Below are 56,526 nucleotides of genomic sequence, written 5' to 3' on the forward strand. Positions count from 1 at the left end.
GAGACCTCGGGCGTCTGCCACTTCGCGTACGACGACGAGGAGACCTGCATCGCGGAGGTGCGCTACCTCCTGTCGATGCTGCCCCAGAACAACCGTGAGAACCCGCCGCGCGTGGAGTCCACGGACGCCGCGGACCGCCGTGGCGACGTACTGCTCGACCTGGTCCCCGCGGACGGCAACCGGCCGTACGACATGGCCAAGGTCATCGAGGAGATCGTCGACGACGGCGACTACCTCGAGGTCCACGAGCGCTGGGCGCGGAACATCATCTGCGCTCTGGCCCGCCTCGACGGCCAGGTCGTCGGCATCGTGGCGAACCAGCCGCAGTCCCTCGCGGGCGTCCTGGACATCGAGGCGAGTGAAAAAGCTGCGCGTTTCGTCCAGATGTGTGACGCTTTTAACATCCCGATCGTCACTTTCCTGGACGTCCCCGGGTTCCTCCCGGGCGTCGACCAGGAGCACGGCGGAATCATCCGCCACGGCGCGAAGCTCCTCTACGCCTACTGCAACGCGACCGTGCCGCGGATTTCGCTGATCCTGCGCAAGGCATACGGAGGCGCCTACATCGTCATGGACAGCCAGTCCATCGGTGCGGACCTCACCTACGCGTGGCCGACGAACGAGATCGCCGTGATGGGCGCCGAAGGTGCCGCCAACGTCATCTTCCGCCGGCAGATCGCGGACGCCGAGGACCCCGAGGTCATGCGGGCCCGCATGGTCAAGGAGTACAAGTCCGAGCTCATGCACCCGTACTACGCGGCCGAGCGCGGCCTGGTGGACGACGTGATCGACCCGGCGGAGACCCGCGAGGTCCTCATCAAGTCCCTGGCGATGCTCCAGTCCAAGCACGCCGACCTGCCGTCCCGCAAGCACGGCAACCCCCCGCAGTAACCCAGCGGACCCTCCGCGACACCCCTGCGGAAACCTCTCTCACGGAGACTGACACCCATGAACACTCCCGACATCCGCGTCGAGAAGGGCCACGCCGAGCCCGAGGAAGTCGCCGCGATCACCGCGATCCTCCTGGCCCGCGCCGCCGCCCAGCCCGCTTCCCCGGACCAGCACCACACCCACCCCAAGGCCGGCTGGCGCCGCCTGGAACGCGAGGGCGGCTTCCGCGCCCCGCACAGCTGGCACTGAGCCATACGCTGACTACGTTGAAGGGCCCCTCTCTAGAGAGGGGCCCTTCAACGTACCTAAGGGGCGCGGGGAACTGCGCGACAAGCCAAAGGACTGCCGCAGACGGCGTACAACCGTCCGAGGCAGCCCAGTAGCCGCAGGAACTTCCTACCGCAGCCTTGCCATGAGGGCGTGCTCCACCAGCGTGATCAGAGCCGACTTCGCATCCGCCCGGTGCCGCGCGTCCGTCGTGATGATCGGGGTGTCCGGGCCGATCTGCAGCGCCTCCCGGACCTCGTCCGGGTTGTACGGCTGGTTCCCGTCGAACCCGTTCAGGGCGATCACAAAAGGAAGCCCCGAGTTCTCGAAGTAGTCGACAGCCGGGAAGCAGTCGGCAAGGCGCCTCGTGTCCACGAGGACGATCGCGCCGATGGCGCCGCGCACCAGGTCGTCCCACATGAACCAGAAGCGGTCCTGACCGGGCGTACCGAAGAGGTACAGGATCAGATCCTGGTCCAGGGTGATACGGCCGAAGTCCATGGCCACCGTGGTGGTGGTCTTGTCACCGGTGTGGGTGAGGTCGTCGATGCCCGCGGAAGCGGACGTCATGACGGCCTCGGTGCGCAGCGGGTTGATCTCCGAAACGGCCCCGACGAACGTGGTCTTGCCCACGCCGAAGCCACCCGCCACCACGATCTTCGCCGAGGTGGTGGAGCGGGAAGGACCGCCGCTAGAGCTTGCGAAGTCCACTGAGCACCCTTTCGAGCAGTGTCACGTCTGGCTGGCCGCCGGCGTTCTCGTCGCCGCCGGGCTGATGAATGGCGACCAGGCCCGCCTCCGCCAAGTCGGCGACGAGGATCCTGGCCACGCCGAGAGGGATCGTGAGCAGAGCCGAGACTTCGGCTACCGACTTGATCTCTCGGCAGAGGTTGCAGATCCGCTGATGCTCGGGCAACTGGCCCTGCATCTGGTGCGGCTGCGCGGTGGTGTGCACCAGTGCCTCGATGGCGAGCTGGTAGCGCGGGCGCGTCCGGCCGCCGGTCATGGCGTACGGGCGCACCAAGGGGTTGTTCGACGCCCCTGCGGGCGCCGGCTCAGGGGCGCGTCGCTGCGGCTGCACAGGCTGGATACGCGGTGCCGACGGCTGGTCGTACGGCGAGGGCCCGGGGCCCTGGGGCGCGTACGGCTGCCGATGGCTCGGTGCGGAGGGGAAGTTGTAACGGTTCGGGTTCTGGGAACCGTCGTTCTGACCCTGGCCAGGGCCGTACGACCAATTACCGGACGATGAACCGCCTGGGGGTGTTGCCACTTTCTCTCCTCCTCCGACTGTGCCCGGGCACCGCATCACTGTGGAGCCGCGTCCCGAAACCTTATGGCCTCGGGACGCCAAAACGCACCGTCTGTCTGTTAGTTGAGAAGGCTCCCTTGGAGCTCGGCCCGAAGATCGGGCGTCAGGACCGTACCTGCACGGTCCACCAGGAGCGCCATCTCGTACCCGATGAGACCGATGTCGGCCTCGGGATGTGCGAGAACTGCGAGCGAGGATCCGTCGGAGACGGACATGATGAAGAGGAATCCCCGCTCCATCTCCACAACCGTCTGGTTCACGCTGCCGCCCTCGAAGATGCGCGAGGCACCGGCGGTCAGTGAGGTCAGACCGGAGGCGACGGCCGCAAGCTGGTCGGCGCGGTCACGCGGAAAACCCTCGGACATCGCCAGAAGGAGTCCGTCGGCGGAGACCACCACCGTGTGGGACACCCCGGGGGTGTTGTCCACGAAGTTGGTGATCAACCAGTTCAGGTTCTGTGCCGCCTGGCTCATCGGGCTCACACTAACGCTCCTGGTTGTAGGTGCTGTCAGGACCGAAGCCCTGACCGTTCGTTTCACTGCTTGCGCTGCGACCCCGCTCGACACCGCGGCGCAGGTTGCTCAACCTGCCCCGGACGTCCTCGGGAGCGCGGGAGACCTGTGGGCCGCCCTGGGGGGTGGTCTCGGCGGCTCCCTCGACCAGGTTGGCCTTGGGCACCCGCCTCGGCAGACCGGAGGAGGTGACCCCGCCCGCCTTGGGCTTCTTGAGCGCCGAAGCCTGCTGCCAGCGCTCGTCGTTGGCCGAGCGCCAGTCACCGTTGCCGTTGCCGTTGCTCTCCGGTGCGGAGGCCGGCGGCTCCTGGGCCACGTGCCGCGAGCCGAACATGTCGGTCGTGGTGCCCGTGCCGTTCGTTCCGTTCGCACGGGCCGTGCCGTTCGCTCCGCCCCCGCCGGATCCGCGGCGGGGGAGCCCCGCCTCGGTCAGGTCGTGAGCGGCCGACGGGGCCGGACCCGGACGGTCGAAGCCTACGTGGTCGCGCTCACCGACGTCAGTGGCCTGCGCGGATTCCGCTTCGGGAGCGTACTGGCCCTGGTACCCGTTCTGGTACCCGTCCTGCTGCGGCCAGTCGTCCTGGTAGCGGCGCTCCTCGAAGGCCGGGATGGACTCCGGTACGGACGTGTGGTCCGCCTGAGCGGGCTCCGCATACGTGGGCTCGGGGTAGCCGCCGTTCGACGAGAAGGCGTCGTTCTGCGGCACACCGCCGTTCGGCGCGTAGTACTGCTCGTCGTACGACGGCTGCTGCGGCTCCTCGTACGCGGCGCGCTGCGGCTCGGCGTAGGGCGACTGCTGCTGCTCCTCGTAGCCGGAGGGCTGCTGGAAGCCGCCGTGGCCGTTGTCGTAGGCGGCCTGCTGCGCGTCGAACTCGTCGGCGTACGACGGGTTCGCGGGGCCCTCCAGGGACGGCTGGCCGTGCTGGGCCTCCAGGGCCGCGCGGCGCTCCTCACGCATGAGGGAGCGGCCTACGGGGTCCAGCTCGCGTATGTCGTCCGGGACCTCGGTGTAGCGGCTGTCGTCGAAGCCGAGCTCGGCGGCCGTGCGCATCGGCAGGCCGTTGTTGAAGTTCTCGCCGCCGAAGCTCTGCTCCGGGATGATCTGCGAGACCGTGAACTCGTCCTGGGACGGCTGCTGCTGCTCGCCACCACCACCGTGGGTGATCGCGTCCGGCAGCATGACCAGCGAGGTCGTGCCGGCCTGCTCGCCCGAGGGGCGCAGCTGGACGCGGATGCCGTGCCGGTCGGACAGCCGGCCGACCACGAACAGACCCATGCGCTGCGAGATCGCGGCGTCCACGGTCGGCGGGTTGGCCAGCTTGTGGTTGATGTCCGCGAAGTCCTCGGCGGTGAGGCCGATGCCCTTGTCGTGGATCTCGATCATCACGCGGCCGTCGGGGAGACGGGTCGCGGTCACACGGACCTTGGTCTGCGGGGAGGAGAACGTGGTGGCGTTCTCCAGGAGCTCGGCGAGCAGGTGCACGAGGTCGGTCACGGCACGGCCGTGGATCTCGGCCTCCGGGACGCCCGAGAGCTCGATGCGCTCGTACTGCTCCACCTCGGAGGAGGCGGCACGGAGCACGTCGACCAGCGGGACCGGCTGGTCCCAGCGGCGGCCGGGCTCCTCGCCGGCGAGGACCAGGAGGTTCTCGCCGTTGCGGCGCATACGGGTCGCGAGGTGGTCCAGGCGGAAGAGGTTCTCCAGCTGGTCCGGGTCGGCCTCGTTGTTCTCCAGTTCGGTGATGAGGGTCAGCTGGCCCTCGATCAGGGACTGGTTGCGGCGCGACAGGTTGGTGAAGATCGCGTTGATGTTGCCCCGCAGGAGAGCCTGCTCGGCGGCGAGCCGGACGGCCTCGCGGTGGACCTGGTCGAAGGCGCGGGCGACTTCGCCGATCTCGTCGGTCGAGGTGATCGGGATCGGCGTGACCCGGGTGTCGACCCGGCCGGGGTCGGTGCGGGAGAGCTGGTCGACCAGCATCGGCAGGCGCTGCTCGGCGATACCGAAGGCGGCGTTGCGCAGCTGGCGCATCGAGCGGGACATCTGGCGGGCCACCATGCCGGCCAGGATGAACGCGGCGAGCAGGGCGACCACGACGGCGGCACCGGTGATGAAGGCGTCGCGCTGGGCGTCGTCGGCGATGCTGGCGGCCTCGTCCACGGCCTTGTCGGCCATGTCGGACTCGATCGTCCGGTAGACGTTGTACTTGAGGGTGTTGACCGCCCACCAGTTCTCGGCGGTGATGCCCTTCGTGGCGAGCACGTCACGCTCGGACTTGTCCGTGGAGGTCAGACCGCCGATGGCCCTGACCATGTCGACCGGGTCGGCGGGCGGCGCCACATAGGCGGAGTTCTTCTGCTCGGCTTCCTTGGCCATCGTCGCGCCGTCGGCCGTCGCCTGCTTCTGCAGGGTGTCCAGCTTCTGGGCGTCGGCCTCGGTGCCACCACCGATGTACTCCTCGATGGCGATGCCCTCGAGGTAGGCGTACGAGGTGAGCGCGGTGCGCTGGGCGGCGAAGCTCTTGACGTCGGGGCCCGGCTTGATCAGCAGGTGCATGCCGATGGAGCGCTCGAGCGACAGCGAGGCCTTGGTCAGCGCGATCGCGTAGACGGTACGGCCGTAGCTGGTGATGTTTCCGGTGCCGAGACCGAGCTCGTTGGAGAACTCCATCAAGGGGTGCGCGACCTCGACGTAGCCCTCTTCGGTCTTCACGCCGTCGAGCTTGTCGGTGTACGCGGCCGTGCGCAGCTTCTGGAGGTTCGGCTCCACCTTGCGGAAGATCTGGAGGCGGCGCTGGAGGCCCGCCGTCTGCGGCATGTTCTGCGCGGCCTCGTCGAAGGCGTCGGCGGCGGTGTCCGTGGCCTTGCGGGCGGCGACGACCGTCTTGTCGTCCTCGCCCAGGTCCTGAAGCAGCGGGGCGGCGGTGGAGTCGCGCTCGGTGTAGAGGGCGTCGCCGTAGGTCAGGGCGGCCCGGACCAGACGTGCGGTCTTCTCCGCGTCCTCGGCCTGCTGCCAGGTGTCGATCGAGCTCTTCACCTGGAAGCCGCCCATGACGAGGCCGACCAGCACGGGTATGAGCAGGATCGCGTTCAGCCGCGTCGGCACGCGCCAGTTGCGCGGGGAGAGACGGCTGCCGCTCGGAGCCGGCGCTGCCGTCGGTTCCGAACCGGGCACAGGGGCGGGCGCCGCTCCGCGCGGCGGCGGGGTGAAGTTGCCCCGGGCCGACGGCTCGGGACCGTTCTTGCTTCGCCTCACTCGACCAACAACCTTCCGGCGGGGTCGGCACCAACGTTGTGCCGCAGTCTCTCAGAGCCCAGTGCGCCATCGACTAGTGAGTACGTCTTTGACTATTGGGCAGTTCAGGCATTCCAGCATGGCGGCCTACGGTCCTCCAAACATGGGAGGGCGGGGATTCGGAGTGATGTAAGCCCTAGATAAAACGGTCATAAAGAGCGAGCCCCGTCAAATGACGGGGCTTTTGTGAGCGCAGTGAGACCGGTTGACAACGACGCGTGGCCGTACCACCCGATTCCTCTGCCGAAACGTTATGAACACCAGGGCCGACCGTGTCAAAGGACACAGCCGGCTCCGGGGCGTCTACGACAACTTCCGTACGACACGGACGATTTGAGTGCTACCGCAGCCGTGCCATCAAAGCGTGCTCGACCAGCGTGATCAGGGCACTCTTCGCATCCGAGCGGTGGCGGGCGTCCGTCGTGATGATCGGGGTGTCCGGACCGATCTGCAGCGCCTCGCGCACCTCCTCGGGTGCGTAGGGCTGGTGCCCCTCGAAGCCGTTGAGCGCGACGACGAAGGGGAGACCCGAGTTCTCGAAGTAGTCGACCGCGGGGAAGCAGTCGGCGAGACGGCGGGTGTCCACGAGGACGATCGCGCCGATGGCGCCGCGCACCAGGTCGTCCCACATGAACCAGAAGCGGTCCTGGCCCGGCGTACCGAAGAGGTACAGGATCAGGTCCTGGTCCAGGGTGATACGGCCGAAGTCCATGGCGACCGTGGTGGTCGTCTTGCCCCCGGTGTGCGTGAGGTCGTCGATCCCCGCGCTCGCCGAGGTCATGACGGCCTCGGTGCGCAGCGGGTTGATCTCGGAGACGGCGCCCACGAAAGTGGTCTTGCCGACGCCGAAGCCGCCGGCCACCACGATCTTCGCGGAGGTGGTCGCCCGGCCTCCGTCAGAGCTTGCGAAGTCCACTGAGCACCCTTTCGAGCAGTGTCACGTCCGGAGCGCCGGTGCTCTCGTCGCCGCCCGGCTGGTGGATGGCGACGAGACCCGCCTCGGCGAGGTCCGCGACGAGGATGCGGGCCACACCGAGCGGCATGGCCAGGAGCGCCGACACCTCGGCGACCGACTTCACCTCACGGCACAGGTGGCAGATGCGCTGGTGCTCGGGGAGCAGGCCCATCAGTGCCGCCGGGTCGGCCGTGGTGCTGATCAGGGCCTCTATGGCGAGCTGGTAGCGCGGCCGGGTCCGGCCGCCGGTCATCGCGTACGGACGTACCAGCGGCTGGTCGCCCTCATCCTCGTACGGCTCCGCGTACGGATCATGAGAGGCGGTGGGCGGGGTCATGAATCCTCCGGGCGGGACAGCAAGTCGGTCAGTCAAGCCGTCTGACATGGCCGGTGGGGGGATTGTGGCGGCCGGACGGTGATTTGGTGAGACAGGTGGTTCCGGGGCCGGTCAGTGAAGCAGACTGCCCTGTAGTTCGGCGCGGAGATCAGGCGTGAGCACCGCCCCCGCGCGGTCGACGAGCAAGGCCATCTCGTAGCCGACCAGGCCGATGTCGCACTCGGGGTGCGCGAGCACGGCCAGGGACGAGCCGTCCGAGACGGACATCAGGAACAGGAAACCCCGCTCCATCTCGACGACCGTCTGTGCCACGTCGCCGCCCTCGAAGATCCGGGAGGCCCCGGCCGTCAGCGAGGTGAGACCCGACGCGACGGCCGCCAGCTGGTCGGCACGGTCACGCGGGAAACCCTCGGACATCGCCAGCAGAAGACCGTCGGCGGACACGACGACGGTGTGGGACACCCCGGGGGTGTTGTCCACGAAGTTGGTGATCAACCAGTTCAGGTTCTGTGCCGCCTGGCTCATCGGGCTCAACTAACGCTCCTGCTGGTGAGTGGGGCTCGGGAAGCTGCCCGTCTGGCCGGTGCCGGCCTGACGACCTTGCGCGATACCCCGACGGAGATTGGTCAGACGGCCGCGTACGTCATCAGGCGCACGCGAGACTGCCGGACCGGATTGGTGCTGTTGCTGCTGAGCCGTGCCCGGGACGAGGTTCGCCCGGGGCACCCGGCGCGGCAGGCCGGAGGTGGTGACCCCGCCCGCGGCCGGCTGCCTGACCCGCTCGGCCTGCCGGACGAGGTCGTCGTTCGGCGAGCTGCGCCAGGAGGCGTTGGCCGCGGTCCGCTGGGGAGCGGATGCGGGGGACTGTGGTGCCGCGGGAGTCTGCGGGGCCTGAGCCGGAGCGCTGCCCTGCTGATCCTGCTGGCCGCCCTGCTGACCGTGGAACCAGTTGGTCTCCAGGGTGTCGTACAGCGGCGTCCGTCCGTCGCCGGCGCTCGTCGCCGGAGGCAGCGCCTCGGGCTCCTGACGGGCGGGACGCTGCGGACGCGGCGGGACCGGGGGACGCGGGGCGCCGAAGTCGGCCGGGCCACGTCCGCCGTTCGTCTGCGGTCGCTCGAACTGGCCGGTGTGCTGCGAGTTCTGGTGACCCGGCAGAGCGTGCTGGCCGGTGGAGCTGCTGTCCTGGCCCGGCATCGGGAACTGGCCGGTGGAGCCGTTGTCGTACCCCTGCGGAGCCGTGAACTGGCCCGTCGCCGAGGGGCTGGTCTGCCCCGGGGTGCCGAAGACGTCCGGGCGGACGAACGAACCCGTGCCGCTCTGCGGAGCCTCGGTACCGGGGCGGGCGAACTGGCCCGTGTTCTGCGGCGCGTCGTACTCGGAGCGGGCGAACTGACCGGTGCTCTGCGGGGCGTCGAAGTCCGGGCGGGCGAACTCGGAGGTGGCGCCGGGACCCTGGCGGCCGTCGGACCGGGGGATCGCGGGCATCTCCGTGGTCGCGCCCGGGCCCTGCCGGTCGTCGATCCGCGGCATACGGGACGTCTGCGCGGCGTCCTGCTCGTCATGGCCGCGCGGGGTGTCGAGCGAGGTGTGCGAGATCTGAGGCTGCGCGTTCTCGTCGCTCCAGCTGGGCGTCCGGGGCTGCTGCGGGTTGCCGCCGCCGGGCAGCTCGGCCCGCGGACCGCCACGGCCCGGGAGCTGACGCCCACGGCGACGGCCCTGCTGCTCGTTGCCCGAGTTGCCCGCGGGAGCGGACTGCTGCGGCGGTACGGGACCGCGGCCGCCACCGAAGGCGTCCTGCGGCGCGGAGGTACCCGCGGCCTGCAGCCCCTGCGGAGCACCCGGCGCCTGACCGCCGAACCCGGCGCCCGCACCGGCCGGGGAAGGCCGGCCCTGCGGAGGAGCCGAGGGAGCCTGGGGTCCGCGCGCGCCACCGGGCGCACCCGGACGACCGCCGTTGCCCGTGCCCGGCAGCGCGGCCCGCGGCCCCTGACCGGCATTGAGCCGGCCACCGGGCTGAGCGCCGGCACCGAGGGCACCGCCACCGAAGGGCGCACCCGCACCGAGAGAGCCGCCCTGCTGACCGGGGCCACGACGGGCCGCGGCCACACCGGCGGATGCCTGCGCGGCGGACGGGGCGCCACCGGCACCCTGACCGGGCTTGGGCTGCGGCTTCTTGCCGCCCTGGGCGACATCGACGGGCAGCATGACCAGCGCGGTCGTACCACCGGAGTCGGACGGGCGCAGCTGGATGCGGATGCCGTGACGCTGCGACAGCCGGCCGACCACGAACAGACCCATGCGTCGGGAGACCGAGACGTCCACGGTGGGCGGCGAGGCGAGCCGCTCGTTGATCGCGGCGAGGTCCTCGGGGGAGAGGCCGATGCCGGTGTCGTGGATCTCGATCAGGACGCGGCCGTCGGGCAGCGCGTGACCGGTGACCTTGACCTTGGTCTGCGGCGAGGAGAAGGAGGTCGCGTTCTCGAGCAGCTCGGCGAGGAGGTGCACGAGGTCGTTGACGACGCGGCCGGCGACTTCGGTGGTCGGCACCGAGGCCAGCTCGATGCGCTCGTACTGCTCCACCTCGGAGGCGGCGGCGCGGAGCACATCGACCAGCGGGACCGGGCGGGTCCAGCGGCGGCCGGGCTCTTCACCGGCGAGAACCAGAAGGTTTTCACCGTTCCGGCGCATACGGGTCGCGAGGTGGTCCAGCTTGAACAGCGAGGACAGCTGGTCCGGGTCGGCCTCACGGGACTCGAGCTCGGAGATCAGCGACAGCTGGCGCTGGATAAGACCCTGGGAGCGGCGCGAGAGGTTGGTGAACATCGCGTTGACGTTGCCCCGGAGCAGGGCCTGCTCGGCGGCGAGGCGGACGGCCTCGCGGTGCACGTCGTCGAAGGCCGCGGCCACCTTGCCGATCTCGTCCCGGGAGTGCACACCGACCGACTCCACGGACGTGTCGACGTCCTGCGGGTCGGACTCGGACAGCGCCTTGACCAGCTCGGGCAGCCGGTCCGTGGCGACCTTGGTGGCGGTCTCCTCCAGCCGGCGCAGCGAGCGGATCATGGACCGGGCCACGACGAAGGCGCCGACGAGCGAGATGCCGAGCACGAGCAGGATCAGCGCACCGGAGATGATCGCTTCCTGCTCCGACTCGTTGCGCAGCTCGCGGGCCTTCTGCTCCATCTCCTCGAGCAGCGTGTGCTCGATCTTGCCCATCTGGTCGATCTTGGAGGAGCTGTCGTCCACCCAGTCCTGGTAGGACCGCTTGTCCAGGTTCTCCAGACCGTCCGTGGAACCCAGGGCGCGGCTGGCGTAGGTGTCGGCGGACTGGATGGTCGAGTTGTTGTCGCTGATGGGTTCCAGGAGCTGGACGGCGTCGGCCTTGCCGTAGATGGACTGGAAGCTCTTGATCTCGGCGTCCTCGTTGGTGAGGGCCGACTGGGCGTAGAGCTGGTCGTTCTGGGAGAGGTTGCCGAAGGTCGTCTTGTTCGCGGGCAGGGCCGCGGCGAGGACCGCGCGCTGCACGGAGGAGTACTCCTTGGCGGCGGAGAAGGCCGCCAGGGCACGTGTGCGCTGGATCATCTCGGGGTTGCTGGTCGCCTGCGCCATGTCGCGCGAGAGGTCGAGCAGCTGCGTCACGAGGCGGTGGTAGGCCTCCACCGTCTGCGTGGAGTTGTTCTTCTGCTCGTAGGCGGTGTTGCGAACCTTCTCGATACCGCGCAGGTTGCTGACCAGGAGCACCACGTTCTCGCGGACGCCCTGGAGGCTTCCGCCCTCGGTGTCGATCTCCTCGGAGGAGTCGACGAAGTCCTCGAGGGCGCGGTCCGTCTTGTCGCGCAGACCCTTGATCGTGTACTCGGTCGCGCTGGAGCCGTGCGCCAGCGGACCGGCGGACAGGTCGCGCTCCTTCTGGAGCGCGTCGGCCAGCGCGGTCGCCTGCTTGGTCATGTCCGTCAGCAGCTTCATGTTCTCGAGCTGCTGGATGTCGTCCATGTTGTCGCTGATGCGCAGGGCGCCCAGCGAGGTGGCCGCGACCACGGGCAGTGCGAGCAGCGACACCAGGCGCGTGGAGATTCGCCAGTTGCGCAGCGCTATTCGCGAGCCGGGGCCGGTCGGGCCCTTCGGCGCCTTCACCGTCGGGGCGGCGGGGTTCGCGGGTCCGGAGGACGCCGCGCCGGGTCGCCCGGAGCGCTCGCCTCCGTCGCCGGACGTGGCCGCCTGGCCCGGGTTCTGGGCGTGCTGGGGCGCGGAGCCGCCTTTCGGGCCAGTCCCGCCGTGCGGCTCCGGCTCCGCCGAAGCGCTGCCATCCCTCTTGAAACGTCCCTGCACTAGCGTCGCAACCTCTGGACCAGGCGCCCCTCCGCGTGAACGGAAGGACACGGTGTCGGCGTACTAGGGGGCGCCCTGAATTACGCCCCCCGATGGTCGTGAGTGACCGGCGCTGGCTCCCCCTTACTCGCCGCCACCCGGCGCGCGGTGCGCCCCCAGTGCGCCGGCTCGTTCCTGCGGCGGTCCGTGAGATTCCAGCACAGTGCAGGATCTCCAACAAGGGCCGTAGGCCAGGCTGTGACTTCCGTGACACCACGTGAGGGACGGGTTACGAGACGTAGAAAGTGATCCACTCAAAAGTGGACGTACCCGAACGGATCCCTTACGCGACAAGGGTGTCCCAGTCGCCATGATCAGGAGCGGAATGGTGCCTTCAGGGGGTCAATGTCCGTTTCGTTGGGGTGGGCTGCGGGCCTGAATTGACCGCTTTGCGTCTCACCCCGTGAGCAAACTCACATGCGGATCATGGGGTCTTCACGCCTTCGGAGGGGAATCGCATGTTTAGCCTGACGCTTTACATGACGTAACACTTTGACAACCCGCGCCCGCCCGGGGCCCCTTGGGACCCGTCCGGCGCCCGAAGACGACAAGGTCTCGTAGAACCGTGAAGACGACGATGATGTTCCGCAACATAGCCAACCCGCGGCGCACGACGCTGGCGCACCTCGAGGACGCCGACGACCTGCAGACCCCGGAGCTCCCGGAGCACTCCGTCGACCTCCCGGCCCAGACCGCCAACCCGCGCCGCACGATCCTGATGGACGTCCCGGTCGCCGCCACCGCCGAGTAGATCACGCTCGTACGACCGTCGGTGCGCCCGCGTAATGCGCGAGGCGCCGGCCCTTTGCCGCGTTAGCCTGGAGCGTCAGACTCCAGACGGCTCAAGTGAGGGGCGCAAGGATCCCGTGCGCATCGCCAGATTCTCCATCGACGGGAACGTCGCCTTCGGCGCGGTCGAGGGCGACAAGCCTGACGAGCTCGTCCTCGACATCATCAAGGGCATCCCGTTCGCGGACTTCGAGCTCTCCGGTACGAAGGTCCCGCTGAGCAAGGTCCGGCTGCTGCCGCCGGTGCTCCCCAACAAGGTCGTGGCCTACGGCCGCAACTACGCCGAGCACGCGCGGGAACTGGGCAACGAGGTCCCCGACGCCCCGTTCGCCTTCTTCAAGCCGTCCACCTCGGTGATCGGCTCCGGCGACGAGATCCAGTACCCGTCCTTCTCCGAGGACCTCCACCACGAGGCCGAGCTGGCCGTGGTCATCGGCCGTATGTGCCGCGAGGTCCCGCGCGACCGCGTCAAGGACGTCATCCTCGGCTACACCTGCGCCAACGACATCACCGCCCGCGACGTACAGAAGCGCGAGAAGCAGTGGGCCCGGGCCAAGGGCTTCGACACCTCCTGCCCGCTCGGCCCCTGGGTGGAGACGGACCTCGACCCCGCCGACCTCACGATCCAGCTCACGGTCAACGGCCAGCAGCGTCAGCTCGGCCGCACCAGCGAGATGATCCACCCGATCGAGGATCTGATCGTCAACATCTCCGAGGCCATGACGCTGCTCCCCGGCGACGTGATCCTCACGGGCACCCCGGCAGGCGTCGGGCCGCTCACCGTCGGCGACGAGGTCGCCGTCACCATCGAAGGCATCGGCACTCTCACCAACAAGGTTGTCAAGCGTGGCTAGCGCACCCGTCCGCGTACGTTTCTGCCCCTCGCCCACCGGTAACCCCCATGTGGGCCTGGTCCGCACCGCCCTGTTCAACTGGGCGTTCGCCAAGCACCACCAGGGCACGCTCGTCTTCCGCATCGAGGACACCGACGCGGCCCGCGACTCCGAGGAGTCCTACGGCCAGCTGCTCGACTCGATGCGCTGGCTGGGCTTCGACTGGGACGAGGGCCCCGAGATCGGCGGCCCGCACGCGCCGTACCGCCAGTCGCAGCGCATGGACCTCTACAAGGAGGTCGCGGGCAAGCTCCTGGACGCCGGTCACGCCTACCGCTGCTACTGCTCCCAGGAGGAGCTGGACACCCGCCGCGAGGCCGCCCGCGCCGCCGGCAAGCCCTCCGGCTACGACGGCCACTGCCGTGAGCTGACCGACGCGCAGGTCGAGGAGTACAAGGCGCAGGGCCGTGCGCCCATCGTCCGCTTCCGCATGCCCGACGAGACGATCACCTTCACGGACCTGGTCCGCGGCGAGCTGACGTTCACCCCGGAGAACGTGCCGGACTACGGGATCGTACGAGCCAACGGGGCACCCCTCTACACGCTAGTGAACCCCGTCGACGACGCCCTGATGGAGATCACCCACGTCCTGCGCGGCGAGGACCTGCTCTCCTCCACCCCGCGCCAGATCGCCCTGTACAAGGCGCTGACCGAGCTGGGCATCGCCAAGCAGACCCCGTCCTTCGGCCACCTGCCGTACGTGATGGGCGAGGGCAACAAGAAGCTCTCCAAGCGCGACCCGGAGTCCTCGCTCAACCTGTACCGCGAGCGCGGCTTCCTGCCCGAGGGGCTGCTCAACTACCTCTCCCTCCTCGGCTGGTCGCTCTCGGCCGACCAGGACATCTTCACGATGGACGAGATGGTCGCGGCCTTCGACATCGCGGACGTCCAGCCCAACCCGGCCCGCTTCGACCTCAAGAAGTGCGAGTCGATCAACGGCGACCACATCCGCCTGCTGGACGTGAAGGACTTCACCGAGCGCTGCGCCTCCTGGCTGCGGGCCCCGTTCGCCCCCTGGGCGCCGGAGGACTTCGACGAGTCGAAGTGGCACGCGATCGCCCCGCACGCCCAGACCCGGCTGAAGGTCCTCTCGGAGATCACGGACAACGTCGACTTCCTGTTCCTCGCCGAGCCCGTCGTCGATGAGCCGAGCTGGGCGAAGGCCATGAAGGAGGGCTCGGACGCGCTGCTCCGCACGGCCCGCGAAAAGCTGGAGTCCGCGGACTGGACCTCCGCGGAGTCCCTGAAGGAGGCCGTCCTGGCCGCCGGCGAGGTCCACGGCCTCAAGCTCGGCAAGGCCCAGGCCCCGGTCCGCGTGGCCGTCACCGGCCGTACGGTCGGCCTGCCCCTCTTCGAGTCCCTGGAGATCCTGGGCAAGGAGAAGACCCTGACCCGCATCGACGCGGCGCTGGCGAAGCTGGCGGCGTGACACCGACGCACCCGTGAGGGGCGGCGCCCGGCCAACCGGGCGCCGCCCCTTCGGCGTTGGGTGACAACCGACGATCGGCAGACGCGCCCGGCCGGGCGGAGTTACCGTCGGATCATGAGTATTCGGGCCGTGGTCTGGGATGTGGACGACACTCTTTTCGACTACACCGGTGCCGACCGCGCCGGCATGCGCCTGCACCTGGCGGCCGAGGGGCTGCTGGACGGGTACGAGAGCGTCGAAGAGGCCATCGTGAGCTGGCGGGAGATCACCGACGTCCAGTGGGCACGGTTCTCGGCGGGGGAGGTCGACTTCCAGGGCCAGCGCAGGGACCGCGTGCGGGTGTTTCTGGGGGAGGAACTGAGCGACGCGGAAGCCGACGCCTGGTTCCAGCGGTACATCGCGCACTACGAGACCGTCTGGGCCCTCTTCCCGGACGTCCTGCCCGTCCTGGACGCGCTGGCCGCCAGCCACCGGCACGCGGTGCTCTCCAACTCCAGCATCCACGTCCAGGACCGCAAACTGCGCGCCCTCGGCGTGTACGACCGCTTCGAGGCCGTCATCTGCGCGGCCGAACTCGGCGTCTCCAAGCCGCAGGCCGGCGCCTTCCACGCGGCCTGCGAGGCCCTGGAACTCGCCCCGGAGCAGGTGGCCTACGTCGGTGACCATCCGGAGATCGACGGACGCGGTGCCGCCGAGGCCGGCCTGCGTTCCTTCTGGATCGACCGCGACGGTGTGTACGCGACCGGCACCGCACCCGTAGGCCCCCATCGGATCGCCACCCTCGCCGAACTCCCCGCGCTCCTCGGCGCGGATACCCGTTTTGGAGCCCCGTCCACCTTCGGGTAATGTTCTTCCTGCGCCGCCGGAGAGCGGGCCGAAAGGGCCGGGACCGACGGAGCAAACTAGAACAAGATCCCCTTCGGGGCTTGCGTTCCAGTGGCCTATGGTGTAATTGGCAGCACGACTGATTCTGGTTCAGTTAGTCTTGGTTCGAGTCCAGGTAGGCCAGCTCGCAGAGCTCATCTGCAGGCGGAGATCAATTCCGCAAAGCCCCCGTTGTGTAGCGGCCTAGCACGCTGCCCTCTCAAGGCAGTAGCGCCGGTTCGAATCCGGTCGGGGGTACAGATCCTTCCCGCGAGGATGGTCAGGGTAGCTCCCGCCGATCTCGATGCAGGATCGCTAGGGCCCCCGTTGTGTAGCGGCCTAGCACGCCGCCCTCTCAAGGCGGTAGCGCCGGTTCGAATCCGGTCGGGGGTACGAAAAGCTTTTAACCATATTGGTCTATGGTGTAATTGGCAACACTACGGTTTCTGGTACCGTCATTCTTGGTTCGAGTCCAGGTAGACCAGCTCGGAACTGCGGAAACGCAGGATCGCTAGGGCCCCCGTTGTGTAGCGGCCTAGCACGCCGCCCTCTCAAGGCGGTAGCGCCGGTTCGAATCCGGTCGGGGGTACGCAGAGTGAAGGCCCTCCACTTCGGTGGGGGGCCTTCGCCGTTCCCGGCGGCCTACTCGTAGCCGTACCGCCGTGTCGACTCCTCCTCCTGCGCCAGCCGGTGCAGCGCCCGGAGCATCGGCTCGACGAGCACCACACCCAGCACCGCGACCTCCGCCTTCTCTGCCTCCGAGACATGCGACTCCATGAACTCCATGTCCAGCTCGGCCACTTGGTGCATGAGCCGGGCGTAGGGCACGAGAGTTCCGGGGTCCCAGTCGTAGCCGAGGCGGCGCAGTGCGGCCGTCGCCACCACGAGGGAGCGGAAAGAGGGCGAGATCGTCGTCATGGCCTGGGCGTTGGACCAGCCCAGCGTCCGGAGCAGCTCCTCCATCGCGACCCGCGCCCCCTGCACGAACTCATCGTCCGCATCCGGCTCCGGCACCTGCGGCATGGCCCACACCGCCGCGCCCAGCCGCATCGCGCGGGGCAGGGACTCGTCGTCGACGTGCCCCAGCACCTCCCGGACCGTCGCCACCGGCACCCGGCCGACCTGGATCATCGCGCGGACCAGCTTCAGCCGGCGCAGGTGCTCCTCGTCGTACTCGGCCGTCGTCGTGTTGATCTGGCGGCCGGGGGCCAACAGCCCTTCGCGCAGGTAGTACTTGATCGTCGCCGTGGACACCCCACTGCGCTCGCTCAGTTCGGCCAGTCGCATGTCTTGCGCCCTTCATTGGGGAGTGTCACTATCCAAGCATTGCTCAGAAGGATAGTGCCGCTATCCGACAGGGGAAACGGGGGCTCGTCATGTTCGCCAAGCCGGTACCGGGGCGCACCACCGCCGACACCGAGGGCGACGTGGTCGTCCTGCTGATCGGCATGCGCATCAACCACTTCTGGGCCGTGCACCACTGGTTCCCGGTCCTCCTGGCCATGCCGCGGATGCTGCGCGAGCTGGGGAGGGCGCCCGAGCGGGGACTGCTCAGCCATGTCCTGCTGACGGCCAACCCGCGGACGTACTACGTCGTCCAGTACTGGGAGTCCAAGGAGAAGCTCTACGCCTACGCGCAGGCGCCGGACATGTTCCACCGACGGGCGTGGGCGATCATCAACCGCAAGGAGAAGGCGGGGAAGGCCAGGCAGCACGTCGGGCTGTGGCACGAGACCTATGTCGTGCCCGAGGGGTCGTACGAGTCGATCTACGCCGACATGCCGGCCTTCGGACTCGCGGCGGCGCACGGCCAGGTGCCGCTGGAGCGGCGGGGGCGTACCGGCAAGGACCGCTTCGCGCACCGGTCGGCGAAGGCGAAGGTGGCCGAAGAAGCCAAGTGACGGGGGGATCGGGGGACGGGGAGGGCCTGCCGCGGCGTTGGGGCAGGTCTTCCCCGCTGTGGTGTCCCGGGTCCGTCAGCCGGTGCGGCGCAGGGCCTCGGAGAGGCGGGCGGCGGCGTCGATGACCGCCTGGGCGTGCATACGGCCCGGGTGGCGCGTCAGGCGCTCGATGGGGCCGGAGACCGAGACGGCGGCCACGACACGGTTGGAGGGGCCGCGTACGGGCGCCGAGACGGACGCCACGCCCGGCTCGCGCTCACCGATGGACTGGGCCCAGCCCCGGCGTCGTACGCCCGAGAGCGCGGTGGCCGTGAAACGGGCGCCCTGCAGGCCGCGGTGGAGGCGCTCGGGCTCCTCCCAGGCCATCAGGATCTGGGCGGAGGAGCCGGCCTTCATCGTGAGCGTCGAGCCGACCGGGACGGTGTCCCGGAGTCCGGACAGCCGCTCCGCCGCGGCGACGCAGATGCGCATGTCGCCCTGGCGGCGGTAGAGCTGCGCGCTCTCGCCCGTGATGTCACGGAGATGCGTGAGCACCGGGCCCGCGGTGGCGAGGAGGCGGTCCTCGCCCGCGGCCGCGGCCAGCTCCGCCAGCCGGGGGCCGAGAATGAAACGACCCTGCATGTCGCGCGCCACCATACGGTGGTGTTCCAAGGCCACGGCCAGCCGGTGGGCCGTGGGTCGTGCCAGTCCGGTGGCCGCCACAAGACCTGCGAGGGTGGCCGGGCCGGACTCCAGGGCGCTGAGGACAAGGGCTGCCTTGTCCAGAACGCCGACGCCGCTACTGTTGTCCATGAAACGATACTCACGTCTCACTCTGTGAAACGCAAGTTCCTTTTTTCGTGAGACGCGCAACCCTTGGATACACAGCGGCCCGCGGACCAACGGGCCTGGTGGCGGCTGCCCGGGAAACCAGGGGGTGCGGGCGCCGCTTCCTGAAGATCTCTAGTTGGGCCGGCGCACCATTTGCCGGCCGGAGGGAAAGCGATGGGTAGGACACTCGCGGAGAAGGTCTGGGACGACCATGTCGTCCGGCGCGCCGAGGGCGAGCCCGACCTCCTCTTCATCGATCTGCACCTGCTGCACGAAGTGACCAGCCCGCAGGCCTTCGACGGCCTTCGCAAGAGCGGTCGCCCGGTGCGCAGGCTCGACCTGACCATCGCCACCGAGGATCACAACACCCCGACCCTCGACATCGACAAGCCCATCGCCGACCCGGTCTCCCGGGTCCAGCTGGAGACGCTGCGCAAGAACGCCGCCGATTTCGGTGTGCGCCTGCACTCGCTGGGCGACGTCGAGCAGGGTGTCGTCCACGTCGTGGGCCCGCAGCTGGGTCTGACCCAGCCCGGCATGACGGTCGTCTGCGGCGACTCCCACACCTCCACGCACGGCGCCTTCGGCGGTCTGGCGTTCGGCATCGGCACCTCCCAGGTGGAGCATGTGCTGGCCACCCAGACGCTGCCGCTGGTCCGCCCGAAGACCATGGCCATCACCGTCGACGGCGAACTGCCCGACGGCGTCACCGCCAAGGACCTGATCCTGGCGATCATCGCGCGGATCGGCACCGGCGGCGGCCAGGGCTACGTCCTGGAGTACCGCGGCTCCGCCATCGAGAAGCTTTCGATGGAAGCCCGGATGACCATCTGCAACATGTCGATCGAGGCCGGCGCCCGCGCGGGCATGATCGCCCCCGACCAGACCACCTTCGACTACCTCGAGGGCCGTGTGCACGCCCCCAAGGGCGAGGACTGGGACGCGGCCCTCGCGTACTGGAAGACGCTGAAGTCGGACGAGGACGCGGAGTTCGACGCCGAGGTCGTCATCAAGGCCGACGAGCTGTCGCCGTTCGTCACCTGGGGCACCAACCCCGGCCAGGGCGCACCGCTTTCGGCGGACGTCCCCGATCCTGCTTCGTACGAAGACGCTTCGGAGCGCCACGCCGCCGAAAAGGCCCTGGAGTACATGGGGTTGGAGGCCGGCCAGCCGCTGCGCTCCATCAAGGTGGACACCGTCTTCGTAGGTTCGTGCACCAACGGCCGCATCGAGGACCTGCGCGCCGCCGCCGAGCTCGTCAAGGGCCGCAAAGTCGCCGACGGCGTACGGATGCTGGTCGTCCCCGGCTCCGCGCGGGTCGGTCTGCAGGCCGTCTCCGAGGGCCTGGACGTCGTCTTCAAGGACGCCGGCGCCGAATGGCGGCACGCGGGCTGCTCGATGTGTCTGGGCATGAACCCGGACCAGCTGGCCCCGGGTGAGCGCTCCGCGTCCACCTCCAACCGCAACTTCGAGGGCCGGCAGGGCAAGGGCGGTCGTACGCACCTGGTCTCGCCGCAGGTCGCCGCCGCGACCGCCGTGCTGGGCCACCTGGCCTCGCCCGCCGACCTGTCCGACGCCCCTGTGCCCGCTGGAGTCTGAGAGTCATGGAAGCATTCACCACGCACACCGGCCGGGCCGTCCCGCTGCGCCGCTCCAACGTCGACACCGACCAGATCATCCCTGCTCACTGGCTCAAGAAGGTGACCAGGGACGGGTTCGAGGACGGGCTGTTCGAGGCCTGGCGCAAGGACGAGAAATTCATCCTCAACCAGCCCGAGCGCGAGGGCGCGACCGTTCTGGTCGCCGGCCCCGACTTCGGCACCGGCTCCTCCCGTGAGCACGCCGTGTGGGCGCTGCAGAACTACGGCTTCAAGGCCGTCATCTCCTCCCGGTTCGCCGACATCTTCCGCGGCAACTCGCTCAAGAACGGCCTGCTCACGGTGGTTCTGGAGCAGAAGATCGTGGACGCGCTCCAGGAGCTCACGGAGAACGACCCCCAGACCGAGGTCACGGTCGACCTGGAGGCCCGCGAGGTGCGCGCCGAGGGCATCACCGCGAGCTTCGAGCTGGACGAGAACTCCCGCTGGCGGCTGCTGAACGGGCTGGACGACATCTCCATCACCCTCCAGAACGAGGAAGACATCGCCACCTACGAGGCCAAGCGGCCCTCGTACAAGCCGCGGACGATCGAGGTCTGATCCGGAGCCGTCCAACAGGTCGACTTTCGGCCACCGCAACACCCCCGCCGTACCCCCGATCAGCCCGATCGGGGGTACGGCTGTGTCTGCACCCGAACGGCCCTGCACGCGCTTGTGACTGTCCTCAACTTCCCACGTTAGGAGGGGTGTTGCCGGGGTACGCGACTTGTACAGCCGCGGCTTCCACAAGTGCCCGGAAGGCCGTTTGAGGCGGCAGTTGCACCCTGAGCAGGCGACAACTCGCCCCAGATGGCACAATCTGTGCATGGAACACGACGGCCAACTCAAGCTCTATGCGGCAGTCGCGGACCAACTCAAGGAAGCGCACACAAGAGTGCGTGCACTGCAAGTCCCGGAGGGCGTACGGATGGCGCTGACCCGGAAGCTGCTGGTCATTACGGCCGCGGCCAAGCACGATCTCGCCGATGCGGCAAGGCGTCTGGAGGCCTTCACGGCGGACCTCGACGCGGGTCGATTCCCCGAAGAGGAACGCTGAACAAGTCCGAGACAGCCGAACCCGTTGCGGCACAAGGGTGATAAGCCCGTTTCGTGTTTGATTTGCGGTATATATCTGCCTAACGTGCGAAAAAGCCTGAACAGTTTCGTTCGGGCAATGTCTCCGAAGGGGAAGACGTGAACAAGGCGCAGCTCGTAGAAGCGATTGCCGACAAGGTCGGTGGCCGTCAGCAGGCCGCCGACGCGGTCGACGCGGTCCTGGACGCCATCGTCCGCGCGACCGTGGCGGGGGACCGGGTCTCGGTCACCGGCTTCGGTTCGTTCGAGAAGGTCGACCGCCCGGCTCGTTACGCCCGCAACCCCCAGACGGGCGAGCGGGTTCGGGTCAAGAAGACCTCCGTTCCGCGCTTCCGTGCGGGCCAGGGCTTCAAGGACCTGGTGAGCGGCACGAAGAAGCTCCCGAAGAACGACGTCGCGGTCAAGAAGGCGCCCAAGGGCAGCCTGACCGGCGGGGCTTCGGCGACGGTCAAGAAGGCCGCCGCGAAGAAGGCCGCCCCGGCGAAGAAGGCGACGGCCGCCGCGAAGAAGACCACGGCGAAGAAGACGGCCGCCAAGAAGACCACGGCGACCGCGAAGAAGACCACGGCGAAGAAGACGACGGCCAAGAAGACCACGGGCGCCGCCAAGACCACCGCCGCGAAGAAGACCACCGCCAAGAAGGCGACGGCCAAGAAGGCCCCGGCGAAGAAGGCGACGGCCAAGAAGGCCCCCGCCAAGAAGTCGACGGCTCGCAAGACCACCGCCAAGAAGACCACCGCCCGCAAGAGGTAGGGGCGCAGGGGTACTCACGCGCCGGGCCGGACTCCGTGTCGGAGTCCGGCCCGCGGCGTGTTCGGAAGGGCTTCTCAGAAGGTCTGCAGGGTCACCAGGGTGATGCGGGGGGCGGCCTTCGTGTCCTCCAGCTCGATCCGCACCCGCTGTCCGGGCCGCAACAGCCTCAGCCCGCCCGCGTCGAACGCCGGGGCGTCGAAGGGCACGGGGGTGCCGTCGTCCAGCAGCACGCTGCCGGTGCGGGTGTCGGCGTCGTATGTGTAAGCGGTGGCGTGCATGGTCGTCAGGGTAGTGGTTCGTCGTCGGGTGCGGGCTCGTCGTGGCTGGTCGTGCCCACGCCGAGGAGCCGCATATCGATACGGCCCCACGCCCCTAGAGGCCGGGAATCAACAGCCCCGCCGACACGGTCGCCGTCCGCGGTCCCACTCCCAGCGCCAGTGCCACACGCAGGTCCTCGCCGGTGTCCACGTCCTGGCGGACGGAATCCACCTCGGTGAGACACAGTTCCACCGCCCCTGACGCGCGATGGCGGGCCCTGGAATCAGTGCCGAAAGCGGGGCGCAATTCGTGGCTCTTCCCCGCGGCCAGCAGTGTCGTACCGATTGCTGCTGCATCCGGGAGAAAAGCGCGGGGGAATTCGGCGGCCGCATCCAGTACCCGGGCCAATTCCGACGGGCGCAGTGCCGGCAGATCGGCATTCAGGGCTGCCACAGCGCTTTCGGGGTGCCGGGCACGTACGGTCGCGGCCCCGTGCGCCAACGCCGCGTTCAGTCCCGCGCGCGGCTCGTCGGGGATGACGCGGGCGCCCAGGGCGATCAGCTCCCGCGTCGCCAGGGCGTCGTCCGTGACGACCGCCACATCCCCGACGGCAGGGCTGGCCAGCGCGGCTGCCACCGTGTCCTGGGCGAAGGCGAGGGCCAGACCCGGACGCAACTCGTCGGCGGCGGTGTCCGAGAGCCTGCTCTTGGCGCGCGCCAGGGGCTTCAGGGGTATGACCAAGGTCCACTGCACGAGCGTTCCGTCCCTCTCTTGTCGCGAGCATTGTCACTCAGCCGTCACCTGGGCCATCTGGCGGCCGTCGCCGCTAGGCGTACGGTGTTCTCGACAGACGGGCGGCCTGGGGCGACACTTGTCCGGCCCTCAGGCCCTAGAGGAAGGTGTCCGCGTGCCCCGCCGCAGAATCGGCTTCTGGTACCGCCTCGCAGCGGTGATCGCCAAACCGCCTCTGGTGGTTCTGATCAACCGGGACTGGCGCGGAATGGAGAACATTCCGGCCGACGGCGGATTTATCACCGCGGTGAACCACAATTCGCACGTCGATCCCTTCGCCTACGCACACTTTCAGTACAACACCGGCCGCGTTCCGCGATTCCTCGCGAAGAGCGGTCTTTTCAAGAAGGGATTCATCGGTGCCATCATGCGCGGCACCGGACAGATCCCCGTCTATCGCGAGACCACCGACGCGCTGAGCGCCTTCCGGGCCGCGATCGACGCCGTGGAACGCGGTGAGTGCGTGGCCTTCTATCCCGAGGGCACCATCACCCGGGACCCCGCCCAGTGGCCCATGACCGGCAAGACCGGCGCCGCGCGCGTGGCCCTGCAGACCAAGTGCCCGGTGATCCCGGTCGCGCAGTGGGGTGCCAACGAACTGCTGCCGCCGTACGCCAAGAAGCTCAACCTCCGTCCCCGCAAGACCTCGCACGTCCTCGCGGGTCCCCCCGTGGACCTGTCGCGCTTCTACGACAGGGAGATGAGCCCGGAACTCCTGAAGGAGGCGACCGAGGTCATCATGGCCGCGGTCACCCGCCAACTGGAGGAGATCCGCGGCGAGAGGGCGCCCGAGTCACCTTACGACCCGCGCCAGGAGCGGATCGAGCAGCGGCGCAGGACCTCCGCGCAGACTGAGGCGAAGGTCGAGCAGGAAGAGGGGCAGAGCAAGTGAGCAAGCCGGTCAAGGCGGCCGTCTTCGGCACCGGATCGTGGGGCACCGCCTTCGGCATGGTGCTGGCCGACGCGGGCTGCGAGGTCACCCTGTGGGGCCGTCGCGCCGAACTCGCGGAAGCGGTCAACTCCACGCACACCAACCCGGACTACCTGCCCGGCGTCGAACTCCCGGAAAATCTACGGGCGACGACGGACGCCGCCGAGGCCGCGCGCGACGCCGACTTCACCGTACTCGCCGTCCCCTCGCAGACGTTGCGCGGCAACCTCGCCGAGTGGGTGCCGCTGCTCGCGCCCGACACGGTCCTCGTCTCCCTCATGAAGGGCGTCGAACTCGGCTCCGCCATGCGGATGAGCGAGGTCATCGAGGATGTCGCCAAGGTCGGCCCGAACCGCATCGCCGTGGTCACCGGACCCAACCTCGCCCGCGAGATCGCGGCCCGCATGCCGGCCGCCGCGGTGGTCGCGTGCGCGGACGAGACGGTGGCCCGGCGGCTCCAGTCGGCTTGCCACACGCCGTACTTCAGGCCGTACACCGAGACGGACGTGATCGGTTGCGAGCTGGGCGGCGCCGTGAAGAACGTCATCGGGCTCGCCGTCGGCATCGCGGACGGCATGGGGCTCGGCGACAACACCAAGGGCTCGCTCATCACGCGCGGTCTCGCCGAGACGATGCGCCTGGGGCTGGCGATGGGCGCCGACCCGCTGACGTTCTCCGGACTCGCCGGTCTGGGCGACCTGGTGGCGACCTGCTCCTCGCCGCTGTCCCGAAACCACACCTTCGGCACCAACCTCGGCAAGGGCATGACCCTGCAGGAGACCATCGCGGTCACCAAGCAGACCGCCGAGGGCGTCAAGTCCTGTGAGTCCGTGCTGGATCTGGCGCGCAGGCACGGCGTCGACATGCCGATCACCGAGACGGTCGTCGCCATCGTGCACGAGGGCAAGCCTCCGGTGGTCGCCGTCAAGGAGCTGATGTCGCGCAGCGCGAAGCCCGAACGACGCTGAGCGACGCCGCCTGAGTCACGCTGTATCGGGGCTCTACCAACGGGTACTCTCAACGCGATATGAGCACCGAGAACCTCTCCCAGAGCCCCGAGCAGCCGCCTCGCAAGCCGCGCGTGGCCGTCGTGTCCGGCGGGCGCAGCTCCGAACACGGGATCTCCGTGGTCACCGGCGGCGCCGTCCTCAAGGCCATCGACCGGACCAAGTACGAGGTCCTGCCGATCGGCATCACCAGGGACGGGCGTTGGGCCCTCATCGCCGACGAACCGGAACGCATGGCGATCACCGACCGCCGTACGCCGGACATCGAGCAGCTCGCCGAGTCGCCGGAGGGTGGCGTGGTGCTCCCCGTCGACCCCGCGAACCGTGAAGTCGTCTACAGCGAGCCGGGATCGGTGCCCAAGGCACTCGGCGAGGTCGACGTCGTCTTCCCCGTCCTGCACGGCCCCTACGGCGAGGACGGCACCCTCCAGGGCCTGCTGGAGCTCTCGGGTGTCCCGTACGTCGGCTCGGGCGTGCTCGCCTCGGCCGTCGGCCAGGACAAGGAGTACATGAAGCGGGTGTTCACCTCCTTCGGGCTCAAGGTCGGCCCGTACGTGGTGATTCGGCCCCGCGAGTGGGAGCAGGACGAGTCGGCCGCCCGCAAGAAGATCGTCGGCCTGGCCGGCGAGCACGGCTGGCCGCTGTTCGTGAAACCCGCGCGCGCGGGTTCGTCGATCGGCATCACCAAGGTCGACGACCTGTCCGGGCTGGACGAGGCGATCGCCGAGGCCCAGCGGCACGACCCGAAGATCCTCGTCGAGGCGGCGCTGCGCGGCCGTGAGATCGAGTGCGGCGTCCTGGAGTTCGAGGACGGCCCGCGGGCCTCGGTCCCCGCGGAGATCCCGCCGCCGGACGCGCACGCGTACTACGACTTCGAGGCCAAGTACATCGACTCCACCCCGGGCATCGTCCCGGCCCCGCTGACCCCGCAGGAGACGGCGGAGGTCCAGCGTCTCGCCGTGGCGGCCTTCGACGCGGCGTCCTGCGAGGGCCTGGTGCGCGCGGACTTCTTCCTCACGGAGGACGGGGAGTTCGTCATCAACGAGATCAACACGATGCCGGGCTTCACCCCGATCTCGATGTACCCGCAGATGTGGCAGGCGACCGGGGTCAGCTACCCGGAGCTGGTGGACCGGCTGATCCAGGCGGCGCTCAGGCGCTCCACGGGGCTGCGGTAGCAGCCCCTCCGGGAAGTTGTGACGCTCACTTCCCGAAGGGGATCGCCTTCTTGACCGACGAGGCCATGTCGGTCAGCATCCCCGCGGTGTCGCGCCCCCCGGGCACCGTCACCTCGACGTACGCCTGGCGGTTGGCCGTGGTGAAGCGGGTCGATCCGTCGTCCTGCTTCTCCATGAGCCACTCGACGCCGTTCACCTCGCCCGCTATCGCCTTGGGGTCGCTTCCGGTCGCGACCTTGGGGTCGACCATCTTCGGCGGCCGGACGACACCGCAGCGCAGTATGATCGCCGGGCTTCCCCAGCCCGCCGTCAGCGCGGACGCGGGCTCGGGATCATGCCGGTCGAGACCGTCGACCTTGTCCGGCAGGACACTGTCCAGGTTTCGGCACAGCTTCGCGACCTTCGCCGTGGGGCTGGGAACCGTCACCGAGTCACTGTCGTCTGCTGAGGAGCACCCTGTGGTGACGATCAGCAGGGCCAGGGCGGGCAGCCCGAGGACAGTGCGGTGCCGGTGACGGAAGAAGTTCACCGGCCAAGGGTAGACGGGGGCTACAGATGGACGACCGGGCAGGTCAGGGTGCGGGTGATGCCGTCCACTTGCTGGACCTTCGCGACCACCATGCGGCCCAGGTCGTCCACGGTGTCGGCCTGCGCCCGCACGATCACGTCATAAGGTCCTGTCACGTCCTCGGCCTGGATCACCCCAGGAATCTTGCTGATCGTCTCGGCGACGGTCGACGCTTTGCCGACCTCCGTCTGGATCAGGATGTACGCCTGTACCACGGAACCTCCAGGGCGGCCACGAGGATCATGTGGGGAAAAGGAACGCCACGGTATCGCGTCGCCGCTCGCCGCGGGGAGACCTGCGGGACCGGCGGCCTCCGCGCCGGGGGCAGGCAATGACAGAAGTTGACGGTCTCTTCGACCGTATCGAGGACACTGGTCACGCGCGACCGGGCACAACAAGGGACAGAAGGGGCGAAAGGGCAATGAAGGGCACTGTTGGTGAGCTCGGGGAGTTCGGGCTCATCAGGGAGCTCACCTCCCGTCTCACCACCACCCCGGCGGTCCGGGTCGGCCCCGGCGACGACGCCGCGGTGGTGGCCGCTCCCGACCGCCGGGTCGTGGCCAGCACCGACATCCTCCTGGAGGGACGGCACTTCCGCCGCGACTGGTCCACGGCCTACGACGTGGGCCGCAAGGCCGCCGCACAGAACCTCGCGGACATCGCCGCCATGGGCGCCGTGCCGACGGCTCTCCTGCTCGGCCTGGTCGTGCCGGCCGAACTCCCGGTCACCTGGGCGAGCGAGCTGATGGACGGACTGCGGGACGAGTGCCAGGTGGCGGGCGCGTCGGTGGTGGGCGGGGACGTCGTACGAGGAGACACGATCATGGTCTCCATCACCGCGCTCGGCGATCTGCGCAACCAGGAGCCCGTCACGCGCGGCGGCGCACAGCCCGGCGACCTCGTCGCGGTGACCGGCTGGCTGGGCTGGTCCGCGGCCGGTTTCGCGGTGCTCTCCCGCGGCTTCCGCTCACCGCGCGCCTTCGTGGAGGCGCACCGGCGCCCCGAACCGCCGTACCACGCGGGCCCCGCGGCCGCCGGGCTCGGCGCGACCGCGATGTGCGACGTGAGCGACGGGCTGATCGCCGACCTCGGGCACATCGCCGAGGCCAGCAAGGTCCGCATCGACATCCGCTCCGGCGCGATCGACATCCCGTCCCAGATGAACGACATCGGGCAGGCCGTCGGCGTCGACCCCATGCAGTGGGTGCTCACCGGGGGAGAGGACCACGCGATCGTGGCGACCTTCCCGCCGGACGTGAAGCTGCCGGCCCGCTGGAAGGTCATCGGCGAGGTCCTCAACCCCTCGGCGCTGCCCCAGGTGACGGTCGACGGGGCGCCCTGGACCAGCAAGGGCGGTTGGGACCACTTCGGGGACATCGAGTCGTGAGCGCGCCGCCGAGGGTGCTGACGGTCGCGGGCTCCGACTCCGGCGGAGGCGCCGGGATCCAGGCGGACCTGAAGGCGATGCTCGCGCTCGGCGTGCACGGCATGAGCGTCGTCACCGCCGTCACCGCCCAGAACTCCCTCGGCGTGCAGGGGGCTTGGGAGCTGCCGGTGGCGGCCGTGCGGGCCCAGTACCGCAGCGTCGTCGACGACATCGGCGTACAGGCCGTGAAGACCGGCATGCTGGCCTCGGCGGAACTCGTCGAGGCGGTGGCCGAATTGATCGGCGGCACGGACGCCCCGGCCGTCGTCGACCCGGTCGGCATCTCCAAGCACGGCGACTCGCTGCTGGCCGCGTCCGCGCTGGACTCCGTACGCACGAAGCTGCTGCCGGTGGCCACGGTGGCGACACCGAACCTCGACGAGGTGGCGCAACTCACCGGCGTACGGGTGGAGACCGAGGAGGACCTGCGCCGGGCCGCGGCCGCCGTCCTGTCGTACGGGCCGAAGTGGGCCCTCATCAAGGGCGGCCATCTCAGCGGCGACGCCGTCGATCTCCTCACCGACGGCTCGCAGGAGCACTGGCTGCGCTCGCCCCGCTACGACAACCGGCACACGCACGGGACGGGCTGCACGCTCGCCTCGGCGATCGCCTCGCACCTCGCCAAGGGGCAGTCCGTGCCGGAGGCGGTGGCGGCGGCCAAGGAGTACGTCACCGGGGCGATCAGGGGCGGGTTCGCGCTGGGCGGGGGGATCGGGCCCGTGGATCACGGGTGGGCCCTCAGGTCTCCGGCAGGGCCGGGTACCGCCTCGGCCTGATGGCCGTGGCCTTCTACCGGTCGGGCGCTTCTCGGGCACAGCAAGAAGCCGACCCACCTCACGGTGGACCGGCTACTTACAGCGAACCAGCAGTGGCCGCGCGCTTAACTGTGCGTCAGCGCGAGACCTTGCCGGCCTTGATGCACGAGGTGCAAGCGTTCACGCGCTTCGGCGTCCCGCTGACCACGGTACGGACGCGCTGGATGTTCGGGTTCCAGCGACGGGACGTACGGCGGTGCGAGTGCGAGATGTTGTTGCCGAAGCCCGGCCCCTTGCCGCAGACGTCGCAGTTGGCAGCCACGGGTCACTCCAAAGACTTCAGATGCACTTACGGATAGATCCCGGCGTGCCGGGATCGAGATCGTAGGATCAGAGATCTGAGTGGCGCTGCCGGGGGAAATGGCCCGATCAGGATCGGGCAACCGGAGCAGCATACAACGACTGCGCCAGTAGAACGAAACTACCATGGCTGGTCATGGGCCTGCTCCAGGCCCTCTTCCGGCGGACACCTCTCCGGGGTCTACGCTGCGTCCACATCCGGGCAGCTCAGGGAGGCGCAGGTGGCGCAGGTGCCGCAGACATTCTTCGATGCTCTCGCGGTACGCACCTGGTGCGGCCTCGCGCTGACGGCGCTGGGGCGGGCGCGCGAGGAGATCGACGCGATCAATGTCTACCCCGTCGCCGACGGGGACACCGGCACGAACCTGTACCTGACCATGGAGTCCGCCGTCGCGGCCGTCGAGGCCGTGTTCGAGGGCCACGAGGTCGGACCCGGAGGCCACCTGGGCGGCTCGGGGGGTGCCGGGAAGCCGTCGCCGGCCGACGCGGCGCGCGCGATGGCGCACGGCGCCCTCATAGGCGCCCGGGGCAACTCCGGCACCATCCTGGCGCAACTGCTGCGCGGCATGGCCCAGGTGCTCGCCGCCGACAGTGAGACGGTTCACACCGACGGGGCCGGCCTGCGGCTCGCCTTCCGGCGCGCCGCCGACTCCGCCCGCCGGGCCGTGGCCCACCCCGTCGAGGGAACGGTCCTCTCGGTCGCCTCGGCGGCGGCCGACGCGGCCGAGACGACCGACGGCGGCTGCGGGGTGGTGGCGCGGGCCGCCTACGAAGGGGCACGGGAGGCTCTCGCGGCGACTCCGGGCCAACTGGCCGTGCTGGAGCGCGCCGGGGTGGTCGACGCCGGGGGGCGGGGACTGGTGGCGGTGCTCGGGGCGTTGGTGGAGACGTTCACGGGGGAGGCGCCCGGGGCGGTCCCCGGGCGGCTCGCGCGGGTGGGCCACGAGGGCTCAGGGACCTTCCACGCGCGCGTGGACACCGGTGGCGCGGAGACGGCTGACGGTGTCGCGGCGCCTGTTGACGGCACTTCCGTGGCCTACGGCGATCCGCGCGGAGGCTCCCTGTCCCTCGCCGGGGGCGAGGCGGCCCTTGACTCGGGCTCTGCGGCTCGGGCAGATGCCCGTGCGGCGGGGGCGGTCGGCCCCGGTGATGTCGACGACTGCGCCGACAGTCCCCTTGAACAGGGCGGGCCCGCCTTCGAGGTGATCTATCTCCTGGAGGCCGAGGACGACGCCGTGGACCGGCTGCGGATGCGGCTCGACGGTCTCGGGGACTCGCTCGTCGTGGTGGGCGGCGACGGTCTGTGGAACGTCCATGTGCACGTCGACGACGCGGGCGCCGCGGTGGAGGCGGGAGTCGAGGCCGGGCGGCCGTACCGGATCCGGATCACGCACTTCGGGCTCGGCGACGTGCACACGCGGGGCGGTGAGCGGCCGCCGCGGGAGCGGGTGCAGCGGGCCGTCGTCGCCGTCGTGCCCGGCGAGGGACTGGCCGGGCTGTACACCGAGGCCGGCGCGACCACCGTGCTCGCGCGCCCCGGAGAGCCGCCCGCCAGCGGGGAGATGGTCGAAGCCGTACGACGGGCCCACGCGCGCGAGGTCGTCCTGCTGCCCAACGACGCCGACCTGCGCCACACCGCGGCCGCAGCGGCCGAGCAGGCCCGCGCGGAGGGCATCCGCGTCGCCCTCATCCCGACCCGCTCCGCCGTCCAGGGCATCGCGGCGCTCGCCGTGCACGAGCCCGAGCGCCGCTTCGACGAGGACGTCGTGTCGATGACCTCGGCGGCCGGCGCGACCCGCTACGCCGAGGTCGCCGTCGCCGAGCGCCAGTCCTGGACCATGGCCGGCATCTGCCAGGCCGGCGACGTCCTCGGCCTCATCGACGGCGATGTGTCCGTCATCGGCTCGGATGTCGCCGCCGCCGCCGAGACCGTCCTGGACCGCATGCTCTCGGCGGGCGGCGAACTCGTCACCCTCGTCCTCGGCGACGAGGCCCCCGAGTCCATCGCCGACCACCTCGAAGCACGCGTGCGTGAGGGATACCTCGGCGTCGACACGGTGGTCTACCGGGGCGGCCGCCAAGGCGCCCTGCTGCTCATCGGGGTCGAGTAGCCGCTAGTCCTCCAGGACGTCGAGCATCTGCTGCGCCTCCGCCCGCCGGGCCGGCGCGGTCTCGTCGGCATCGCTCTCGTCGTACGCCTCGTATGCCTCGTACGCAGCCAGCACCGCACGCGCGCGTGCCGCCGCCCGTTCGGGGCGGCTCAGGTCGGCCTCCAGCCAGCCCGCGGCGAGCTCGGCGCCGGTACGGCTGTGCAGGGCGTCGTCGCCGAGCGAGGCGAACACCACGATGGCCTCAGTCACCTGGGACAGGGCGTCCTCCATCGCGGCCCGGATGGAGTCGTCATCGTCGTCCTCGGCGGCGGAACGGGCGAGCAGGTCGCCGAACTGCCGGTGCGTGTGCCCGAGCTCGGCGACGAGCCGCTGCCGGGCCTCCTCGTCGGCGGCGTCCGCGCCCAGCGCCTCCTCGCACTCCCGGACCGCGGCCGCCATCAGCTCCCGGGCGTCGCCCTGCCCGTCCTCCGCGCCCAGCGCGAGCCATGCGCGGGCGCGCAGGGCACGGACCAGGCCGTGGACGTCGCCGAGCGAGCGCCACAGCTCACCCGCGCGGGTGTAGGCCTGGTCCGCCTCGGCGGACAGCCCGGCCTGACCGAGGGACTCGGCGGCGAGATGGGCGAGCGTCGCGTGGTCGTGCTGCTCGGGCCAGAGCCTGGCGATCTCGGCCGCCTGCAGCCGCCGTTCGGCCGCCGCGCGGTGCTCGCCGAGCTCGCTCAGGCAGTCGCCGAGCCACCACTGGACCTGGACGACCGCGCCGTCGCCATGCGTCTCGGCGGCCAGGTCGGGCAGCGCCGACTCCAGCACCTCCGCGGCCTCGGCCCACCGTCCCTGCCGCAGCAGGAAACCGCCGAGCAACTGCCGCGCCCACGCGCCCAGCGCCGGCCCCTCGCCGGCCCCGTCGGCCCAGTGCGCCGCCTCCAGGGCATGCTCGGCGGCCTCCTCGACCAGCCCCCTGCCGCCCAGCACCTCGGCGAGCTGGAGGTGCAGCTGGGCCCGTCCGACCGCCTCCAGATACGGCCCGCCGTGCTCCAACGCGGCCCGCAGCGCCCGCTCGGCCTCCGCGACGTCGCCCATATGGTGGGCGAGCTGCGCCAGCCGGGCCTCGGACTCCACGGCGAACCACGGCAGCCCGGCCCCCACGAACCCCTCCGCGGCATGCCGGAACAGGTCCGCCCCGGTCCTCAGCTCCCCGGCGCCGACGGCCAGTTCCGCGAACATCGCCCACGCCTCGGCGGCCCGCGACCCGAGCTGCACATCGTCCCCGGCCCGCCCGTCGACGAGCGCGAGCACCTCCCGTACGGCGGCGTCGGCGTCGGCTTGGAGGGAGGCCATGGAGGGACGGCGGCCCGAGACGCCGGTCGCCGTCGGGTTGCCCCCAGGGGCCGAGGTTGGCGTCGGATCGTCTTCTGCCGGGTCGCTGTTCGGGCCCCCGGCAGCCGTCGCGGCGCCGGCAGGGGCCCCCGCTGCCGTCAGGTCGCCGCCCGAAACCCCGCCGTCCGGCGAACCGTCGCCCGGCATCTCACCTTGGCGGGCAGCGCCGCCGAGGGCCCCACCTGACGGGAGGCCGTCCGTGACCGGGCCGTCCACGGGAGTCGCGGCCGACGTCGGCGCCCCCTCCCCGGCAGCTTCCTCCCCGAGCGGACTGCCCCCGTCGCCGCCCACCTCGGGCGCCTCCCCGGCCTCCTGCACCCGCCGCATCAGGATCCGTGCCCGCGCCATCAGTACCGACGCCGTCTGGCGTACGCCGGTGCCGTCCTCGGCGTAGAGCGCGAGGATCTCGTCGTACGGGCCGGCGATCGCCGTGAGCGCCGCGTCCATGTCGCCCGCGAGTGTGCGTACGAACGCCGCACGCGCGCGTGCGGCCAGCGCCTCGCCAGGATCGCCCGCCTCCGTGTACAGCTCGGCGGCACGCTCGAACAGCTCGATGCCTTCGGGGCCGAGGTCCATGGCCTGGTGGTCGGCGATCTCCGCCCGGTCGCGCGGGTCCAGTTCGACGTCCTGCGCCGCCCGCGAGACCGCCACCCACGCCTCGACGGCGTTCGGCAGCAGACCGTCCGACAGCCGCCGCGCCTCGGCGATCAGAGCCGCCAGATCCGGCTCCACGGCCTCCGGCGCGACCACGGGGGACGCGACCGCCGAGGCGGCCGTCCTCGCCGACCGCACCCCCAGCGGCAATCGCTCCACCAGCGGCTCCTGTGCCATACGCGCGCGTGCCCGCTCGCTGACGTGCGCCGTGCCGTTGCGCGCGTCGAAGCGGCCGGCCAGGCCGAGGGCCTCCGCGCGCGCGTGCGTGGCGAGTTCACGGGCCGTCCACGAACGGCCGGCCGGTCCCGGAACCTGACGGTCGCCGAGGCCGAGCCCGGTCAGCCGGTCCATGAGCAGCGCCACCACGCTCAGGAACTCCAGCCCGCTGCGCGGATGCCCGGTGTCCGTGAAGTACGCGGGCCGCTCCGCGAGCAGCTCCAGACCGCGCGCCTCGTTGCCGCTCAGGGCGCAGAACTCGACGTGGTCCGCGTAGGCACCGCGCATGCTCTCCATGGCCCGTACGAGCCGGAACCCCCGCAGATGGTTCGCGCGCGCCTCGTCTGGGCGGCCTAGGCGCAGCAGGGGCAGCAGAGAGGCCGCGAGGGAGGTGTGCGGCTCGTGCGCGCAACTGAGCTCGCCCTCCAGGACCGGCGCCCACAGCTCGAGCGCCTCCGTGTCCCGGCTCCGCTCGCTCTGCCACCAGCCCTGCCCGTGCAGCTCGCACGCGTGGCAGTCGGCCATGTGGTCCCGGTCGGCGGCGAGCCACGCGGCGTACGCCCGTTCCGCGCGCGGCAGGTCACCGATGTGCGCGGCGACGTTGAACTCGGCGCTGCGCACGGCTCGTTCGGAGTGACCGGCGAGCCGGTAGCGGTGCTCCATCTCGCCGAGCCACTTCTCGATGGAGGCGAGCGGCACATGCGGCTGGTCGAGCATGCCGGACGACATCCACTTGAAGACCCAGTGCAGGGTGTGGGTCTCGTACTCGTCGAAGTCCTCGGGCCGCTCGTCCCACATGCGCAGCAGACGCGCGAAGGGGACGAACATCCTGTCCTTCTCGGAGCTGTAGTTGTAGACCTTCAGCTGGTGTCCGAGCGCCTCGATCACGGCGAGCGGGACGTTCAGCTTCTCGGCCGCCACCAGCAGCTGCTCCGCGCGGGCGTTGCGGGCGGGACCCTCCGGCTGCTCGCCGTTCTCGGCCATCGCCCGGCGCAGGGTGTCGAAGTCCGTGATCTCGCTCATCAGCGACCCTCCTCGCCGTTCGTGGCCCACTCCAGCAGGCCCATGAAGGCCCGGTTCAGCAACGCCGAGTCCGCGGGCCTGAGCGGCCGCTGCGCCATCAGCAGCGCCTGTCCGTACAGGGACTCCGTCGCGGTGCCGATCAGCTCCGGATCGCCGAGTGAACTGATCCGCCGGATCAGCGGATTGAGGTGATTGAGCACCAGACGCGCGCGTGGCGCGCTGCCGCGCAGCGAGCCGAGGATGCCCGCCCACAGGTCGTCGGCCTGCGACTCGGCCTCCGCGCGCGCCTGCTCGTGCCGGGCGGACCGGTCGTCCAGGTGCAGCGCGGGCACGGAGAGCGGGCGGAACGCGCGCAGTACGACGTCACAGCCCAGCGGGTCGAGTCTGGCCCGCGCGGCCGCCAGGAAACCGGACAGCGCCAGCTCGTCGGCCGGGTCGACCGCGTCCAGGTGCGCGGTCACGGTGTCGGTGTCCAGCTCGGCGACCACCGTCCCCGGCCGCACCGACGGCAGCGCCTCGACCAGGTCGCTGTCGTACGTGTAACCGCCGTTGACCACCCCCACGCCCTGCGCGGACGCGATCGGCGCGACCTGCCGGTACTCCTCCACGGTCCGTGTGAAGTGCACGACCGGGTGCCGCTGTGCGAACTCCTCCAGGGACAGCTGTCCGTCGGTGGTCTCGAAGGGCAGCCACGGCAGCATCGTGCGCAGCATGTCCTTGTCGTGCCGGGCCAGCGACTTCACGCCCAGATGGTGCACGGAGAGGAAGGCCGCCAGCCGCTCCGGGTCACCGGCGGCCAGCCCCGTCAGCCAGGACCGGATCTTCTCGCCCAGCGCCTCCCGCACGGCCGCCAGCGTCTCGTCCTCGTACAGCGACTCGCGCGAGGCCGTCGGCCGCAGACTGTCCGTGTCCAGGACACAGCGCACGAAGAACGCCCAGTCCGGCAGCAGCTGTTCGGCGCGCTCGGTCAGCAGCATGCCCTTGAGGTGGACGCGATGCGTCGCGCGCGTGGCCGGACTGACCGCCGAGGGCAGCACATACGCCATTCCGCGGATCCCGGCGAGCGGCACGGTCAGCTCGATCGAGTCCAGCGGGGTGAACCCGAAGAGGTCGTGACAGTGCCGCGCCAGGGCCACCCTTCGGGTGGCGGGGGAGGGGTAGGGCCGGTCCCAGGGCGCGGGCAGGTCGGTGACCGCCTCGTCGCCCACCCGCACGTCGTACGGCAGCAGCGAGCCGAAGTCCCGCGCCAGCGTGAGGACCCGCTCGGCGGTGAGCCACTCCCCGGCCCCCGCCCGAGCCGTCAGATGCACGGTGGTACCGGGCTCGGGACGGGCCTCGTGCGTCAACGTCCGCACGGTGTACGAACCGTCCTCGCTCGCCGTCCACTCCACGGGCGCCGCCTCGGGCGTACGGGCACTGCGGCTGACGACCCGGATCCGCTCGGCCACCACGAAACAGGCGAGCAGGCCGATGCCGAACTGGCCGAGGAAGTCGGAGCGGGCCTCCTGGAGCCCGTCCTGCAGTCCGTCGGTCCGCTTCGAGCTGCGGCCGATGGTCGCCAACAGGGTGTGCACATCCGCCTCGGTGAGCCCCACGCCGGAGTCCTCGACCCGCAGGGTGCCCTCCTGGGCGTAGAGCCTCACCTTCGCCGGGGCGTCGGGCTGTTCGGCGCGCCGGGCGGTGATGGCGTCCACGGCGTTCTGCAGCAGCTCGCGCAGATAGACCTTCGGACTGGAGTAGAGGTGATGGGACAGCAGGTCCACCAGGCCACGCAGGTCGACCTGGAACGTATGAGGTGATGGGGATGCCTGGGATGACTGTGAGGTCTGGGAGTCCATCGCTGCAACGCCGAGGGTGGGGAGGTCTTCGGCGCGGGGTAGGGCGGTCCCGGTGGGGCGGTGACCGCGGGATGGCCGGAGCGCGTCATCCTAGAGCCGGAACAGCCCGTCTGACCAGGGGTTTCCCGAGACCTGTACGGCAATGTCAGTGGGGTGGTGTGCAATGGATCTCGTGCCCGCACTCGAAGAACCACTGAAAAAGGTGCTCGGCCCACCCACCGCGAAGGTGATGGCCGAGCATCTCGGCCTGCACACCGTCGGCGACCTCCTGCACCACTACCCGCGCAGATACGAGGAGCGGGGCCAGCTCACACACCTGGCCGACCTCCCCATGGACGAGCACGTCACCGTGGTCGCCCAGGTCGCCGACGCGCGTCTGCACACCTTCGCCTCGGCCAAGGCCCCCCGCGGCAAGGGACAGCGCCTGGAGGTGACCATCACCGACGGCAACGGCCGCCTTCAGCTGGTCTTCTTCGGCGCCGGCGTCCACAAGCCCCACAAGGACCTCCTGCCGGGCACCCGCGCGATGTTCTCGGGCAAGGTGTCGGTCTTCAACCGCCGCCTCCAACTGGCGCACCCTGCCTACGAGTTGCTGCGCGCAGACGCGGAGGAGACGGTGGAGACCTGGGCCGGTGCCCTGATCCCCATCTACCCCGCCACGGCCAAGCTGGAGTCCTGGAAGATCGGCAAGGCGATCCAGACGGTCCTCCCCAGCGCCCAGGAGGCGGTGGACCCCCTCCCGGACTCGCTCCGTGACGGACGTGGCCTGGTCCCCCTCCCCGAGGCACTCCTCAAGATCCACCGTCCGCACACCAAGGCCGACATCGAGGACGCCCGCTCCCGCCTCAAGTGGGACGAGGCCTTCGTCCTCCAGGTCGCCCTCGCCCGCCGCCGCCACGCCGACGCCCAACTCCCCGCGGTGGCCCGCAAACCCAAGCCGGACGGCCTCCTGACCGCCTTCGACGCCCGCCTCCCCTTCACCCTCACCGAGGGCCAACAGAAGGTCTCCAGGGAGATCTTCGACGACCTGGCCACGGAGCACCCGATGCACCGGCTGCTCCAGGGAGAGGTCGGCTCGGGGAAGACGATGGTGGCCCTCAGAGCCATGCTCGCCGTCGTCGACGCCGGCGGTCAGGCCGCCATGCTCGCCCCCACCGAGGTCCTCGCCCAGCAGCACCACCGCTCGATCGTCGAGATGATGGGTGAGCTGGCGGAGGGCGGAATGCTGGGCGGGTCCGAACACGCCACGAAGGTGGTGCTGCTGACCGGCTCGATGGGCATGGCCGCCCGTCGCCAGGCCCTGCTCGACCTCGTCACCGCGGACGCCGGGATCGTCATCGGCACGCACGCGTTGATCGAGGACAAGGTGCAGTTCCACGACCTCGGGCTCGTCGTCGTGGACGAACAGCACCGCTTCGGCGTGGAACAGCGGGACGCCCTGCGAGGCAAGGGCAAACAGCCGCCCCACCTCCTCGTCATGACCGCCACCCCCATTCCGCGCACGGTCGCCATGACGGTCTTCGGCGACCTGGAGACCTCGGTCCTGGACCAGCTCCCGGCGGGCCGCTCCCCGATCGCCAGCCATGTGGTCCCGGCCGCCGACAAGCCCCACTTCCTGGCCCGGACCTGGGAGCGGGTGCGGGAGGAGGTCGAGAACGGCCACCAGGGGTACGTCGTCTGCCCCCGCATCGGCGACGAGGAGGTGGATCCGAAAAAGAAGAAGTCCCCCGAGGACGAAGCCGAGAAGCGCCCGCCGCTGGCCGTTCTCGAGGTGGCGGACCAGCTGGCGAAGGGGCCGCTGCAAGGCCTGCGCGTGGAGGTCCTGCACGGGCGGATGCACCCCGACGACAAGGACGCGGTCATGCGCCGCTTCGCCGCCGGCGAGACGCATGTCCTGGTCGCCACCACGGTCATCGAGGTCGGCGTCAACGTCCCGAACGCCACCGCCATGGTGATCATGGACGCCGACAGGTTCGGAGTCTCCCAGCTCCACCAGCTCCGCGGCCGCGTCGGCCGTGGCTCGGCGGCCGGCCTCTGCCTCCTGGTCACCGAGATGCCCGAGGCCAGCCCCGCCCGCCAGCGCCTCAACGCCGTCGCCGCCACCCTCGACGGCTTCGAGCTCTCCCGTATCGACCTCGAACAGCGCCGGGAGGGCGACGTCCTCGGCCAGGCCCAGTCCGGCGCTCGCACCAGCCTGCGCATGCTGGCCGTCATCGAGGACGAGGAGATCATCGCGGAGGCGAGGGAGGAGGCGGCGGCGGTGGTGGCGGCGGATCCGGAGCTCACCACCCTCCCGGGCCTGCGCACGGCCCTGGACGCCCTCTTGGACGAGGAGAGGGAGCAGTACTTGGAAAAGGGGTGAGGGAGACTTGCCAGAGGCGCGGGGCCGCATTGGATATGCGGCTACCGCCGCGCGAGCGCGACCAGCCACACTGAACCTGAAGCCGCCCACAACCAAGGACCGAAGATGACCCGCGTGATCGCCGGCGCAGCCGGCGGACGTCGACTGGCCGTCCCGCCAGGGACCGGAACCCGCCCCACCTCCGACCGCGCACGCGAAGGTCTCTTCTCCACCTGGCAGGCCCTGCTCGGAGGCCGCCCCCTCCACGGGGAACGCGTCCTGGACCTGTACGCAGGTTCAGGCGCCGTGGGCCTGGAGGCCCTCTCCCGTGGCGCAGGCCACACCCTCCTCGTCGAGGCCGACGCCCGAGCGGCCCGCACGATCCGCGAGAACGTGAAATCTCTCGGTCTCCCCGGCGCCGAGGTGAGGGCGGGCAGAGCCGAACAGATCATCCAGTCGCCGGCGCCGACCCAGCCGTACGACATCGTCTTTCTCGACCCTCCGTACGCCGTCTCGGACGACGATCTTCGGGAGATTCTGCTCACACTCCGTACCCAGGGCTGGCTCACGGCCGAAGCCCTGGTCACCGTGGAGCGCAGCACCAGAGGCGGAGAGTTCCACTGGCCGGACGGCTTCGAAGCGCTCCGGTCCCGTCGCTACGGCGAAGGAACCTTTTGGTACGGTCGCGCCGCCTCTACGTGCGAAGACGCACGATGACCGGACCGGAGAGCGAGGGATCTCAAGTGCGCCGCGCCGTCTGTCCCGGGTCGTTCGACCCGATCACCAACGGACATCTCGACATCATTTCCCGCGCCTCCCGTCTGTATGACGAGGTCTATGTCGCGGTCATGATCAACAAGTCCAAGAAGGGCCTGTTCGAGGTCGAGGAGCGGATCGAGCTGATCCGCCAGGTCACCGCCGAATACGGCAACGTCAGGGTCGAGGCCTTCCACGGCCTCCTCGTCGACTACTGCAAGCAGCGCGACATCCCGGCCATCGTCAAGGGACTGCGCGCGGTCAGCGACTTCGACTACGAGCTGCAGATGGCCCAGATGAACAACGGCCTGTCCGGCGTCGAGACGCTCTTCGTGCCGACCAACCCCACCTACAGCTTCCTCTCCTCCTCGCTCGTCAAGGAGGTCGCCACCTGGGGCGGAGACATCGCCCACCTGGTGCCGCCGCTGGTTCTGGAGGCGCTCAACGAGCGCCTGCGCAAGGACTGATGGGGCTACAGTCGTTCCGTCCGTCTCCAACACAGCTGTAGAGAGTGGCGAGCACAGGTGGACGTGCAGAAGAAGCTCGACGAGATCGTCGCCGCGGTCTCCGGCGCCCGGTCGATGCCCATGTCGGCCTCGTGCGTGGTCAACCGCGCCGAGCTGCTCGCGATGCTGGAGGAGGTGCGGGCGGCCCTGCCCGACTCCCTCGCCCAGGCCCAGGAACTGATCGGCGGCCGTGAGCAGATGGTCGAGCAGGCCCGCCAGGAGGCCGAGCGGATCATCTCGACCGCGCACGCCGAGCGCGGCTCGCTGATCTCCGACACCGAGGTGGCCCGCCGCTCCCAGACCGAGGCCGACCGCATCCTCACCGAGGCCCGCCGGGAGGCCGAGGACGTCCGCGCGGAGGCCGACGACTACGTCGACTCCAAGCTCGCCAACTTCGAGGTCGTCCTCACCAAGACCATCGGCTCCGTCGGCCGTGGCCGCGAGAAGCTCCTCGGCACCGGCACGGGCCTCGACGAGCAGGGCTACGAGGACGAGGACGCCCCCGAGCGCAGCCATGACCCCGAGACCCTGCGCCGGGACGCCGACACCTACGTCGACACCAAGCTCGGCGCCTTCGAGGCGGTCCTCAGCAAGACCCTGGAGGCCGTCGGCAAGGGCCGCCTGAAGCTGCACGGCCGGATCGCCTCGGACGACCTCGGCTCCCTCGCCGACGACAACACCACCGTCCAGCACTCCAGCGACGCCGACTACCTCGCCGACCTCGCGGCCCTCGCCGAGCAGGACAACCGGGCCGCCGCCGAGCAGCCCGGCCAGCCGCAGTACGAGCCGCAGCCGGCCTACGGCTACCAGCAGACGGACACCTACGGCGGCGGCTACCCGCAGCAGCAGGCCTACGCCCAGCAGCAGGATCCCTACGGTTACCAGCAGGCCGATCCCTACGCCTACCAGGGCTACGACGCCCAGCAGGCCGCCTACGACGCCGGACAGACCCAGCAGGACCAGCAGCACGCCCAGCAGTCGTACGCCCTCGACGAGACCAGCCTCTTCGACACCGGCATGATCACGCCGGAGCAGCTCAGGGCCTACGAGCAGGGTCGCGGCCAGTAAGGAACCACCGGATTGGGCCGTGAGGGAAAGGTCCAGTATCCTGGCTCTTCGGTCGCGTGTACGTCCGCGATCAGCGCTGCCCGGGGAACACCGAAGGGCAGCGTCCCTCTGAGTTCGAAGATCGAAAGCAGGAATGGCTCTGAACGCCCGCCTCGACCACCGCAAGCCTCTCGTGTTCGACACACACGAGCTGGGGCGGCGGCCTGGTGCGCTGCAGCGCCTGACCCGTGAGATCGACGCTCCCAAGGATCTCGGGATCGCGGGAGTGATCGGAGTGCCGGAAGGCGCCCCGGTGGAGCTCGACCTCCGGCTCGAGTCGGTCATGGAAGGGGTGCTTGTCACAGGCACCGCCCGTGCACAGGCCGAGGGGGAGTGCGTAAGGTGTCTGGAGCCGCTTGAGCTGGAGCTCGCAGCGGACTTCCAGGAGATGTTCTCGTACCCTGACGCCGACGACCGGGGCCGCCCCAAGGCGGAGCCGGCCGACGACGCCGAGGAAGACGAGGACAGGCTCTTCATCGAGGACGGCCTGTTCGACCTCGAACCCGTGCTGCGTGACGCGGTGGTGCTTGCCCTGCCGATGCAGCCGGTGTGCCAGGACGACTGCCCCGGCCTGTGCTCCGAGTGCGGAGCGCGGCTGGCGGACGCCCCGGACCACCACCACGACGCCGTCGACATCCGTTGGGCGGCACTGCAGGGACTCGCCGGTTCACTCGAAGATGGCGAGAAGGACGAGATCAGTGGCGAAGCGCCTCGACCGGCGCGCGCCAACGAGAAGCAGGAGAAGTAGCCGTGGCTGTTCCGAAGCGGAAGATGTCGCGCAGCAACACGCGCCACCGCCGGTCGCAGTGGAAGGCTGCGGTCACCCCCCTGGTTGCGTGCGAGCGCTGCCACGAGCCCAAGCAGCAGCACATCGCGTGCCCGTCTTGCGGCACGTACAACAAGCGCCAGGTCCTCGAGGTCTGAGCGGCTGGTGAGAGGCACTGTGTCCACTCCGAAGAAGTCTGCGGACAACACGGCCTCGTCCCACACGCTGTTGGAAGGGCGGCTCGGGTACAAACTCGAGTCCGCCCTTCTGGTGCGTGCGCTGACCCACCGGTCCTATGCGTACGAGAACGGCGGTCTGCCCACCAACGAGCGCCTGGAGTTCCTCGGGGACTCCGTCCTCGGCCTCGTGGTCACGGACACGCTGTACCGCACCCACCCCGACCTGCCCGAAGGCCAGCTGGCCAAGTTGCGGGCCGCGGTGGTCAACTCTCGTGCGCTGGCGGAGGTGGGCCGTGGGCTCGACCTGGGCTCCTTCATCCGGCTCGGCCGTGGTGAAGAGGGTACGGGCGGCCGGGACAAGGCATCCATCCTTGCCGACACCCTCGAAGCGGTGATCGGCGCGGTCTATCTCGACCAGGGTCTGGAAGCGGCGGGCGAACTCGTCCACCGGCTCTTCGACCCACTGATCGAGAAGTCCTCCAACCTCGGTGCCGGCCTGGACTGGAAGACCAGTCTCCAGGAGCTCACCGCGACCGAAGGGCTCGGCGTGCCCGAGTACCAGGTCTCGGAGACCGGCCCCGACCACGAGAAGACCTTCACTGCTGCCGCCCGCGTCGGAGGCGTCTCGTACGGCACCGGCACCGGCCGCAGCAAGAAGGAGGCGGAGCAGCAGGCCGCCGAGTCCGCATGGCGGTCCATCCGGGCCGCGGCGGACGAGCGAGCCAAGGCTGCAGCGAAGGCCGCCGAGGCCGACGCCGGCGCCGACGAGGCGCCCGCCTCCGCCTGACCGCACAGCGCGATACCCAGAGCGCCCGTCCCGCACCGGGGCGGGCGCTCGACTCATACACCGGGGGATCCCATGCCCGAGTTGCCCGAGGTCGAGGTCGTACGACGAGGTCTGGAGCGGTGGGTCGCCCACCGTGCCGTCGCCGAGGCCGAGGTGCTGCACCCGCGTGCGGTACGCCGTCACATCGCCGGCGCCGACGACTTCACGCACCGTCTCAAGGGGCATCGCATCGGCGTGCCCAGCCGTCGCGGCAAGTATCTGTGGCTGCCGCTGGAGGACACCAATCAGTCGGTCCTGGCGCACCTCGGCATGAGCGGCCAGCTGCTGGTCCAGCCGCACGAGACCCCGGACGAGAAGCATCTGCGCATCCGCGTCCGCTTCGCCGACGGCCTCGGTACGGAACTCCGCTTCGTCGACCAACGCACCTTCGGCGGCCTGTCGTTGCACGACAACACCGAGGACGGTCTGCCCGACGTCATCGCGCACATCGCCCGCGATCCGCTGGACCCGCTCTTCGACGACGAGGCGTTCCACCAGGCCCTGCGTCGTAAGCGCAGCACCATCAAACGGGCCCTGCTCGACCAGTCGTTGATCAGCGGCGTGGGCAACATCTATGCGGACGAGGCACTTTGGCGCGCCCGCGTCCACTACGAGCGTCCGACCGAGGGATACACGCGCCCGCGCACGGCCGAACTCCTGGGTCACGTAAGGGATGTGATGAACGCGGCGCTCGCGGTGGGCGGCACGAGTTTCGACAGCCTGTACGTCAACGTCAATGGCGAGTCAGGCTACTTCGACCGCTCGCTCGACGCGTACGGCCGCGAGGGACTGCCCTGCAAGCGGTGCGGTACGCCGATGCGGCGAGCGCCCTGGATGAACCGGTCCAGCTACTTCTGCCCGAAGTGTCAGCGGGCGCCGCGCGTCTCGTCGTAGCGCTGACGTGCCGCGAGCACGTCGTCCATGCGGCCCTCCACGAACTCGATGAGGCCGACCAGTCGCTCGGCCACGCCGTGTCCCAGCGGGGTCAGTTCGTAGTCCACGCGGGGTGGGTTGGTCGGCTGCGCCTCGCGGTGCACCAGGCCGTCGCGCTCCAGCGCCTGCAAGGTCTGGGAGAGCATCTTCTCGCTCACGCCGTCCACCCGACGGCGCAGCTCGTTGAAGCGCAGGGAGCCCTCGTACAGGGCGCAGAGCGTCAGCCCGCCCCAGCGTCCCGTCACATGCTCCAGCGTGTTGCGCGAGGGACAGGCCCTGGCGAACACGTCGTAGGAGAGGTCGAGCGTGGTGTCCATGCACCCCAGCGTACGGGAGCACAGCGCTAACGAAAAGGGAGCACTAACCATGGGTTAGCGCTCCCTTTCTTCGGTCCTCTTCGATCAGTACCCGAAGTCCTGCGTCCACCACGGGCCACCCGACCCGAGGTTCACACCGACCCCCAGCGTCTTGAAGTCGCAGTTCAGGATGTTCGCCTTGTGGCCCGGGCTGTTCATCCAGGCCTCCATCACCGCGGCCGCGTCGGTCTGGCCCCGGGCTATGTTCTCGCCGCCGAGGCTGGTGATGCCGGCTGCCTCGGCCCGGTCCCAGGGGGTGTTGCCGCTGGGGTCGGTGTGGTCGAAGAAGCCCTCGGCGGCCATCGCGTCGCTGAAGTCCTCGGCGAGCTTGCCCAGCGCGCTGTTCGCGGCCACCGGGCTGCAGCCCACCTTCGCCCGCTCCTCGTTCACGAGCTTCAGCACCTCGGCCTCGGCCTGGACCTCCGCCGAGACCGTCACCGGGGCCTTGGTGTTCGCCGGCGCCTTCGTGGCCGTGCGGGAGGGCGTCGCCTCCGGCTTCTTCTCACTGGGCGTGGCCGTCGGCTTCGTCGACGGCGCCTTGGTCGGCGCGGCCGTCGAAGGTGAGACGGACGGTGTGGGAGAGGCCGAGCGCTCGCCGTCGCGGCTGGCCGCCTCGTCGTCCCGGCCGTCGTCGGCACTGCCGGAGGTGCCGCCCTGCTCGGTCGCGGAGTTGGTCGGGGTGTCCGCGGCCTGCACGTTGTCGGCGTTGCCACCGCCGAGCTTGTAGTTGTCGAGGCCGGGCACCACACCCGTGGCCACCGCGACCGTGCCGATCGCGACCGCCGCGGAGACCCCGAGCAGACCGGTCTTGACCGGCGTCACGACCCTCTTCTTACGGCGACGGCGCGAACCCCCGCCGCGCCGCGGGCCGTCACCCGGCGAGAAACCCTCGCTGGCGAACACCGCGGTGCTCGTGGTGCCCGTGGCCTGGGCGTACTCGTCGTCCGTCGCGTAGAGGTAGTCGTTGCTGCGGGAGTGCGCCTCGGGGTTCAGATAGGGCGCGATGCCCACCGTGGGGTACTCGCCCGTGTGGTGACCCCGGGCGTCGGCGTCGAAGTCGTACGAGAACTGCTGGTCCAAGCCGTACGAGTGCTGAGGGTCGTAGTTGTACGAGTGCTGCGGGTCGTAGCCGCTCGTGTACGAGCCGTCTGTTTCTGTGACCCCCGTGGCGCGGCCCGTGGCGGCGCGGCCGGCGGCGGAGCGTCGGTGGCGTCCCATGTGTCCTGGCCTTCCTCGTCCTTTGTGGCCGACTCGTCCCCAGCGGTCGGACCGAACTCACAAAACTCACACGATCGAGTGAGTTTCGTATGAGATTCATTGGCAGGGGACGGTACCGCATGGCGCCAGGGGAGGGAGAGCCCAGAGAGACATTGGTTGGTTAGGTTGCATCTATGAGCGAGGATGTGCGACTGGTCGCCTGGGTGCGAGGACGGGTCCAAGGTGTGGGTTTCCGCTGGTTCACGCGGGCCAAGGCCCTCGAGCTCGGGGGGTTGAGTGGTTTTGCTCTCAATTTGGGGGACGGACGGGTCCAGGTGGTCGCGGAGGGCCCGAGGGGGCGGTGCGAAGGACTCCTCGACTGGCTCCAGGGCGAGGACACGCCCGGGCGCGTGGACGGTGTCACCGAGATCTGGGACACACCCCGCGGGGGTTACGACGGCTTCGCCATCCGCTGAGCCGGTTCTGTAAAGCGGGCCAGGTGGGACCGGAGGGGCATGCCACTGGCACGTGCCCGAAGCAGAAAGGCCCTGGTGGTTGCCAAGAACGGCATTTCCTGGGAGGCTCCGCACTTAAGGATGATCGCTACGCCCTGAGTGCCCCGCAGGAGTCGCTGCGCCGCCGATTCCCGGCCGCGTGCCCCCGGGTTGCCGCCAATACAGGGCGTGATCGTGTTGACCGTCAAACTTTTTGGTGAGACGCTGAATGCACCCCGCGCACCTTAGCTGTTTGGCATGGATGAACGGCAGCACGAACTCAACAGTGCCAAGCATCGCGGGTGCGAATCCCTCACGACCCACACCGCTTCGGTCGGTCACTCAGTGTGGAGGACCATCCATCATGGCAAAGGCGCTTCTCGGTTACGTCGGCGGCTCCGACCCGCGACTCATTGCCGAGATGCGACGGCTCCAGCAGCGCGTACAGGACCTCGAATCCGAGCTCGTACGGATTCAGGCCGAGAACGACGCGCTCGCGGCTGCCGCTTCTCACGACTCGCTTCTCGAGAGCATCGACGCACACCAGGCGGAGCCCGCGCTCACCTGATCACTGCATCGCATCACGACACACGCAGTGGTTGGGCTGCTCGTATCAGCCGCTAAGTTGTCAGAGTTTGAGTTTGCAAGGGACGCTTCGGCGTCCCTTCTTTCTTTCCCCCGCGTACACCTTCCCGCTCTCTTTAACGTCTGATGTGCCCTGCACGTTCATTGGTGAAACCGCGGGACACAGCGCGTTCATGGAGTGAGACAACCCCGGAAGGTAGAGTCCAGCGGCGTGCACCTCAAGGCCCTGACCCTGCGCGGGTTCAAGTCGTTCGCCTCGGCGACCACGCTCCGGTTCGAGCCGGGTATCACGTGTGTCGTCGGACCGAACGGCTCGGGCAAGTCCAACGTCGTCGACGCCCTCAGCTGGGTCATGGGCGAGCAGGGCGCCAAGTCGCTGCGCGGCGGCAAGATGGAGGACGTCATCTTCGCCGGCACCACCGGGCGGCCCCCGCTGGGCCGTGCCGAGGTGTCGCTGACCATCGACAACTCCGACGGGGCGCTGCCCATCGAGTACGCCGAGGTCACCATCACGCGGATCATGTTCCGCAACGGCGGCAGCGAGTACCAGATCAACGGCGACACCTGCCGGCTGCTGGACATCCAGGAACTGCTCTCCGACTCCGGCATCGGCCGCGAGATGCATGTCATCGTCGGCCAGGGCCAGCTCGACTCGGTCCTGCACGCGGATCCGATGGGCCGCAGGGCCTTCATCGAAGAGGCCGCGGGTGTGTTGAAGCACCGCAAGCGCAAGGAGAAGGCGCTGCGGAAGCTGGACGCGATGCAGGCCAACCTCGCGCGCGTGCAGGACCTCACGGACGAGCTGCGCAGACAGCTGAAGCCGCTGGGCCGCCAGGCGGCGGTCGCACGGCGGGCCGCGGTGATCCAGGCGGATCTGCGCGACGCCCGACTGAGGCTCCTGGCCGACGATCTCGTACGACTGCGCCAGGCGCTCAAGTCCGAGATCGCCGACGAGGCCGCGCTGAAGGAGCGCAAGGAAGCCGCCGAGCAGGAGCTGAGGAAGGCCCTGCAACGGGAGGCTCTCCTGGAGGACGAGGTGCGGCAGTTGACGCCGCGGCTCCAGCGGGCCCAGCAGACCTGGTACGAGCTCTCCCAGCTCGCCGAGCGGGTGCGCGGCACGGTCTCGCTCGCCGACGCGCGCGTGAAGAGCGCGACCTCGGCGCCACCGGAGGAACGGCGTGGCCGTGACCCCGAGGACATGGAGCGCGAGGCCGCCCGGATCCGTGAGCAGGAGGCCGAGCTCGAAGCGGCCCTGGAGGCGGCCGAGCATGCCCTGGAGGACACGGTCACGCACCGCGCCGAGCTGGAACGCGAACTCACCCAGGAAGAACGGCGCCTGAAGGACGTCGCCCGCGCCATCGCCGACCGCCGCGAGGGTCTGGCCCGGCTGAACGGGCAGGTCAACGCGGCCCGTTCGCGCGCCGCCTCGGCCCAGGCCGAGATCGACCGGCTGGCTGCCACGCGGGACGAGGCCCAGGAGCGGGCCTTCGCCGCGCAGGAGGAGTACGAGGCGCTCAAGGCGGAGGTCGACGGGCTCGACGCGGGCGACGCCGAACTGGCGGAACAGCACGACGCGGCGAAGGCGGCGCTGGCCGAGGCGGAGACCGCGCTGACGGCAGCCCGGGAGGCGGCCACGGCGGCGGAGCGGAAGCGGGCGGCGACACAGGCCCGGCACGAGGCGCTCGCGTTGGGGCTGCGCAGGAAGGACGGGACCGGAATACTGCTGGGCGCGAAGGACCGCCTCACCGGTCTGTTGGGCCCGGCGGCAGAACTGCTGACGGTGACACCGGGCTACGAGGTGGCCCTGGCGGCGGCTTTCGGAGCGGCGGCGGACGCACTGGCGGTGACCTCACCGTCGGCGGCGGCGGACGCGATCCGGTTGCTGCGGAAGCAGGACGGCGGGAGGGCATCGCTCCTGCTGACCGGCGTGCCCGAGGCGCCCCTCAGGGGCGCGGAGAACTGCGCGACCAGCCACGACGAACCCGCAGACGCCACACGACCTCGCGCGGCAGATTTCGTCCGCGGCCCTTCGGATCTCATGCCGGCCGTACGCCGCCTGCTCCACGGCATCGTCGTCGTCGGCACCCTCGAAGACGCCGAGGACCTCGTCTACGCCCACCCCGACCTCACCGCCGTCACCGCCGAAGGCGACCTCCTCGGCGCGCACTTCGCCCACGGCGGCTCCGCGGGCGCCCCCAGCCTCCTCGAAGTACAGGCATCCGTCGACGAGGCAGCAGCCGAGCTGGAAGAACTCGCCGTCCGCTGCGAGGAGTTGAGCGAGGCCCAGCACGAGGCCCAGGAGCAGCGGAAAGAACGTACCGCACTGGTCGAGGAGCTCAGCGAGCAGCGCCGCGCCGCCGACCGGGAGAAGTCGACCGTGGCCCAGCAGCTCGGCCGGCTGGCCGGACAGGCACGCGGCGCCGCAGGCGAGGCCGAGCGGTCCGTCGCCGCCGCCACGAGGGCACAGGAATCGCTCGACAAGGCCCTCCAAGACGTAGAGGAACTCGCCGAACGCCTCGCCGTCGCCGAGGAGATGCCCGTCGAGGAAGAGCCGGACACCTCCGTACGGGACCGGCTCGCCGCCGACGGTGCCAACGCCCGGCAGACGGAGATGGAGGCTCGGCTCCAGGTGCGTACGCACGAGGAGCGCGTCAAGGGCCTCGCCGGCCGCGCCGACTCCCTCGACCGCGCCGCCCGAGCCGAGCGCGACGCACGCGCGCGTGCCGAGCAGCGGCGGGCACGGCTGCGGCACGAGGCCACGGTCGCCGAGGCCGTCGCCTCCGGTGCGCGGCAACTCCTCATGCACGTCGAGGTGTCGGTCGGGCGAGCCGAGGAGGAGCGAGCCGCCGCCGAGGCCGCCAAGGCGCGCCGCGAGCAGGAGCTGGCCGCCGCCCGCAACGCCGGCCGGGACCTCAAGGGCGAGCTCGACAAGCTGACCGACTCGGTCCACCGGGGTGAGGTCCTCGGCGCCGAGAAGCGCATGCGGATCGAGCAGTTGGAGACCAAGGCGCTGGAGGAGCTGGGCGTCGAGCCCGCCGGGCTCGTCTCCGAGTACGGGCCCCACCAGCTCGTACCGCCTTCTCCGCCCGCCGAGGGCGAGGAGCTGCCGGAGGACCCGGAGCATCCGCGCAACCAGCCGAAGTCGTTCCACCGGGCCGAGCAGGAGAAGCGGCTCAAGGCGGCCGAACGGGCCTATCAGCAGCTCGGGAAGGTGAACCCGCTCGCGCTCGAGGAGTTCTCGGCGCTGGAGGAGCGGCACAAGTTCCTCAGCGAGCAGCTGGAGGACCTGAAGAAGACCCGGGCCGACCTGCTTCAGGTGGTGAAGGAGGTCGACGAGCGCGTCGAGCAGGTCTTCACCGAGGCCTTCCGGGACACCGCCCGCGAGTTCGAGGGTGTCTTCAGCCGGCTGTTCCCGGGCGGTGACGGGCGGCTGATCCTCACCGATCCCGACAACATGCTCACCACAGGGGTCGACGTCGAGGCGCGTCCGCCGGGCAAGAAGGTGAAGCGGCTCAGCCTGCTCTCGGGCGGTGAGCGGTCGCTGACGGCCGTGGCGATGCTGGTGTCGATCTTCAAGGCCCGGCCCAGCCCGTTCTATGTCATGGACGAGGTCGAGGCCGCCCTCGACGACACCAACCTGCAGCGGCTGATCCGCATCATGCAGGAGCTGCAGGAAGCCTCGCAGCTGATCGTCATCACCCACCAGAAGCGCACGATGGAGGTCGCCGACGCGCTGTACGGCGTCTCCATGCAGGGCGACGGTGTGTCGAAGGTCATCTCGCAGCGACTTCGCTAGTCGCGTGGCCTCTACACCTATCGTGACCTGCGTCTTCTGATTGACTTCAAGTCTTGAACGAATTGCCACCTCGTGGGTACGGAAAATTCACAACAGTCCCCCTGTTAACTTTGAAACTTGAAGGCATAGTCTCTGCAACGTTGCTTTTACCTTCAGGTGGTGGGCGGCGTGAAGCTATGCGCCACTGGAAGGGCTCACCCCCCACCCGGCAGCGCTGCCGGTGGCCCGAGGAGTTTCACTTGACCAGCACAGCGGCACCCAAGTCAGGAGCCAGGTCGGCTCAGCCCGAGCACCTCGGGCACGTCATCTTCATCGCGGCGGCGGCCGCGATGGGAGGCTTCCTCTTCGGCTACGACAGCTCCGTGATCAACGGCGCGGTCGAGGCCATCCGGGATCGCTACGACATCGGCTCCGCAGCGCTGGCCCAGGTCATCGCCATCGCCCTGATCGGATGCGCCATCGGCGCCGCGACCGCCGGCCGGATCGCCGACCGGATCGGCCGCATCCGGTGCATGCAGATCTCGGCCGTCCTCTTCACGGTCAGCGCGGTGGGTTCGGCACTGCCCTTCGCCCTGTGGGACCTCGCCTTCTGGCGCGTCGTCGGTGGCTTCGCCATCGGTATGGCCTCCGTGATCGGCCCCGCCTACATCGCGGAGGTCGCCCCACCGGCCTACCGCGGTCGCCTCGGTTCCTTCCAGCAGGCCGCGATCGTCATCGGCATCGCCATCTCGCAGCTGGTCAACTGGGGCCTGCTGAACGCGGCCGGCGGTGACCAGCGCGGCAAGCTGATGGGCATCGAGGCCTGGCAGGTCATGCTCGGCGTCATGGTGATCCCGGCCGTCCTCTACGGGCTGCTCTCCTTCGCGATCCCCGAGTCCCCGCGCTTCCTGATCTCCGTCGGCAAGCACGAGCGCGCCCGCGGGATCCTCAAGGAGGTCGAGGGCGACAACATCGATCTGGACGCCCGCGTCACCGAGATCGAGCAGGCCATGAACAGCGAGCACAAGTCCACGTTCAAGGACCTGCTCGGCGGCAGCTTCTTCTTCAAGCCGATCGTCTGGGTCGGTATCGGCCTCTCGGTCTTCCAGCAGTTCGTCGGCATCAACGTCGCGTTCTACTACTCCTCGACCCTGTGGCAGTCGGTCGGTGTCGACCCGACGGAGTCGTTCTTCTACTCGTTCACCACGTCGATCATCAACATCGTCGGCACCGTGATCGCCATGATCTTCGTGGACCGCGTCGGCCGTAAGCCGCTGGCCCTCATCGGCTCGGTCGGCATGGTGATCGGTCTCGGCCTGGAGGCCTGGGCCTTCTCCTTCGACCTGGTCGACGGCAAGCTGCCGGCCGCGCAGGGCTGGACCGCCCTGATCGCCGCCCACATCTTCGTCCTCTTCTTCGCCCTGTCCTGGGGTGTGGTGGTCTGGGTCTTCCTCGGCGAGATGTTCCCGAACAGGATCCGCGCCGCCGCCCTGGGTGTGGCCGCCTCCGCGCAGTGGATCGCCAACTGGGCCATCACCGCGAGCTTCCCGTCGCTGGCGGACTGGAACCTCTCCCTGACCTACGTGATCTACACGGTCTTCGCCGCGCTCTCCATCCCCTTCGTCCTCAAGTTCGTGAAGGAGACGAAGGGCAAGGCGCTGGAGGAGATGGGCTGAGCGGCCCGCACGAACTCGGGGGGAAGGGCCCAACCCCGCTGCCCCTCTCCCCGTGACCCCTCACCGTCGCCCCGGTTCGGCCACTGCCCGAGCCGGGGCGGCCCCTTGTCACCAGATGAGGACGCCGGCCCCCAGCTCCTGGGCGCGCCGGGCGGTCGCCTCGATGTTGTCCAGCCGGCGCTCGATCTGGCTCCGGTGCTCGATGAGCTCCCGGGGGCGCCATGTGGTGGTGGCGATGCGTTCGAGGTTCGCCCGCAGCAGCGTGACCTCGCCCAGGAAGTCCACCACTTCGTCCGCCTCGACGTACAGGTCGCGTTCGGCCAGCACGGGCAGGAACCGGGCGCCCAGCGAGCGCGCCGTGTCGGAGCCCCAGACCGTCTGGCGCCACCTCTCGAAGCCGGCCGAGTCGTCGCAGCCCTCCGGGACGTCGAGGACCCGGAACCGGCCGTTCGCGTCTCGCACGAACACATCCACGCACAGACTCATGGGACCAGTTGATCACCGCAGCGGAGGCCCGCGCAGGTCAATTCCCCAGCGCCGGCAGCACCTCCTCCGCGAACAGCCGCAGACTCCGCCACCCCTCCTCCAACGGCATGCCGCCCGCCAGCGGATGCAGTACGAGGTTGTCGAGGCCCTGCGCCACGCACTCGGCCGGGGTCAGGATCCGGTACACGCCCTCGGCACGCAGCTCGTCCACGCTCGTGGCCCCCGACTTCACGGCGGACCGGATGTCCCCGGACTGCCAGGAGGCGTACGTCCGGGCCTCGTGCAGGAAGCAGGAGCCGTAGGTGTCCCACGCCCGGTCCGGGTCCTCGGCGATGTGCAGCAGGGGCGTCTCGGCGGCGGGCATCATCGTCCAGCCCTCGGTGCCGTACTCGACGAGCCGCTCCTTGTAGTACGCCTCCAGCTCCGGCAGATGAGCGCTCGGGAAGAACGGCAGGCCCAGGCGGGCGGCCCGGCGTGCGGCGGCTCGGGAGGAGCCGCCGACCAGGAGCAGGGGGTGCGGGTCGGTGCAGGGGCGCGGGGTGACACGTACCGTACGGCCTCGGTACTCGAACTCCTCGCCGGTCCAGGCCTTGAGCAGCGTCTCCAGCAGTTCGTCCTGGAGCTTGCCGCGCCGCTTCCAGTCCACGTCGAACTGGGCGTACTCCTCGGGCCGGTAGCCGATCCCGGCGACCGTCACCAGGCGGCCGCCGCTCAGCAGATCCAGTACGGCGATCTCCTCGGCCAGCCGCAACGGGTCGTGCAGCGGACCGATGATCGCCGAGACCGTGACCGCGATCCGCCGGGTCGCGCCGAAGACGGCGCCCGCAAGAGCGAACGGTGAGGGCAGCCAGTTGTTGGCGACGCCGTGGTGCTCCTCGGTCTGCACGGTGGTGATCCCGTGCTCGTCGGCGTACGCGGCCATCTCCAGGGCGGCCTGGTAGCGGGCGCGGAGGGAGGCGGGGGTGGCGCCGGGTTCGACGAGGTTGAAGCGTACGACCGTGACGGGCATGGGTTCCCCCTCGATGCGCTGGGCGGTGGAGGGGGACGCTAGCTGACGATGCGTCAGATGGCCATGGTCGCGGGCTCCTCGGCCGAGGAGGCCTTCTCGCCGACCGCCGGCTTCGGGAGCACCGCGTACAGCACGCCCGAGACCACGATCGTCGCGACCCACCCGAGGCCGTACTCGCCGATCGGGTTGTTCGAGGCCAGCGGACCGGTGAACCAGTCGGACGTGGTGAACAGGAGCCCGGTGCCGAGACCGGTCGCCCAGGCCGCGACCGCCGCCGGGGCGAAGCCGCCCCGGTACCAGTACGCACTGGTGCGGCCCGTGTCGAGGAGGGCCTCGGCGTCGTACTCCGTGCGGCGCAGCATGTCGACGCCGAAGACGCCGAGCCAGGCCGAGAAGGCCACCGCGAGCAGCGAGAGGAAGGTGACGAAGGGGCCCATGAAGCCGGTCGCGGCGAGCATCAGGACGCTGCCGAGGACCAGGGAGATCGCCGCGTTGACCGAGACCGCCCAGTGGCGCGGGACCTTGAAACCGAGCGTCTGCGCGGTGAAGCCCGCCGAGTACATGGACATCGAGTTGATCAGCAGGGTGCCGATCAGGGCCATCAGCAGATAGGGCACCGCGAGCCACAGCGGGAGGACCTCGCCGAGGAAGGACACGGGGTCCGGGGCGGAGGCCAGGTCAGGGGTGGCCGAGGCCATCACCACGCCCATCAGGACCATCGGCAGCACGACGATCCCGGCGCCGCCCACCGTGTTGCGCACGATCGCCGCCGAGGACGTCGAGGCCGGCAGATAGCGCGTGAAGTCGGGAGCGGAGGGCACCCAGCTGATCCCGCCCGCCGCGATCAGACCCACCCCCGTGATCATCGCCGACGTCGGTCCCGCGCTCTGCCCGAAGATCCTGCTCCAGTCCGTCTCCACGACCAGACGGCCGAGGACGAGGACGGAGAAGCCCCCGAAGAGACAGGTCGCCCACTTGTTGCACTTCCGCACGGCGTTGATGCCCATGCCGGAGATCGCGAACGTCGTGATCACGAAGAGCAGGAGAGTGACGACGACGAGCGGGGTGTTGCTCTTGATGTCGAACAGGATGTCGAGGACGGTCAGCAGTGCGTAGGCGCCGGTCACCGCGTTGATCGTCTCCCAGCCCCAGCGGGCGATCCAGATCAGCGATCCCGGCAGCAGGTTCCCGCGCTGCCCGAACGCCGCCCGGGACAGGGCCATGCCGGGGGCGCCGCCGCGCTTGCCGGCGATTCCGACGAGACCGACCAGGCCGTACGAGACGATCGGCGCCGCGACGCCGACCACCAGGGCCTGCCAGAAGTTGAGTCCGTAGCCGACGGACAGGGTCGCACCCATGGTCAGGAGCAGGACGCTGATGTTGGCGGCGACCCAGGTGGGGAACAGTTCCCGGGGGCGGGCGGTGCGCTCGGCGTCCGGGACCGGTTCGATGCCCCGGGTCTCGAGGCCGTGGTTCTCCAGGGCCGTCTCGAGGGCGCCATCGTGGGGGGCGGTGGTGCTCATGGGACGCCATCGTACTTTGGTCTGATTAATCCTCTACGAGACCCTTTGTCCTTTGGTGGAAAGTACAGGCTGGGTCCGGCAGGGGCCCATGACCGATACTGGACGGGATATGGAAACCGTCATCCTTGCTGTAGTCATCGCCGTGGTCGTGCTCGGTGTGCTCGGCGGGCTCGTCGTCGGCAGCCGACGTAAGAAGCCGCTGCCCCCGCCGCCTCCCGCAGCGCCCGACATCACCGCCCCTCCGGCCGAGCCGCACGTCGGCGACGAGGCCGAGACGCCCCGCGACGAACCACGCCGGACGATAGAGGAGGTGGATCTCCCGGACGGCTCTGCCCCGGTCGCCGTCGAGGAGCCGCCGGCTCTTGAAGTCCCCGAGATCGAGGTCCCCGAGCCCACGGCCGGACGGCTCGTCCGCCTGCGCGCGCGCCTCTCCCGCTCCCAGAACGCGCTCGGCAAGGGGCTGCTCACGCTCCTGTCGCGCGAGCACCTCGACGAGGACACCTGGGAGGAGATCGAGGACATCCTCCTCACCGCCGACGTCGGCGTCGCCCCCACCCAGGAACTGGTCGAGGGCCTGCGCGAGCGCGTGAAGGTGCTCGGCACCCGAACCCCCGAGGAGCTGCGCGGCCTGCTGCGCGAGGAACTCCTCAAGCTGCTCGGCACCGACTTCGACCGCACGGTCAGGACCGAGCCCGAGACCAGCAAGCCCGGCATCGTGATGGTCGTCGGTGTCAACGGCACCGGCAAGACCACCACCACCGGCAAGCTCGCCCGGGTCCTGGTCGCCGACGGCCGCAGTGTGGTCCTCGGCGCCGCCGACACCTTCCGTGCCGCCGCCGCCGACCAGCTCCAGACCTGGGGCGACCGGGTCGGCGCCCACACCGTCCGGGGCCCCGAGGGCGGCGACCCCGCCTCCATCGCCTTCGACGCGGTGAAGGAGGGCAAGCAGATCGGCGCGGACGTCGTGCTGATCGACACCGCCGGGCGCCTCCACACCAAGACCGGGCTCATGGACGAGCTCGGCAAGGTCAAGCGGGTCGTGGAGAAGCAGGCGCCGCTCGACGAGGTGCTGCTGGTGCTGGACGCCACGACCGGGCAGAACGGCCTCGTGCAGGCCCGTGTCTTCGCCGAGGTCGTCGACATCACCGGCATCGTGCTGACCAAGCTGGACGGCACGGCCAAGGGCGGCATCGTGATCGCGGTCCAGCGGGAGCTGGGCGTGCCGGTGAAGCTGGTGGGTCTTGGTGAGGGTGCGGACGACCTGGCGCCCTTCGAGCCGGAAGCGTTCGTGGATGCACTTATCGGTGAGTAGAACTCACCCGCCGTCGGTGGGGAGAATGCCTCCACATGAAGAAGTGCCCGCCCCCAAGGTGCAGTTGGGGACGGGCACTTCGCCGTGTACGCCTGCTCGTACCGCT

General features: G+C 69.8%; 53 protein-coding genes and 5 tRNA genes (1 of these 58 only partly in view). 35 read left to right on the forward strand and 23 right to left on the reverse strand.

Translation table 11 applies throughout. The features are described from left to right. Positions 1-891, forward strand: an 891-nt coding sequence (locus ACWD3I_RS27955; RefSeq protein WP_365402573.1) for an acyl-CoA carboxylase subunit beta, incomplete at its 5' end; no start/stop codon positions are given. 57 nt (positions 892-948) lie between these two features. After that, on the forward strand, positions 949-1,140 hold the full coding sequence (locus tag ACWD3I_RS27960) for an acyl-CoA carboxylase subunit epsilon (protein ID WP_365402576.1): 192 nt from the start codon (positions 949-951) through the stop codon (positions 1,138-1,140). A 147-nt stretch (positions 1,141-1,287) separates the two neighbouring features. Here the strand turns inward: ACWD3I_RS27960 and ACWD3I_RS27965 are convergent, their stop codons facing one another. The 8 genes from ACWD3I_RS27965 to ACWD3I_RS28000 form a co-directional block, all read right to left on the reverse strand. Then, positions 1,288-1,869 (reverse strand): GTP-binding protein, encoded by a 582-nt coding sequence (locus tag ACWD3I_RS27965; RefSeq protein ID WP_026248371.1) that lies wholly within the window; start codon positions 1,867-1,869, stop codon positions 1,288-1,290. Further along, positions 1,850-2,428, reverse strand: a complete 579-nt coding sequence (locus ACWD3I_RS27970; RefSeq protein WP_046258888.1) for a DUF742 domain-containing protein — start codon at positions 2,426-2,428, stop codon at positions 1,850-1,852. The genes ACWD3I_RS27965 and ACWD3I_RS27970 overlap by 20 nt, the downstream gene beginning before the upstream one ends. A gap of 98 nt (positions 2,429-2,526) precedes the next feature. Beyond that, entirely contained in the window at positions 2,527-2,940 is a 414-nt protein-coding gene (locus tag ACWD3I_RS27975) for a roadblock/LC7 domain-containing protein (protein WP_005479603.1), read from the reverse strand. Between the two features lie 10 nt (positions 2,941-2,950). Further along, entirely contained in the window at positions 2,951-6,232 is a 3,282-nt protein-coding gene (locus ACWD3I_RS27980) for a nitrate- and nitrite sensing domain-containing protein (protein WP_365402579.1), read from the reverse strand. A 379-nt stretch (positions 6,233-6,611) separates the two neighbouring features. After that, positions 6,612-7,187, reverse strand: a complete 576-nt coding sequence (locus ACWD3I_RS27985; protein WP_046258886.1) for a GTP-binding protein — start codon at positions 7,185-7,187, stop codon at positions 6,612-6,614. Continuing rightward, complete coding sequence (locus ACWD3I_RS27990) at positions 7,168-7,563, reverse strand: DUF742 domain-containing protein (protein WP_030611532.1); 396 nt, start codon at positions 7,561-7,563, stop codon at positions 7,168-7,170. The genes ACWD3I_RS27985 and ACWD3I_RS27990 overlap by 20 nt, the downstream gene beginning before the upstream one ends. Positions 7,564-7,674: 111 nt before the next feature. Next, on the reverse strand, positions 7,675-8,088 hold the full coding sequence (locus tag ACWD3I_RS27995) for a roadblock/LC7 domain-containing protein (protein ID WP_005479910.1): 414 nt from the start codon (positions 8,086-8,088) through the stop codon (positions 7,675-7,677). Between the two features lie 9 nt (positions 8,089-8,097). Further along, entirely contained in the window at positions 8,098-11,892 is a 3,795-nt protein-coding gene (locus ACWD3I_RS28000) for a sensor histidine kinase (protein WP_365402582.1), read from the reverse strand. A gap of 604 nt (positions 11,893-12,496) precedes the next feature. Here ACWD3I_RS28000 and ACWD3I_RS28005 point away from each other — a divergent pair. The 9 genes from ACWD3I_RS28005 (at position 12,497) to ACWD3I_RS28045 (ending at position 16,495) form a co-directional block, all read left to right on the forward strand. After that, positions 12,497-12,682, forward strand: a complete 186-nt coding sequence (locus tag ACWD3I_RS28005; RefSeq protein WP_365402584.1) for a hypothetical protein — start codon at positions 12,497-12,499, stop codon at positions 12,680-12,682. Positions 12,683-12,797: 115 nt separating this feature from the next. Further along, positions 12,798-13,574, forward strand: a complete 777-nt coding sequence (locus tag ACWD3I_RS28010) for a fumarylacetoacetate hydrolase family protein (RefSeq protein ID WP_266887611.1) — start codon at positions 12,798-12,800, stop codon at positions 13,572-13,574. Then, positions 13,558-15,042, forward strand: a complete 1,485-nt coding sequence (gene gltX / locus ACWD3I_RS28015; RefSeq protein ID WP_365402588.1) for a glutamate--tRNA ligase — start codon at positions 13,558-13,560, stop codon at positions 15,040-15,042. Before ACWD3I_RS28010 ends, gltX begins: the two co-directional genes overlap by 17 nt. A 114-nt stretch (positions 15,043-15,156) precedes the next feature. After that, positions 15,157-15,888, forward strand: coding sequence for an HAD family hydrolase (locus ACWD3I_RS28020; protein WP_365402592.1), 732 nt, complete (start codon positions 15,157-15,159; stop codon positions 15,886-15,888). A gap of 91 nt (positions 15,889-15,979) precedes the next feature. Then, positions 15,980-16,051 (forward strand) — tRNA-Gln (locus ACWD3I_RS28025). Between the two features lie 40 nt (positions 16,052-16,091). Beyond that, a tRNA-Glu gene (locus ACWD3I_RS28030) sits at positions 16,092-16,164 on the forward strand. A 62-nt stretch (positions 16,165-16,226) separates the two neighbouring features. Next, positions 16,227-16,299: transfer RNA gene (locus ACWD3I_RS28035), tRNA-Glu, on the forward strand. Positions 16,300-16,319: 20 nt separating this feature from the next. After that, positions 16,320-16,391 (forward strand) — tRNA-Gln (locus tag ACWD3I_RS28040). Between the two features lie 31 nt (positions 16,392-16,422). Then, positions 16,423-16,495, forward strand: a tRNA-Glu gene (locus ACWD3I_RS28045). 53 nt (positions 16,496-16,548) lie between these two features. Here ACWD3I_RS28045 and ACWD3I_RS28050 read toward each other — a convergent pair. Beyond that, positions 16,549-17,193, reverse strand: a complete 645-nt coding sequence (locus ACWD3I_RS28050; RefSeq protein WP_365402595.1) for a MerR family transcriptional regulator — start codon at positions 17,191-17,193, stop codon at positions 16,549-16,551. Between the two features lie 89 nt (positions 17,194-17,282). On the opposite strand from ACWD3I_RS28050, the gene ACWD3I_RS28055 reads away from it, so the two are divergent. Then, positions 17,283-17,807, forward strand: a complete 525-nt coding sequence (locus tag ACWD3I_RS28055) for a DUF4188 domain-containing protein (protein WP_365402598.1) — start codon at positions 17,283-17,285, stop codon at positions 17,805-17,807. A 75-nt stretch (positions 17,808-17,882) separates the two neighbouring features. Here ACWD3I_RS28055 and ndgR read toward each other — a convergent pair whose 3' ends face one another. Then, positions 17,883-18,599, reverse strand: a complete 717-nt coding sequence (gene ndgR, locus ACWD3I_RS28060) for an IclR family transcriptional regulator NdgR (RefSeq protein ID WP_007384919.1) — start codon at positions 18,597-18,599, stop codon at positions 17,883-17,885. Between the two features lie 192 nt (positions 18,600-18,791). Here ndgR and leuC point away from each other — a divergent pair, with 192 nt between their 5' ends. The 4 genes from leuC to ACWD3I_RS28080 all read left to right on the forward strand — a co-directional run bounded on the left by leuC (position 18,792) and on the right by ACWD3I_RS28080 (position 22,102). Then, positions 18,792-20,216, forward strand: a complete 1,425-nt coding sequence (gene leuC / locus ACWD3I_RS28065) for a 3-isopropylmalate dehydratase large subunit (protein WP_365402601.1) — start codon at positions 18,792-18,794, stop codon at positions 20,214-20,216. 5 nt (positions 20,217-20,221) lie between these two features. Continuing rightward, the gene (leuD, locus tag ACWD3I_RS28070) at positions 20,222-20,815 is read left to right on the forward strand and encodes a 3-isopropylmalate dehydratase small subunit (protein ID WP_266887598.1); all 594 of its coding nucleotides are present in this window, start codon (positions 20,222-20,224) and stop codon (positions 20,813-20,815) included. A gap of 265 nt (positions 20,816-21,080) precedes the next feature. After that, positions 21,081-21,311 carry an SCO5555 family protein gene (locus ACWD3I_RS28075; protein WP_046258874.1) on the forward strand — a complete coding sequence of 77 codons (231 nt, stop codon included), beginning with the start codon at positions 21,081-21,083 and terminating at the stop codon, positions 21,309-21,311. A gap of 137 nt (positions 21,312-21,448) precedes the next feature. Beyond that, complete coding sequence (locus ACWD3I_RS28080; RefSeq protein ID WP_365402604.1) at positions 21,449-22,102, forward strand: HU family DNA-binding protein; 654 nt, start codon at positions 21,449-21,451, stop codon at positions 22,100-22,102. A gap of 74 nt (positions 22,103-22,176) precedes the next feature. Here ACWD3I_RS28080 and ACWD3I_RS28085 read toward each other — a convergent pair whose 3' ends face one another. Continuing rightward, entirely contained in the window at positions 22,177-22,380 is a 204-nt protein-coding gene (locus tag ACWD3I_RS28085; RefSeq protein ID WP_365402607.1) for a hypothetical protein, read from the reverse strand. Between the two features lie 94 nt (positions 22,381-22,474). Further along, positions 22,475-23,113, reverse strand: a complete 639-nt coding sequence (gene cofC, locus ACWD3I_RS28090; RefSeq protein WP_365402610.1) for a 2-phospho-L-lactate guanylyltransferase — start codon at positions 23,111-23,113, stop codon at positions 22,475-22,477. 154 nt (positions 23,114-23,267) lie between these two features. On the opposite strand from cofC, the gene ACWD3I_RS28095 reads away from it, so the two are divergent. Genes ACWD3I_RS28095 through ACWD3I_RS28105 form a run of 3 tightly spaced genes read left to right on the forward strand, consistent with a single transcriptional unit; the run spans position 23,268 to position 26,268 of the window. After that, complete coding sequence (locus tag ACWD3I_RS28095; RefSeq protein ID WP_365402612.1) at positions 23,268-24,044, forward strand: lysophospholipid acyltransferase family protein; 777 nt, start codon at positions 23,268-23,270, stop codon at positions 24,042-24,044. Further along, positions 24,041-25,051 carry an NAD(P)H-dependent glycerol-3-phosphate dehydrogenase gene (locus ACWD3I_RS28100; protein ID WP_266887586.1) on the forward strand — a complete coding sequence of 337 codons (1,011 nt, stop codon included), beginning with the start codon at positions 24,041-24,043 and terminating at the stop codon, positions 25,049-25,051. The genes ACWD3I_RS28095 and ACWD3I_RS28100 overlap by 4 nt, the downstream gene beginning before the upstream one ends. Positions 25,052-25,110: 59 nt before the next feature. Then, entirely contained in the window at positions 25,111-26,268 is a 1,158-nt protein-coding gene (locus tag ACWD3I_RS28105) for a D-alanine--D-alanine ligase family protein (protein WP_365402615.1), read from the forward strand. A gap of 25 nt (positions 26,269-26,293) precedes the next feature. Here the strand turns inward: ACWD3I_RS28105 and ACWD3I_RS28110 are convergent, their stop codons facing one another. After that, positions 26,294-26,797 carry a DUF3515 domain-containing protein gene (locus ACWD3I_RS28110; protein WP_365402618.1) on the reverse strand — a complete coding sequence of 168 codons (504 nt, stop codon included), beginning with the start codon at positions 26,795-26,797 and terminating at the stop codon, positions 26,294-26,296. Positions 26,798-26,817: 20 nt separating this feature from the next. Then, positions 26,818-27,051 (reverse strand): Lrp/AsnC family transcriptional regulator, encoded by a 234-nt coding sequence (locus ACWD3I_RS28115; RefSeq protein ID WP_003997603.1) that lies wholly within the window; start codon positions 27,049-27,051, stop codon positions 26,818-26,820. 206 nt (positions 27,052-27,257) lie between these two features. On the opposite strand from ACWD3I_RS28115, the gene ACWD3I_RS28120 reads away from it, so the two are divergent. Both ACWD3I_RS28120 and thiD read left to right on the forward strand, forming a co-directional pair. Then, positions 27,258-28,223: a thiamine-phosphate kinase gene (locus tag ACWD3I_RS28120; protein WP_266887579.1), complete on the forward strand. Its 966-nt coding sequence runs from the start codon at positions 27,258-27,260 to the stop codon at positions 28,221-28,223. Beyond that, positions 28,220-29,038 carry a bifunctional hydroxymethylpyrimidine kinase/phosphomethylpyrimidine kinase gene (thiD, locus tag ACWD3I_RS28125; protein WP_365402622.1) on the forward strand — a complete coding sequence of 273 codons (819 nt, stop codon included), beginning with the start codon at positions 28,220-28,222 and terminating at the stop codon, positions 29,036-29,038. Before ACWD3I_RS28120 ends, thiD begins: the two co-directional genes overlap by 4 nt. 115 nt (positions 29,039-29,153) lie before the next feature. Here thiD and rpmB read toward each other — a convergent pair whose 3' ends face one another. Beyond that, positions 29,154-29,339, reverse strand: a complete 186-nt coding sequence (gene rpmB, locus ACWD3I_RS28130) for a 50S ribosomal protein L28 (protein ID WP_003973430.1) — start codon at positions 29,337-29,339, stop codon at positions 29,154-29,156. A gap of 259 nt (positions 29,340-29,598) precedes the next feature. On the opposite strand from rpmB, the gene ACWD3I_RS28135 reads away from it, so the two are divergent. After that, on the forward strand, positions 29,599-31,488 hold the full coding sequence (locus ACWD3I_RS28135; RefSeq protein ID WP_365402625.1) for a DAK2 domain-containing protein: 1,890 nt from the start codon (positions 29,599-29,601) through the stop codon (positions 31,486-31,488). A gap of 3 nt (positions 31,489-31,491) precedes the next feature. Here ACWD3I_RS28135 and ACWD3I_RS28140 read toward each other — a convergent pair whose 3' ends face one another. Both ACWD3I_RS28140 and ACWD3I_RS28145 read right to left on the reverse strand, forming a co-directional pair. Continuing rightward, on the reverse strand, positions 31,492-34,755 hold the full coding sequence (locus ACWD3I_RS28140; RefSeq protein ID WP_365402628.1) for a tetratricopeptide repeat protein: 3,264 nt from the start codon (positions 34,753-34,755) through the stop codon (positions 31,492-31,494). After that, positions 34,755-36,593 (reverse strand): HSP90 family protein, encoded by a 1,839-nt coding sequence (locus tag ACWD3I_RS28145; protein WP_365402631.1) that lies wholly within the window; start codon positions 36,591-36,593, stop codon positions 34,755-34,757. The genes ACWD3I_RS28140 and ACWD3I_RS28145 overlap by 1 nt, the downstream gene beginning before the upstream one ends. Positions 36,594-36,756: 163 nt before the next feature. Here ACWD3I_RS28145 and recG point away from each other — a divergent pair, with 163 nt between their 5' ends. The 8 genes from recG (at position 36,757) to mutM (ending at position 43,968) form a co-directional block, all read left to right on the forward strand. Then, the gene (gene recG, locus ACWD3I_RS28150) at positions 36,757-38,955 is read left to right on the forward strand and encodes an ATP-dependent DNA helicase RecG (RefSeq protein WP_365402634.1); all 2,199 of its coding nucleotides are present in this window, start codon (positions 36,757-36,759) and stop codon (positions 38,953-38,955) included. A gap of 105 nt (positions 38,956-39,060) precedes the next feature. Further along, a complete protein-coding gene (gene rsmD, locus ACWD3I_RS28155; RefSeq protein ID WP_365402637.1) occupies positions 39,061-39,651 on the forward strand; it encodes a 16S rRNA (guanine(966)-N(2))-methyltransferase RsmD in 591 nt (196 codons plus the stop codon). 26 nt (positions 39,652-39,677) lie between these two features. Next, positions 39,678-40,157, forward strand: a complete 480-nt coding sequence (gene coaD / locus ACWD3I_RS28160) for a pantetheine-phosphate adenylyltransferase (protein ID WP_365402640.1) — start codon at positions 39,678-39,680, stop codon at positions 40,155-40,157. 57 nt (positions 40,158-40,214) lie between these two features. Next, positions 40,215-41,264 carry an ATP synthase F0 subunit B gene (locus tag ACWD3I_RS28165; protein ID WP_365402643.1) on the forward strand — a complete coding sequence of 350 codons (1,050 nt, stop codon included), beginning with the start codon at positions 40,215-40,217 and terminating at the stop codon, positions 41,262-41,264. 133 nt (positions 41,265-41,397) lie between these two features. Beyond that, entirely contained in the window at positions 41,398-42,051 is a 654-nt protein-coding gene (locus tag ACWD3I_RS28170) for a YceD family protein (RefSeq protein ID WP_365402646.1), read from the forward strand. Positions 42,052-42,053: 2 nt separating this feature from the next. Further along, positions 42,054-42,227 carry a 50S ribosomal protein L32 gene (gene rpmF / locus ACWD3I_RS28175; RefSeq protein WP_015657589.1) on the forward strand — a complete coding sequence of 58 codons (174 nt, stop codon included), beginning with the start codon at positions 42,054-42,056 and terminating at the stop codon, positions 42,225-42,227. Positions 42,228-42,234: 7 nt separating this feature from the next. After that, on the forward strand, positions 42,235-43,035 hold the full coding sequence (gene rnc / locus ACWD3I_RS28180; protein WP_451084204.1) for a ribonuclease III: 801 nt from the start codon (positions 42,235-42,237) through the stop codon (positions 43,033-43,035). A 72-nt stretch (positions 43,036-43,107) separates the two neighbouring features. Continuing rightward, entirely contained in the window at positions 43,108-43,968 is an 861-nt protein-coding gene (gene mutM, locus ACWD3I_RS28185) for a bifunctional DNA-formamidopyrimidine glycosylase/DNA-(apurinic or apyrimidinic site) lyase (protein WP_365402653.1), read from the forward strand. Here mutM and ACWD3I_RS28190 read toward each other — a convergent pair. Together ACWD3I_RS28190 and ACWD3I_RS28195 are read right to left on the reverse strand one after the other, a co-directional pair. Continuing rightward, positions 43,941-44,324: a winged helix-turn-helix transcriptional regulator gene (locus ACWD3I_RS28190; protein WP_365402656.1), complete on the reverse strand. Its 384-nt coding sequence runs from the start codon at positions 44,322-44,324 to the stop codon at positions 43,941-43,943. The genes mutM and ACWD3I_RS28190 overlap by 28 nt on opposite strands. Before the next feature lie 84 nt (positions 44,325-44,408). After that, the gene (locus ACWD3I_RS28195; RefSeq protein WP_365402659.1) at positions 44,409-45,581 is read right to left on the reverse strand and encodes a CAP domain-containing protein; all 1,173 of its coding nucleotides are present in this window, start codon (positions 45,579-45,581) and stop codon (positions 44,409-44,411) included. A 173-nt stretch (positions 45,582-45,754) separates the two neighbouring features. Between ACWD3I_RS28195 and ACWD3I_RS28200 the strand changes: the two genes are divergently transcribed. The 4 genes from ACWD3I_RS28200 to ACWD3I_RS28215 all read left to right on the forward strand — a co-directional run bounded on the left by ACWD3I_RS28200 (position 45,755) and on the right by ACWD3I_RS28215 (position 52,090). Next, the gene (locus ACWD3I_RS28200; protein ID WP_046258852.1) at positions 45,755-46,036 is read left to right on the forward strand and encodes an acylphosphatase; all 282 of its coding nucleotides are present in this window, start codon (positions 45,755-45,757) and stop codon (positions 46,034-46,036) included. 382 nt (positions 46,037-46,418) lie between these two features. Further along, positions 46,419-46,622 (forward strand): hypothetical protein, encoded by a 204-nt coding sequence (locus ACWD3I_RS28205; protein ID WP_037649730.1) that lies wholly within the window; start codon positions 46,419-46,421, stop codon positions 46,620-46,622. A gap of 228 nt (positions 46,623-46,850) precedes the next feature. Beyond that, entirely contained in the window at positions 46,851-50,435 is a 3,585-nt protein-coding gene (smc, locus tag ACWD3I_RS28210; protein ID WP_365402663.1) for a chromosome segregation protein SMC, read from the forward strand. A 239-nt stretch (positions 50,436-50,674) separates the two neighbouring features. Continuing rightward, entirely contained in the window at positions 50,675-52,090 is a 1,416-nt protein-coding gene (locus tag ACWD3I_RS28215) for a sugar porter family MFS transporter (protein ID WP_365402666.1), read from the forward strand. 108 nt (positions 52,091-52,198) lie between these two features. On the opposite strand, the gene ACWD3I_RS28220 is transcribed toward ACWD3I_RS28215, so the two are convergent. Genes ACWD3I_RS28220 through ACWD3I_RS28230 form a run of 3 tightly spaced genes read right to left on the reverse strand, consistent with a single transcriptional unit; the run spans position 52,199 to position 55,108 of the window. Beyond that, positions 52,199-52,576 (reverse strand): hypothetical protein, encoded by a 378-nt coding sequence (locus ACWD3I_RS28220; protein ID WP_365402669.1) that lies wholly within the window; start codon positions 52,574-52,576, stop codon positions 52,199-52,201. A 37-nt stretch (positions 52,577-52,613) separates the two neighbouring features. Next, complete coding sequence (locus ACWD3I_RS28225; protein ID WP_365402672.1) at positions 52,614-53,585, reverse strand: LLM class flavin-dependent oxidoreductase; 972 nt, start codon at positions 53,583-53,585, stop codon at positions 52,614-52,616. A gap of 53 nt (positions 53,586-53,638) precedes the next feature. Continuing rightward, complete coding sequence (locus ACWD3I_RS28230; RefSeq protein WP_365402675.1) at positions 53,639-55,108, reverse strand: cytosine permease; 1,470 nt, start codon at positions 55,106-55,108, stop codon at positions 53,639-53,641. A 109-nt stretch (positions 55,109-55,217) separates the two neighbouring features. Here ACWD3I_RS28230 and ftsY point away from each other — a divergent pair, with 109 nt between their 5' ends. Continuing rightward, the gene (gene ftsY, locus ACWD3I_RS28235) at positions 55,218-56,420 is read left to right on the forward strand and encodes a signal recognition particle-docking protein FtsY (protein ID WP_365402678.1); all 1,203 of its coding nucleotides are present in this window, start codon (positions 55,218-55,220) and stop codon (positions 56,418-56,420) included. Positions 56,421-56,524: 104 nt separating this feature from the next. Here ftsY and ACWD3I_RS28240 read toward each other — a convergent pair whose 3' ends face one another. Next, a protein-coding gene (locus ACWD3I_RS28240) for a bifunctional DNA primase/polymerase (RefSeq protein ID WP_365402681.1) crosses the window boundary here: on the reverse strand, positions 56,525-56,526 show a 2-nt sliver of it. The gene runs 664 nt beyond the window's last position; just 2 of its 666 coding nucleotides fall inside the window; its start codon lies off the right edge, out of view; its stop codon straddles the right edge of the window (only 2 of its three bases are visible, at positions 56,525-56,526).

It is taken from the genome of Streptomyces sp. NPDC002817, assembly GCF_053592055.1.

Bases quoted from the DNA above. Each gene is read 5' to 3' on its own strand.
- ACWD3I_RS28220 (WP_365402669.1), bottom strand. From the start codon at position 52,576: ATGAGTCTGTGCGTGGATGTGTTCGTGCGAGACGCGAACGGCCGGTTC.
- leuC (WP_365402601.1), top strand. From the start codon at position 18,792: ATGGGTAGGACACTCGCGGAGAAGGTCTGGGACGACCATGTCGTCCGG.
- rsmD (WP_365402637.1), top strand. From the start codon at position 39,061: ATGACCCGCGTGATCGCCGGCGCAGCCGGCGGACGTCGACTGGCCGTC.
- mutM (WP_365402653.1), top strand. From the start codon at position 43,108: ATGCCCGAGTTGCCCGAGGTCGAGGTCGTACGACGAGGTCTGGAGCGG.
- ACWD3I_RS28105 (WP_365402615.1), top strand. From the start codon at position 25,111: ATGAGCACCGAGAACCTCTCCCAGAGCCCCGAGCAGCCGCCTCGCAAG.
- ACWD3I_RS28195 (WP_365402659.1), bottom strand. From the start codon at position 45,581: ATGGGACGCCACCGACGCTCCGCCGCCGGCCGCGCCGCCACGGGCCGC.
- ftsY (WP_365402678.1), top strand. From the start codon at position 55,218: ATGGAAACCGTCATCCTTGCTGTAGTCATCGCCGTGGTCGTGCTCGGT.
- leuD (WP_266887598.1), top strand. From the start codon at position 20,222: ATGGAAGCATTCACCACGCACACCGGCCGGGCCGTCCCGCTGCGCCGC.
- ACWD3I_RS28020 (WP_365402592.1), top strand. From the start codon at position 15,157: ATGAGTATTCGGGCCGTGGTCTGGGATGTGGACGACACTCTTTTCGAC.
- ACWD3I_RS28230 (WP_365402675.1), bottom strand. From the start codon at position 55,108: ATGAGCACCACCGCCCCCCACGATGGCGCCCTCGAGACGGCCCTGGAG.
- ACWD3I_RS28225 (WP_365402672.1), bottom strand. From the start codon at position 53,585: ATGCCCGTCACGGTCGTACGCTTCAACCTCGTCGAACCCGGCGCCACC.
- ACWD3I_RS28075 (WP_046258874.1), top strand. From the start codon at position 21,081: ATGGAACACGACGGCCAACTCAAGCTCTATGCGGCAGTCGCGGACCAA.
- ACWD3I_RS27995 (WP_005479910.1), bottom strand. From the start codon at position 8,088: ATGAGCCAGGCGGCACAGAACCTGAACTGGTTGATCACCAACTTCGTG.
- ndgR (WP_007384919.1), bottom strand. From the start codon at position 18,599: ATGGACAACAGTAGCGGCGTCGGCGTTCTGGACAAGGCAGCCCTTGTC.
- ACWD3I_RS27960 (WP_365402576.1), top strand. From the start codon at position 949: ATGAACACTCCCGACATCCGCGTCGAGAAGGGCCACGCCGAGCCCGAG.
- ACWD3I_RS28085 (WP_365402607.1), bottom strand. From the start codon at position 22,380: ATGCACGCCACCGCTTACACATACGACGCCGACACCCGCACCGGCAGC.
- ACWD3I_RS28170 (WP_365402646.1), top strand. From the start codon at position 41,398: ATGGCTCTGAACGCCCGCCTCGACCACCGCAAGCCTCTCGTGTTCGAC.
- ACWD3I_RS28050 (WP_365402595.1), bottom strand. From the start codon at position 17,193: ATGCGACTGGCCGAACTGAGCGAGCGCAGTGGGGTGTCCACGGCGACG.
- ACWD3I_RS28055 (WP_365402598.1), top strand. From the start codon at position 17,283: ATGTTCGCCAAGCCGGTACCGGGGCGCACCACCGCCGACACCGAGGGC.
- ACWD3I_RS28200 (WP_046258852.1), top strand. From the start codon at position 45,755: ATGAGCGAGGATGTGCGACTGGTCGCCTGGGTGCGAGGACGGGTCCAA.
- ACWD3I_RS27975 (WP_005479603.1), bottom strand. From the start codon at position 2,940: ATGAGCCAGGCGGCACAGAACCTGAACTGGTTGATCACCAACTTCGTG.
- ACWD3I_RS28120 (WP_266887579.1), top strand. From the start codon at position 27,258: ATGAAGGGCACTGTTGGTGAGCTCGGGGAGTTCGGGCTCATCAGGGAG.
- ACWD3I_RS28205 (WP_037649730.1), top strand. From the start codon at position 46,419: ATGGCAAAGGCGCTTCTCGGTTACGTCGGCGGCTCCGACCCGCGACTC.
- ACWD3I_RS27990 (WP_030611532.1), bottom strand. From the start codon at position 7,563: ATGACCCCGCCCACCGCCTCTCATGATCCGTACGCGGAGCCGTACGAG.
- ACWD3I_RS28140 (WP_365402628.1), bottom strand. From the start codon at position 34,755: ATGAGCGAGATCACGGACTTCGACACCCTGCGCCGGGCGATGGCCGAG.
- recG (WP_365402634.1), top strand. From the start codon at position 36,757: ATGGATCTCGTGCCCGCACTCGAAGAACCACTGAAAAAGGTGCTCGGC.
- ACWD3I_RS28190 (WP_365402656.1), bottom strand. From the start codon at position 44,324: ATGGACACCACGCTCGACCTCTCCTACGACGTGTTCGCCAGGGCCTGT.
- ACWD3I_RS28145 (WP_365402631.1), bottom strand. From the start codon at position 36,593: ATGGACTCCCAGACCTCACAGTCATCCCAGGCATCCCCATCACCTCAT.